47 protein-coding genes and 1 pseudogene (2 of these 48 only partly in view) are annotated in these 57,671 nt (G+C 61.9%); 16 read left to right on the top strand and 32 right to left on the bottom strand.

The window, feature by feature from the left end; all coding sequences use genetic code 11:
* Positions 1-70 carry the 5' end (the start) of a hypothetical protein gene (locus ACSSVG_RS22700; RefSeq protein WP_492416473.1) on the bottom strand. 296 nt of this gene lie to the left of the window's left edge, so the window shows 70 of its 366 coding nt (coding positions 1-70); its start codon is at positions 68-70; its stop codon lies beyond the left edge, outside the window.
* Between the two features lie 1,241 nt (positions 71-1,311).
* Here ACSSVG_RS22700 and ACSSVG_RS22695 point away from each other — a divergent pair.
* On the top strand, positions 1,312-2,835 hold the full coding sequence (locus ACSSVG_RS22695) for a PucR family transcriptional regulator (RefSeq protein WP_492416471.1): 1,524 nt from the start codon (positions 1,312-1,314) through the stop codon (positions 2,833-2,835).
* A 1-nt stretch (position 2,836) separates the two neighbouring features.
* On the opposite strand, the gene ACSSVG_RS22690 is transcribed toward ACSSVG_RS22695, so the two are convergent.
* From ACSSVG_RS22690 to ACSSVG_RS22675, 4 genes are read right to left on the bottom strand one after another with little or no spacing between them, the layout of a single operon-like run.
* Entirely contained in the window at positions 2,837-4,063 is a 1,227-nt protein-coding gene (locus ACSSVG_RS22690; RefSeq protein ID WP_492416469.1) for an NAD(P)/FAD-dependent oxidoreductase, read from the bottom strand.
* On the bottom strand, positions 4,060-5,283 hold the full coding sequence (locus ACSSVG_RS22685; RefSeq protein WP_492416467.1) for a cytochrome P450: 1,224 nt from the start codon (positions 5,281-5,283) through the stop codon (positions 4,060-4,062). Before ACSSVG_RS22685 ends, ACSSVG_RS22690 begins: the two co-directional genes overlap by 4 nt.
* Positions 5,280-6,686: a purine-cytosine permease family protein gene (locus tag ACSSVG_RS22680; protein WP_253468026.1), complete on the bottom strand. Its 1,407-nt coding sequence runs from the start codon at positions 6,684-6,686 to the stop codon at positions 5,280-5,282. The genes ACSSVG_RS22685 and ACSSVG_RS22680 overlap by 4 nt, the downstream gene beginning before the upstream one ends.
* A gap of 8 nt (positions 6,687-6,694) precedes the next feature.
* A complete protein-coding gene (locus ACSSVG_RS22675) occupies positions 6,695-6,916 on the bottom strand; it encodes a ferredoxin (RefSeq protein ID WP_231340689.1) in 222 nt (73 codons plus the stop codon).
* Between the two features lie 242 nt (positions 6,917-7,158).
* Here ACSSVG_RS22675 and ACSSVG_RS22670 point away from each other — a divergent pair, with 242 nt between their 5' ends.
* The 4 genes from ACSSVG_RS22670 (at position 7,159) to ACSSVG_RS22655 (ending at position 12,063) form a co-directional block, all read left to right on the top strand.
* Complete coding sequence (locus tag ACSSVG_RS22670; protein ID WP_231340688.1) at positions 7,159-8,595, top strand: cytosine permease; 1,437 nt, start codon at positions 7,159-7,161, stop codon at positions 8,593-8,595.
* 139 nt (positions 8,596-8,734) lie between these two features.
* A complete protein-coding gene (locus ACSSVG_RS22665; protein ID WP_492416464.1) occupies positions 8,735-9,433 on the top strand; it encodes an aspartate/glutamate racemase family protein in 699 nt (232 codons plus the stop codon).
* An 18-nt stretch (positions 9,434-9,451) separates the two neighbouring features.
* Positions 9,452-10,828, top strand: coding sequence for an allantoinase AllB (allB, locus tag ACSSVG_RS22660; protein ID WP_492416462.1), 1,377 nt, complete (start codon positions 9,452-9,454; stop codon positions 10,826-10,828).
* Positions 10,825-12,063, top strand: a complete 1,239-nt coding sequence (locus ACSSVG_RS22655) for a M20 family metallo-hydrolase (RefSeq protein ID WP_492416460.1) — start codon at positions 10,825-10,827, stop codon at positions 12,061-12,063. Before allB ends, ACSSVG_RS22655 begins: the two co-directional genes overlap by 4 nt.
* A gap of 202 nt (positions 12,064-12,265) precedes the next feature.
* Here ACSSVG_RS22655 and ACSSVG_RS22650 read toward each other — a convergent pair whose 3' ends face one another.
* Positions 12,266-13,432, bottom strand: a complete 1,167-nt coding sequence (locus ACSSVG_RS22650) for a mandelate racemase/muconate lactonizing enzyme family protein (RefSeq protein ID WP_492416458.1) — start codon at positions 13,430-13,432, stop codon at positions 12,266-12,268.
* Positions 13,429-14,415: a hydroxyacid dehydrogenase gene (locus ACSSVG_RS22645; RefSeq protein WP_253468037.1), complete on the bottom strand. Its 987-nt coding sequence runs from the start codon at positions 14,413-14,415 to the stop codon at positions 13,429-13,431. The genes ACSSVG_RS22650 and ACSSVG_RS22645 overlap by 4 nt, the downstream gene beginning before the upstream one ends.
* Before the next feature lie 113 nt (positions 14,416-14,528).
* Here ACSSVG_RS22645 and ACSSVG_RS22640 point away from each other — a divergent pair, with 113 nt between their 5' ends.
* Positions 14,529-15,482, top strand: coding sequence for a LysR family transcriptional regulator (locus tag ACSSVG_RS22640; protein WP_492416456.1), 954 nt, complete (start codon positions 14,529-14,531; stop codon positions 15,480-15,482).
* Positions 15,483-15,654: 172 nt separating this feature from the next.
* Here the strand turns inward: ACSSVG_RS22640 and ACSSVG_RS22635 are convergent, their stop codons facing one another.
* Together ACSSVG_RS22635 and ACSSVG_RS22630 are read right to left on the bottom strand one after the other, a co-directional pair.
* The gene (locus ACSSVG_RS22635) at positions 15,655-16,797 is read right to left on the bottom strand and encodes an alpha-D-ribose 1-methylphosphonate 5-triphosphate diphosphatase (RefSeq protein ID WP_492416454.1); all 1,143 of its coding nucleotides are present in this window, start codon (positions 16,795-16,797) and stop codon (positions 15,655-15,657) included.
* The gene (locus ACSSVG_RS22630) at positions 16,791-17,507 is read right to left on the bottom strand and encodes a GntR family transcriptional regulator (protein ID WP_492416452.1); all 717 of its coding nucleotides are present in this window, start codon (positions 17,505-17,507) and stop codon (positions 16,791-16,793) included. The genes ACSSVG_RS22635 and ACSSVG_RS22630 overlap by 7 nt, the downstream gene beginning before the upstream one ends.
* A 180-nt stretch (positions 17,508-17,687) precedes the next feature.
* Here ACSSVG_RS22630 and ACSSVG_RS22625 point away from each other — a divergent pair, with 180 nt between their 5' ends.
* From ACSSVG_RS22625 to ACSSVG_RS22600, 6 genes are read left to right on the top strand one after another with little or no spacing between them, the layout of a single operon-like run.
* Positions 17,688-18,359, top strand: coding sequence for a phosphonatase-like hydrolase (locus ACSSVG_RS22625; RefSeq protein WP_231340679.1), 672 nt, complete (start codon positions 17,688-17,690; stop codon positions 18,357-18,359).
* Positions 18,360-18,397: 38 nt separating this feature from the next.
* On the top strand, positions 18,398-19,354 hold the full coding sequence (locus tag ACSSVG_RS22620) for a phosphate/phosphite/phosphonate ABC transporter substrate-binding protein (protein WP_492416450.1): 957 nt from the start codon (positions 18,398-18,400) through the stop codon (positions 19,352-19,354).
* Between the two features lie 2 nt (positions 19,355-19,356).
* On the top strand, positions 19,357-20,172 hold the full coding sequence (gene phnC, locus ACSSVG_RS22615; protein ID WP_231340693.1) for a phosphonate ABC transporter ATP-binding protein: 816 nt from the start codon (positions 19,357-19,359) through the stop codon (positions 20,170-20,172).
* A complete protein-coding gene (gene phnE, locus ACSSVG_RS22610) occupies positions 20,169-21,842 on the top strand; it encodes a phosphonate ABC transporter, permease protein PhnE (protein ID WP_492416448.1) in 1,674 nt (557 codons plus the stop codon). Before phnC ends, phnE begins: the two co-directional genes overlap by 4 nt.
* A complete protein-coding gene (locus ACSSVG_RS22605) occupies positions 21,818-22,909 on the top strand; it encodes a zinc-binding dehydrogenase (protein ID WP_492416446.1) in 1,092 nt (363 codons plus the stop codon). Before phnE ends, ACSSVG_RS22605 begins: the two co-directional genes overlap by 25 nt.
* The gene (locus tag ACSSVG_RS22600) at positions 22,906-24,987 is read left to right on the top strand and encodes an alkaline phosphatase D family protein (RefSeq protein WP_492416445.1); all 2,082 of its coding nucleotides are present in this window, start codon (positions 22,906-22,908) and stop codon (positions 24,985-24,987) included. The genes ACSSVG_RS22605 and ACSSVG_RS22600 overlap by 4 nt, the downstream gene beginning before the upstream one ends.
* A 109-nt stretch (positions 24,988-25,096) precedes the next feature.
* Here ACSSVG_RS22600 and ACSSVG_RS22595 read toward each other — a convergent pair whose 3' ends face one another.
* The 5 genes from ACSSVG_RS22595 to ACSSVG_RS22575 form a co-directional block, all read right to left on the bottom strand.
* Positions 25,097-25,828 carry a maleate cis-trans isomerase family protein gene (locus ACSSVG_RS22595; RefSeq protein WP_492416444.1) on the bottom strand — a complete coding sequence of 244 codons (732 nt, stop codon included), beginning with the start codon at positions 25,826-25,828 and terminating at the stop codon, positions 25,097-25,099.
* A gap of 8 nt (positions 25,829-25,836) precedes the next feature.
* Complete coding sequence (locus tag ACSSVG_RS22590) at positions 25,837-27,276, bottom strand: amidohydrolase family protein (protein WP_492416443.1); 1,440 nt, start codon at positions 27,274-27,276, stop codon at positions 25,837-25,839.
* 27 nt (positions 27,277-27,303) lie between these two features.
* Positions 27,304-28,119: an aspartate/glutamate racemase family protein gene (locus ACSSVG_RS22585; protein WP_492416441.1), complete on the bottom strand. Its 816-nt coding sequence runs from the start codon at positions 28,117-28,119 to the stop codon at positions 27,304-27,306.
* Positions 28,116-28,799 (bottom strand): GntR family transcriptional regulator, encoded by a 684-nt coding sequence (locus ACSSVG_RS22580; protein ID WP_231340671.1) that lies wholly within the window; start codon positions 28,797-28,799, stop codon positions 28,116-28,118. Before ACSSVG_RS22580 ends, ACSSVG_RS22585 begins: the two co-directional genes overlap by 4 nt.
* Before the next feature lie 108 nt (positions 28,800-28,907).
* Positions 28,908-30,248 (bottom strand): MFS transporter, encoded by a 1,341-nt coding sequence (locus ACSSVG_RS22575; RefSeq protein WP_231340670.1) that lies wholly within the window; start codon positions 30,246-30,248, stop codon positions 28,908-28,910.
* A 380-nt stretch (positions 30,249-30,628) separates the two neighbouring features.
* Here ACSSVG_RS22575 and ACSSVG_RS22570 point away from each other — a divergent pair, with 380 nt between their 5' ends.
* Complete coding sequence (locus tag ACSSVG_RS22570) at positions 30,629-30,871, top strand: carboxymuconolactone decarboxylase family protein (protein WP_308102720.1); 243 nt, start codon at positions 30,629-30,631, stop codon at positions 30,869-30,871.
* A gap of 40 nt (positions 30,872-30,911) precedes the next feature.
* Here ACSSVG_RS22570 and ACSSVG_RS22565 read toward each other — a convergent pair whose 3' ends face one another.
* From ACSSVG_RS22565 to ACSSVG_RS22540, 6 genes are all read right to left on the bottom strand, one after another.
* Positions 30,912-31,679 (bottom strand): 4'-phosphopantetheinyl transferase family protein, encoded by a 768-nt coding sequence (locus tag ACSSVG_RS22565; protein WP_492416438.1) that lies wholly within the window; start codon positions 31,677-31,679, stop codon positions 30,912-30,914.
* The gene (locus ACSSVG_RS22560; protein WP_492416436.1) at positions 31,676-32,476 is read right to left on the bottom strand and encodes an ABC transporter permease; all 801 of its coding nucleotides are present in this window, start codon (positions 32,474-32,476) and stop codon (positions 31,676-31,678) included. The genes ACSSVG_RS22565 and ACSSVG_RS22560 overlap by 4 nt, the downstream gene beginning before the upstream one ends.
* Positions 32,473-33,447 carry an ATP-binding cassette domain-containing protein gene (locus ACSSVG_RS22555; protein WP_231340666.1) on the bottom strand — a complete coding sequence of 325 codons (975 nt, stop codon included), beginning with the start codon at positions 33,445-33,447 and terminating at the stop codon, positions 32,473-32,475. The genes ACSSVG_RS22560 and ACSSVG_RS22555 overlap by 4 nt, the downstream gene beginning before the upstream one ends.
* The gene (locus ACSSVG_RS22550; protein WP_231340665.1) at positions 33,444-33,656 is read right to left on the bottom strand and encodes an MbtH family protein; all 213 of its coding nucleotides are present in this window, start codon (positions 33,654-33,656) and stop codon (positions 33,444-33,446) included. The genes ACSSVG_RS22555 and ACSSVG_RS22550 overlap by 4 nt, the downstream gene beginning before the upstream one ends.
* A 62-nt stretch (positions 33,657-33,718) precedes the next feature.
* The gene (locus tag ACSSVG_RS22545; RefSeq protein WP_492416433.1) at positions 33,719-44,239 is read right to left on the bottom strand and encodes an amino acid adenylation domain-containing protein; all 10,521 of its coding nucleotides are present in this window, start codon (positions 44,237-44,239) and stop codon (positions 33,719-33,721) included.
* Positions 44,240-44,387: 148 nt separating this feature from the next.
* Entirely contained in the window at positions 44,388-44,678 is a 291-nt protein-coding gene (locus ACSSVG_RS22540) for a hypothetical protein (protein ID WP_231340663.1), read from the bottom strand.
* Between the two features lie 316 nt (positions 44,679-44,994).
* On the opposite strand from ACSSVG_RS22540, the pseudogene ACSSVG_RS22535 reads away from it, so the two are divergent.
* Positions 44,995-46,299, top strand: a pseudogene (locus ACSSVG_RS22535) (catalase); the annotation flags it as partial.
* 190 nt (positions 46,300-46,489) lie between these two features.
* Here ACSSVG_RS22535 and ACSSVG_RS22530 read toward each other — a convergent pair.
* From ACSSVG_RS22530 to ACSSVG_RS22475, 12 genes are all read right to left on the bottom strand, one after another.
* Positions 46,490-46,960 (bottom strand): GyrI-like domain-containing protein, encoded by a 471-nt coding sequence (locus tag ACSSVG_RS22530; RefSeq protein ID WP_231340662.1) that lies wholly within the window; start codon positions 46,958-46,960, stop codon positions 46,490-46,492.
* Positions 46,961-47,087: 127 nt separating this feature from the next.
* On the bottom strand, positions 47,088-47,429 hold the full coding sequence (locus tag ACSSVG_RS22525; RefSeq protein ID WP_231340661.1) for a DUF5655 domain-containing protein: 342 nt from the start codon (positions 47,427-47,429) through the stop codon (positions 47,088-47,090).
* Positions 47,426-48,592, bottom strand: coding sequence for an ABC transporter permease (locus tag ACSSVG_RS22520; protein WP_492416430.1), 1,167 nt, complete (start codon positions 48,590-48,592; stop codon positions 47,426-47,428). The genes ACSSVG_RS22525 and ACSSVG_RS22520 overlap by 4 nt, the downstream gene beginning before the upstream one ends.
* Complete coding sequence (locus ACSSVG_RS22515; RefSeq protein ID WP_492416428.1) at positions 48,589-49,701, bottom strand: ABC transporter permease; 1,113 nt, start codon at positions 49,699-49,701, stop codon at positions 48,589-48,591. The genes ACSSVG_RS22520 and ACSSVG_RS22515 overlap by 4 nt, the downstream gene beginning before the upstream one ends.
* 62 nt (positions 49,702-49,763) lie before the next feature.
* Complete coding sequence (locus ACSSVG_RS22510; protein WP_492416427.1) at positions 49,764-50,720, bottom strand: ABC transporter ATP-binding protein; 957 nt, start codon at positions 50,718-50,720, stop codon at positions 49,764-49,766.
* A gap of 24 nt (positions 50,721-50,744) precedes the next feature.
* On the bottom strand, positions 50,745-51,215 hold the full coding sequence (locus tag ACSSVG_RS22505) for a pyridoxamine 5'-phosphate oxidase family protein (protein ID WP_231340656.1): 471 nt from the start codon (positions 51,213-51,215) through the stop codon (positions 50,745-50,747).
* The gene (locus tag ACSSVG_RS22500) at positions 51,190-51,702 is read right to left on the bottom strand and encodes a hypothetical protein (RefSeq protein ID WP_231340655.1); all 513 of its coding nucleotides are present in this window, start codon (positions 51,700-51,702) and stop codon (positions 51,190-51,192) included. Before ACSSVG_RS22500 ends, ACSSVG_RS22505 begins: the two co-directional genes overlap by 26 nt.
* Positions 51,703-51,809: 107 nt before the next feature.
* Positions 51,810-53,255 (bottom strand): DUF4389 domain-containing protein, encoded by a 1,446-nt coding sequence (locus ACSSVG_RS22495; protein ID WP_492416424.1) that lies wholly within the window; start codon positions 53,253-53,255, stop codon positions 51,810-51,812.
* Between the two features lie 2 nt (positions 53,256-53,257).
* Positions 53,258-53,533, bottom strand: coding sequence for a hypothetical protein (locus ACSSVG_RS22490; protein ID WP_231340653.1), 276 nt, complete (start codon positions 53,531-53,533; stop codon positions 53,258-53,260).
* 1 nt (position 53,534) lies between these two features.
* Entirely contained in the window at positions 53,535-53,981 is a 447-nt protein-coding gene (locus ACSSVG_RS22485; protein WP_231340652.1) for a universal stress protein, read from the bottom strand.
* On the bottom strand, positions 53,981-54,448 hold the full coding sequence (locus ACSSVG_RS22480; RefSeq protein WP_231340651.1) for a flavodoxin family protein: 468 nt from the start codon (positions 54,446-54,448) through the stop codon (positions 53,981-53,983). Before ACSSVG_RS22480 ends, ACSSVG_RS22485 begins: the two co-directional genes overlap by 1 nt.
* Positions 54,445-54,774 (bottom strand): DUF3040 domain-containing protein, encoded by a 330-nt coding sequence (locus tag ACSSVG_RS22475; protein ID WP_231340650.1) that lies wholly within the window; start codon positions 54,772-54,774, stop codon positions 54,445-54,447. Before ACSSVG_RS22475 ends, ACSSVG_RS22480 begins: the two co-directional genes overlap by 4 nt.
* A 126-nt stretch (positions 54,775-54,900) precedes the next feature.
* Between ACSSVG_RS22475 and ppsA the strand changes: the two genes are divergently transcribed.
* Together ppsA and ACSSVG_RS22465 are read left to right on the top strand one after the other, a co-directional pair.
* Positions 54,901-57,312 (top strand): phosphoenolpyruvate synthase, encoded by a 2,412-nt coding sequence (gene ppsA, locus ACSSVG_RS22470; RefSeq protein WP_492416421.1) that lies wholly within the window; start codon positions 54,901-54,903, stop codon positions 57,310-57,312.
* Positions 57,313-57,316: 4 nt separating this feature from the next.
* On the top strand, positions 57,317-57,671 hold the beginning of the coding sequence (locus tag ACSSVG_RS22465) for an HAD-IA family hydrolase (RefSeq protein ID WP_492416419.1). 2,813 nt of this gene lie beyond the right edge of the window; the window shows 355 of its 3,168 coding nt (coding positions 1-355); it begins with the start codon at positions 57,317-57,319; its stop codon lies off the right edge, out of view.

The raw sequence follows: 57,671 nt of genomic DNA, 5'->3' as shown, positions 1-57,671 counted from the left end.
CAAAGAATCCACCAATGATGGCTATAGCGGTCAGAACCGACGCAAGACGACGCCTGAAAGTGCTTTTCATCCTAGATCCCCCTAACGATGGGTGTCCCGAGTGGACACATCAACCACCTTTGCAGAGCGAAATTGTGAGTCAAGTCAAGTCCTACAGTGCCGGAAAGTGTTCCCGGCGCCGTAAGGCTGTCATCGGCCAGAAGTTACCGGAATGCGTAAGAGGATCCACGACGGCCGGGAGCAACACAGCGCTTCCTCGATGTCACTGATGTCGACTCAGGATTCGGATTGAAAGGTGCTGACCGAAGGTGTTTTTTGGTTGTTCGACTTGGCAGTGGGAAGCGTCGGTTGGAGATCGATGCCTCATTCATTCAGTCAGTCAGGTGGCTCTACAAATGCATATAAGTGCCATCGAGCAGGACGTGTGTGCAGGCCGTGCGATTACACTGGCCTATTACGAGAGGGCCGGAAGCTTGGTCTTCCTTTTTTGTTGTTCAATCACGAAAAAGGTAGTGTGCACGATGTCCACACTTTCCAACTCGGACTCCCTCGTACAGTCGCCGGATTGGCCCGGATTCCGCATGTTTCCGGGAGTTCCCAGCGGTTGCAAGGCCTGGAATCCCGTTCGAGTCCCACCTCGGGCACGGCATACCCCCTCGTCAGAGGGGGTTTTTGCTTTAACGTGTGTACATTCTGGGTGGTCAGGTCCCTCTGACACTGGCCGCGGGGTGGGCCTGGCGCCGCGGGTCGCCTGTTTGGTTGTGGGGGGAGCGGGTTCAGGGTCCGGGCTGGTGGGCCCTCCGCTGGCTCTGATATGAGGGTACGAGGTCCTCTCTTGGTTCTTCAGGTAGGTCGTGGTTGTCCTACATCTCTGCATGGGTAGGGGGACTGCGCGCAACATGACCTTCGAGAACCTTCGTCAAAGTTCCTGGATTTGGCTCGTTGCTGGAGTTGTGAGCCTTGGCTGGGGAAGCCTTAGTGAGGGCAAAGGTCGGGTGCGAAATATACACACCTAAATCTGATTTGATCCAGTACATGCATCCTTCGGTCCATGCGTTCATTCAGCAATGAGTCTTGGGCGACGTGACGTCCAGGGCTCGCGGAAGCATCAACGTTGACTGCTCAATCTCCTCGGAAGTCCCGGAATGGGCGGGCCGTGGTAGTGAGAGCGGCGCCTTGGCGAGGCACGTCGTTGGCTAAGAGGAACGGGTCGGGCGCGCTAATGCTTACTGACGGTGCTGTGACGCATAAACAGCGCCGGCACTGTACAAGGATGGACGATTCTATACATCAGGGCGATATTCTGCTTTCATGCCCCTCACACTCAGTGCATTGACCGGTAACACGGACCTGCGGCTCCAAGTGAAACATTGGACTCGCGAAACTGATCCGATGGTCACGGGGGCGCATGTCTCTGAGCTGCTGCGTCCCAGCGAATGGCTGGCGGGCGGGGAGATTTTGATGACTATCGGGCTGCTGCTCCCCGTTACCGTCACGGCCGAGGATTGCCGTTCGTACGTTCGGGATGTCAAGGGTGGCGGTGCTGTCGCCCTCGCTCTTGGCCTGGGCAGCGATTTGCCTCACCAATCGGTACCAAGGACCCTTGCTGAAGCCGCAGCGGCGGAGGACCTGCCTCTTTTCGGTGTTCCCGAGGACGTGCCGTTCATTGCCATCACGAGCGCGGTCTATAAGGCACTCGTCGCGGACGAGCGCCAGTCCCTTGACCGCTTGGTTGACCTTCACAAGGCCCTGACTTTCAGTGCCGCTTCCGGCGGAGGACTTGAAGCGATTGTTGCGACCTGGACATCGGCTACCAACATAGGTGCCATTGTCACCGACCCGCTGGGCCTGCGGATCGTGACAAGCGACACCGTCGGTGCCCAGCCAACGGACGAGATGCTGCGCGACCTTGCCAATGTCTTGGCTCCCAAGGGGTTAAGGAGCGCGATGAAGACGACGATCGAGGACATCCCTCTTGAGATCCAGCCCTTGGGGACTACCCGGCTGCGCGGCTTCGTGGTCCTCGTCGGCAACGCGGGGTCACGAATGCCGGTGGCAATCACCGCACTCACCTCAATTCTTGCCCTTGAGTTTGAACGTCGATGGCTGTCCAGCGAGCCGGACCGACACCAACGTGCCCGGGCCTTTCAGAGAGTGCTGGTTGCCGAATCCGAAAGCGACGCGGAGGCCCTGCTTCGTGCCTCCGGACTAACCGGCGAGGAGTTCCGCTGCATCGCCGTCGACCCGGGGGCGGGTGCCGCGGCCGATTTGGTCGCCGATCTTTCCCTGACGATTCGCGGTGGCCTCATCCGCCACACCAACGGAGGCCCTGTGGAGGCCATCGTCATGGCCGACGCCGACATAGAACAGGACCTTCGTAGGTTCGCACCCAACTTAGCCGCCGGAATCGGAGCCCCAACAACGCCAGGCACACTTGCGGCATCCCAGGCACAGGCGGTGGCCGCACTGGTCACCAGCCGCAACCTCGGTCACCCGGTGACCTACCGGCGCGGCTTCACCCAGACCTGGCTCACCAACGCCACTGATTTGGAAATGGCGCAGACATTCAGCGACGCAGTCCTCGCCCCCCTCAGCAACGCCGATCCGAGTGGAGCGCTCCTGGCGACCGTCGAGGCCTGGCTGACCGCGAACTGTCAGATCGACCCCGCCGCAGATCGCCTTCACGTCCATCGGCACACCGTGCGCTCCCGGCTCCGGAAGATCGAACAACTCATTGGCCAGCCCTTGGACCAGCTGGATACCCGGGTGGAACTATGGCTTGCCCTGACAGCGAAGGGCCTGCACCGTCTTCCAACGGGCAGGCCCAACACCTGAGCTAAACCCTCGAGAGCACGGCCGGGTTTTGATCTACGCCCAGATCTTCCATGGCTACGCTCCAAGAGGACTGCTGCCGGATGTGCCGACGGGCAACCCCCATCTGTCGTCGCATGTTGATCCCGCAGGCAGCGGAGATCCGGTCCCCCGATCGTGCGAGCGCCAGGAATCCGCCGTCAGGGAGCTCATCGTGCACCACCATCATCTGGTCCCCGCTTGCCACGCCGACGAATTGTAGGCGTTTGCCGTACAGGTCGGACCAGTAGTACGGGACGGTGTCGAATGGCTCTTTCGCGTCGCTGACGGCGTTGTGTCCCGCATTAACACCTTGCTCGGAAGCGGCCGTCCAGTGTGGGCTTCTAAGCTGCTGGGCAAAGAGTTTGCTGGGCCAGGATGCGATGTCGCCTGCTGCGTAGACACAGGGCGCTGCCCGGAGGAATTCGTCGCACACCACGCCGAATCCATCGAGTTCGATACCTGATCCTGCCAGCCATTCTGTTGCTGGCTCGCCGCCAATTCCGTAGGCGACGACATCGGCGGGGACCATCGACCCGTCGGAGAGCAGGATGGAGGATTCGCTGACCTCGGCGATGCTGCATCCGAGCCTTACGTCTACGCCGTTCGAGCGGTGCAGTTGGACGAGGGCATCGGCCACCTGATCACCGAGTGCCCCGGAGAGTGGCTTCCTTACTGTGCTGATGAGCGTCACGCTTATGCCCCTGGAGCGTGTTGAGCTCGCCAGCTCCGAACCGATGAAACCTGCCCCGAGTATCGCCACGTGCCTGGCGCCGGAAGCGAGGCGTTCCCGAAGCCGCATCCCGTCCGTCACCGTGCGGATAGGGTAGAGATTCTGCTCCTCTCGATTGGTGCTGAAGGTGCGGGAGCGGTAGCCCGTGGCCAGGATGATCGAGGAGTAGTCCAGCCATGCCTGACCCACCCGGACGCGTTTGCCGGGAACATCCAGCTGCTCTGCAGCCTGCCCGAGACGCAGTTCGATGTTGAGTTCGTTTCTGAGCTCGGCGGGGTCGCGAAGGAGCACGTCGGGCGGTGCAGGTGCGGTGATGAAGTCCTTCGACAACGGAGGCCGGTCGTAGGGTGGGTGCTCCTCGTCCCCGATCATCACCAGCGCTCCGGTATAGCCGGCCCGCCTGGCGCCTTCCGCTGCCCGCAGGCCGGCAAGGCCGGCGCCGATGATGATGACGGGCGCGTCAGCGTTCTGTCTCATCATGCCGCCCGCATCTGCACCGTCATGGGGAACGCGGAGTACCCCCAGACGCCGATCCGATCACGTCGGACCACTTGTTCGGTGGCAACCTCAAACGAGTCCCAACGGCTTACCGCGTGCTTCAGGACGGTGATCAATTCCAGGCGGGCGAGATGCTGGCCGAGGCAAGCATGGATACCGCCCCCGAACGTGATGTGCGGATTGGGTGTCCGGTGGATGTCGAGAACGTCCGGGTCGCTAAACACTCGGGGGTCGCGGTTCGCGGCCAGGATGGCAAGTTGGATGGAGTCTCCGGGGCGGATGACGTGTTCTCCCAGAGATATGTCCTTGACAGCCACACGGCCTGTGAACGGAGACGGGGTGGCGAAGCGCAGGAACTCCTCGGCGGCTGCAGGGATCAGACTTGGATCGGCTTGGAGTTCCTTCCACACCTGTGGGAATTGCGTCATTGCCTCGAAGGCGGCCGGGATGATCGTGGTGGTTGTTTCGGTTCCCGCGGCGACGAGTTCGATGAGGCGGACGACGGCTTCCTGTTCGGACAGCAGCGTTCCTTCTTCCATGCCTTGGTACAAACGCTGCAGTACGGTCCCGGCGGGCGCGGTGGAAGCATGGTCCCGAAGCACTCCCTGCAAGTAGTCCTCGAGTGCAGTGGCTGCTTTATCGCTGGCCTCGAGGCTGGCACTGTCCAGGTGCGGTTCCAGTGACCGGGTGAGATCAACGGCCCAATGGTTGAGCTGGAGGGGATCTTCGGCGTCGAAGCCGATCAGCTTGGTGACCACCGCCAACGGTAGCGGCACCGAGATTGAGTCGAGGACGTCAAACCGGGTATCTTCCTCGATGCCCTCAAGCAGCGCGATGACAGTCTGCTCGACTGTCTCAGCGTAGTCCCGCTCTACGGACCGCCGTGTGAGCAGTGGTGCCGTGTGCCGGCGCAGCCGCGGGTGGTCGGGCAGATCCGTGGTGACCAGGGCATTTTCAATTCCGCGGGAGATGGCTGTGCCCTTACCAAATGGGCATTGCTCTGCGTAATCGTTGATTTTGAACAGGCTCGCCTGGGCGTCCTCGAGGTTGTTGAGCACCATAACGACGTCTGCGTGGCGGCTGACGACCCAGCTTCCGGCGCTGTCGGACCAGAACACGGGGTGCTCCTCGCGCATCTTGTTGAAGGCCGGTACAGGGTTCTGATAAAGAGTCGGGTCCGCGAAGTCAAGTGGTTCTTTCATTGTGGGGTCCTTTCGGTGAGTTTGTTGGAGGTGGCTCGTTCTTCCTGGCGGGACAACGCGACAAAGAGCACGGCGGCAACCGTCCCACCGAGAACGATGGACATGTCGATGCCGCCGAGCATTGCGGCTATGGGCCCCTGGTATGAAGCCCCATTCAGTGACAGCAGTGCCACCACTGAGCCGCCGAGCAGCGCGCAGATCCCGGAGAGACGGAATCCGCCTCGATGCCAGTACGGGCCTCCCTGGGAGGGGTTGGACAGGGCGACGCCGTCGTAGCGACCTTTGCGGCGAACGCTGTCGACGAGATAGATGGCTGTCAGGGGCATTGCCACTGAGCCCAAGCACGTCAGCCCTAGCTGGAGGATGTTCAGGAAGCTGTCCGCGAAGAAGAGCACGTAGACCGTGCCGATAGCCGCGGTTAGACCGAGCCCGGTCACTGCAACCACACGGGACACAGGCACCCCGGCGGCTTGGACAGCAAGGCTTCCTCCGTAGATGGTCATGACTGTGTTCATGATCGAACCAATGACGATGACCACGACGAGCACGGTGCCGAACCATTCTGGAACGAGGTTCATCAGTCCTGTGACGGGTTCGGACATGTCCGTGGCCGTGGCGGCAAGGACGCCTACCAGCTCCAGTCCGACGAGGGGGATCATGCCGCCGAGCCCGACGGCGAGAACGATGGGCTTGCGTCTGGTGGTGCTGGGGATGTGCCGGGCAAAGTCCGCTGCGCTGCCCCAGGACAGCGGCATCGCGATGCACAACGTCAGCGCGACGACGAAGCCTATGACAGGATTCTCCGTCGGGACCGGTTGGAAGGATGCCAGGTCCACTTTTTGGAAGACGAAGAATCCGAGCAGAACGAAAGCAGCAGCGATAACCACGGTGAGCACGCCGCTGGTCTTTACCATCATGTTGTAGCCGTACATTGCCAGTCCCGTGGATGCCAGCACGATGATTCCGCAGACGATAGCCGTCGTGGCGACGTCAGGTGCCATGCCAAGCCGCTCGGCAACGACCAAACCACCCTGCGTACCGATCACGAGATTGACGATGGTGACCAGGGTCGACAGAACGACTACCACGCCGGCCCCAAAGACCTTGTTTCCCCGCATGCCGAAAAGAGCACGCGTGATAATCGATGTTGGCACTCCGGATGCGGCGCCGATACTGGCGAACCAGCCCATGAGGAACATGAGGCTGTTGGCCACAAGAATGACCACCACGGCCTGCCACATGCTCAGGCCGAACACCATGATCGTCGCGCCTATGACAACGTACAGCTGGGTCACATTGGCTGAAAGGAACATGAAAAAGAGGTCACGCGGTCTTCCGGATCGTTGCTCATCGGGGATGAAGCTCGCGCCTTGGACTTCGATGGCAGCTGCGCTTTCCTTCATCTCGGGACCTACGCGTTCTCTGCGGAGGATGAGGGATCGGGTTCAGCGAGGGTGATTGCCTGTGTGGGGCACTGTGCGCAGGCGGCCTGCACTTCGGCGAGCGTTGCGCCGTGCACTTCGGCGATGAGGACGCGAGCAATTCCGTCGTCCTCGATGAGGAAGGCATCGGGGGCGAGCTCCTCGCAGACCCCGTGCCCTGTGCACTTGACCTGATCAACAAATACGCGCATTGGCTGTCCTTAGTTCATGGTGAAGATTGATCGACTGGTTGGGCAAGCCGTGCTGGCGCGCCAACTCATACCCGGAACACTATGGCCCCCGTCACACCCGCGTACATGTCCATGGCGTATAAGTTTCCGTAAAAAGTTGTATGTCATGTACATCGCGGTGAGGTCGGCGTGCGTGGTGAAGTTGCGGGACGCAGAGTAGCCCTCTGCCTCGTTCGTTCCTCTTCGTGCAAGGAGAAATGTCAATGACGACAACAGAAGACCAGCAGGGCCGCAGTCTCCTGAACGAATCCAACGCACCTACGCGTTACGCTCAACGTTCCGTGGGGCCGTTCTCCCTGGCTGCCATCTGGTTTGCCATGGCGATCCAAGTGGCCATATTCATTGCCGCGGGGCAACTGACGGCCAGTTTTCAGGTATGGCAGGTCATCGTGGCCATTGCCGCGGGTTGTACCATCGCCGTCGTCGTGGTGTTTTTCACTCAGAGTGCGGCCATTCGCTGGGGTATCAACTTCACTGTGGCGGCGCGGATGCCGTTTGGTATCCGGGGATCGTTGATCCCCATCGTTGTGAAGGCATTGCTCTCATTGTTTTGGTTCGGCTTTCAGACGTGGCTCGGAGCGCTGGCACTTGATGAAATCACCCGGATCCTCACAGGGTTCTCAAACCTGACCTTGTGGGTGCTAATCTTCGGCGCTGTGCAGGTGGTGACCACCTTCTACGGCATCAGCTTCATCCGGTGGATGAACATCTTTGCCGCACCGGTGTTGCTGGCCATGGGTGTGTTCATGGTCTACCTGATGCTTGATGGCGCCGGAGTGACGCTCCGGGAGGTCATGAACATGGGTGGTGAGACTCCGGGGTTGCCGTTCTCCACGGCGGTCATGATCTTCGTCGGGGGGTGGATTGCCGTGGTGGTGAGCATCCACGACATTGTGAAGGAATGTAAGGTCGCCCCGACTCAGTCCGGGGAAGGCCGGGCCAAGTCCGATGCCAAGTATGCGGCGGCCCAATGGTGGGGAATGGTGCCGGCGTCAGTCATTTTCGGATTTATCGGAGCCGCGTCGATGGTGTTGGTGGGGGAGTGGAACCCGGTGTTCGCCATCACCAAGGTCGTAGGCGAAGTCTCCGTTCCCATGGCCATTCTTTTCCAGGTATTCGTTCTGCTGGCAACCTGGTCCACCAACCCCGCCGCCAATCTCCTGTCTCCTGCTTACACGCTGTGCAGCACCTTCCCCCGCGCTTTCAGCTTCAAGACAGGCGTCATCGTCTCAGGCGCCGTCGGCTTGCTGATGATGCCATGGCAGTTCGCCGACACGCTTAATAGCTTCCTGAACATCCTGGCCAGTGCGCTGGGTCCACTCGCAGGCATCATGATCACCGACTACTTCCTGGTTCGCCGCGGCAGGGTCAGCCTTCAGGACCTGTATCGGACCAAGGGCATCTATACCTATTGGCACGGGTTCAACTGGGTTGCGCTCGCGGTCTACGTGGTTGCCTTGGCCCTGGCCTTCCTGACACCTGACCTCATGTTCATCACTGGCCTTGCTGCCGCAGTGGCTTTGCACTATCCCGCCATGAGGTGGGTGGCGAAGAGGTTCCCGTTGTTCTCCGAGGCGGAAAGCGCGAATGAAGACTACCTGCTGGAACAGGAGGACGGGGAACTTACCACTCACCAATGAAGCCAACAGATAACCAGATAAGCAGTATCTCTTCCCAGAAGGAGTGGAGCGTGTTTGACGTTTCAAAAAACTACCGGGGCGTGGCCCCTGGGCATGTCCCGATCATTCACCTGCAGGAGGGAACACCGTGAGGATCCTCGTGATCAATCCCAACAGTTCCAGCGCCCTTACTGAATCGGTTGCGGACGCAGCGCAACAAGTCGTAGCGCCCGGCACCATAATTTCTGCCATCAACCCGTCCAGAGGACCCGCCGTCATTGAGGGTAGCTATGACGAAGCACTGGCCACCTTCCACCTCGTCGAAGAGGTCGAGCGCGCTGAGCGGGAAAACCCGCCTGACGCCTACGTCATCGCATGTTTCGGGGATCCGGGACTTGACGCGGTCAAGGAGCTGACTGACAGGCCAGTGGTAGGGGTTGCCGAAGCTGCAATTCACATGTCTTCGTTCGTCGCGGCCACCTTCTCCATTGTCAGCATCCTTCCGCGGGTCAGGAAACATCTGCACGAACTGGTACGGCAAGCGGGGGCGACGAATCGCCTCGCCTCCATCAAGCTCCCAAACCTGGGGGTGATGGCTTTCCATGAGGACGAACACGCCGCACTGGAGACGCTCAAGCAAGCCGCCAAGGAGGCGGTCCAGGAGGACGGCGCCGAGTCGATAGTGCTCGGATGCGCCGGCATGGTGGGGTTCGCCCGTCAACTGAGCGTTGAGCTCGGCGTTCCTGTCATCGACCCCGTCGAGGCAGCTTGCCGCGTGGCCGAGAGTCTGGTCGCTCTGGGCCACCAGACCAGCAAAGCGAACTCGTATCAAAAACCGACAGAGAAGCAGTACCTCTAGCTAAAAGGAGTGGAATTAGTGTTTGACGTAATAGTTAAGAACTGCCGTCTGGTATCCAGTGACGGAATCACCAAAGCAAACATTCTGGTGAAAGACGGCAAAGTCGCCGCCATCAGCGCGGACACACGTGATGTCGAGGCCAGCCGAACCATTGACGCCGGCGGCAAGTTCGTGATGCCGGGCGTGGTCGATGAACACGTGCATATCATCGACATGGATCTCAAGAACCGGTACGGCCGCTTCGAACTCGATTCCGAGTCTGCGGCCGTGGGAGGCATCACCACCATCATTGAGATGCCGATCACCTTCCCACCCACCACCACTTTGGACGCCTTCCTCGAAAAGAAGAAGCAGGCGGGGCAGCGGTTGAAAGTTGACTTCGCGCTCTATGGAGGCGGAGTACCGGGAAACCTGCCCGAGATACGCAAAATGCACGACGCCGGCGCTGTGGGCTTCAAGTCAATGATGGCAGCCTCAGTGCCGGGCATGTTCGACGCCGTCAGCGACGGCGAACTGTTCGAAATCTTCCAGGAGATCGCAGCCTGTGGTTCAGTCATCGTGGTCCACGCCGAAAATGAAACGATCATTCAAGCGCTCCAGAAGCAGATCAAAGCCGCTGGCGGCAAGGACATGGCCGCCTACGAGGCATCCCAACCAGTCTTCCAGGAGAACGAGGCCATTCAGCGTGCGTTGCTACTGCAGAAAGAAGCCGGCTGTCGACTGATCGTGCTTCACGTGAGCAACCCTGACGGCGTCGAGCTGATACATCAGGCGCAATCCGAGGGCCAGGACGTCCACTGCGAGTCGGGTCCGCAGTATCTGAATATCACCACGGACGACGCCGAACGAATCGGACCGTATATGAAGGTCGCCCCGCCCGTCCGCTCAGCCGCGATGAACGTCAGATTATGGGAACAACTCGAGAACGGGCTCATCGACACCCTTGGATCTGACCACGGCGGACATCCTGTCGAGGACAAAGAACCCGGCTGGAAGGACGTGTGGAAAGCCGGCAACGGTGCGCTGGGCCTTGAGACATCCCTGCCTATGATGCTGACCAATGGAGTGAACAAGGGCAGGCTATCGTTGGAACGCCTCGTCGAGGTGATGTGCGAGAAACCTGCGAAGCTCTTTGGCATCTATCCGCAGAAGGGCACGCTACAGGTTGGTTCCGACGCCGATCTGCTGATCCTCGATCTGGACATTGACACCAAAGTGGATGCGTCGCAGTTCCGATCCCTGCATAAGTACAGCCCGTTCGACGGGATGCCCGTCACGGGTGCGCCGGTTCTGACGATGGTGCGCGGAACGGTGGTGGCAGAGAAAGGAGAAGTTCTGGTCGAGCAGGGATTCGGCCAGTTCGTCACCCGTCGCGACTACGAGGCGTCGAAGTGACCCTGCAGGAAGCGCAAGCGGAGCGCATTGAGAAAGAGATCCGGGAGCTCTCCCGGTTCTCGGCGGAAGGCCCCGGTGTTACCCGGCTGACCTACACTCCAGAGCACGCCGCCGCTCGGGAAACGCTCATTGCGGCTATGAAAGCCGCCGCCTTGAGCGTTCGTGAAGACGCTCTCGGCAACATCATCGGCCGACGTGAAGGCACTGATCCGGAGCTACCTGCGATCGCGGTCGGTTCGCACTTCGACTCGGTCCGAAACGGGGGGATGTTTGATGGCACCGCAGGCGTGGTGTGCGCTCTTGAGGCTGCCCGGGTGTTGCAAGAGAACGGTTACGTGAACCGGCATCCTCTCGAATTCATTGCCATCGTTGAGGAGGAAGGGGCCCGCTTCAGCAGTGGCATGTTGGGCGGCCGCGCCATTGCAGGGTTGGTCGCCGACAGGGAACTGGACTCTTTGGTTGATGAGGATGGAGTGTCCGTGAGGCAGGCGGCTACTGCCTTCGGCTTGAAGCCGGGCGAACTGCAGGCTGCAGCCCGCTCCGCGGCGGACATGCGTGCCTTTATCGAACTACACATTGAGCAAGGGCCGCTCCTTGAGCAGGAGCAAATAGAGATCGGCGTCGTAACCTCCATCGTTGGCGTTCGCGCATTGCGGGTTGCGGTCAAAGGCAGAAGCGACCACGCCGGCACAACCCCCATGCACCTGCGCCAGGATGCGCTGGTACCCGCCGCCCTTATGGTGCGGGAGGTCAACCGGTTCGTCAACGAGATCGCCGATGGCACAGTGGCTACCGTTGGCCACCTCACAGTGGCCCCCGGTGGAGGCAACCAGGTCCCGGGGGAGGTGGACTTCACACTGGACCTGCGTTCTCCGCATGAGGAGTCGCTCCGTGCGCTGATCGACCGTATCTCGGTCATGGTCGGCGAGGTCGCCTCCCAGTCCGGTGTGGCTGCCGATGTGGATGAATTTTTCAATCTCAGCCCGGTGCAGCTGGCTCCTACCCTGGTGGACGCCGTTCGCGAAGCGGCCTCGGCCCTGGAGTACACACACCGGGATATCAGCAGCGGGGCGGGGCACGACTCGATGTTCATCGCCCAGGTCACGGAGGTCGGAATGGTTTTCGTTCCAAGCCGTGCTGGCCGGAGCCATGTTCCCGAAGAATGGACCGATTTCGATGATCTTCGCAGAGGAACCGAGGTTGTCCTTCGGGTAATGAAGGCACTGGACCGGTAGGAGTGCGGTCACACACCGGCCGCTAGGAGTGAGGGGCTGCGCAAAGGATGTACTTACAGCCCTTCACTCCCACTGTGTCGAGTTATTCAGCGTTTGACGGGTACAGGGCGGTCGGATTTTGGTATTCCCTACCGGCCGCTGGGAAATCGGGCTTGGCGTCTCGCCCCTTTTCCCTTGTATGAATTGGTGGTGGGGATGGGGACTAGATGTGGGATTCGAACCGGATGCGTTCTTCATCGACGGTCACGCCCAAGCCAGGCGCATCCGGCACTGTGGCAATGGCATTGGTGATGGTGAGGCCTTCGACGTAGAGGTCATTGAGGAGTTCGGGGCCGTTGAGTTCTGCGGGGAGGGCCAGTTCCAGATTGCTGAAGAGATGAAGGGAAGCCGCGAACCCGATGCCGCAGTCGGTCAGTCCACTGGCCAGAATTTCCGTGCTGTTGGCGGTGGCGACGGCGGCCGTCTTCATGGCGTTACGGATTCCGCCGGACTTGCAGATCTTGATGACCACCATGTCGGCTGCACCGAGGGCAATAGTCCTGGCTAAGTCCTGCGAGGTAAAGCTGCCCTCGTCGATGGCCACGGGAATCCGGCTCGCGGCTTGGACTCGCTTCATGCCTGCCCAGTCGGTGCTGGGCACGGGCTGTTCCACGCAGAAGAGTCCCGGTACGTCGACAACTCTGTCCAGGAGCCGCATCATGGACGATGGGCTGTACGACTGGTTGGCATCAAGCCATAGTGGTTTGCCGCCGGCGACCTCAGACACAGCGTGAACCGCTTCGGTGTCTGCCCGGACGTCACCGGAAATCTTGACCTTGTAAGCGTGATACTCAGAAGATTCTTCGACTCGTGCAACCATGGCGGCGGGCGTGTCGACGCCGATGGCAGAACACAGTTCCAGCTCGCTGTTGACTTTGCCGCCAAGGAGCGCGTGAACGGGGAGTCCCGCTATTTGTCCTGCGGCGTCATGCATCGCTACATCCACTGCAGCGCGGGCAAAAGGGAATCCATTGGAGACCGAGGGGCTGAGAACCTTGTCGGCCCGGCGGTGGAAGAGTCCTACATCAAAGGGGGAGAGGTCCATGAGCAGAGGGCTGAGGTACTTTTCAATGACAAGTACGATGGTCTCCGGCGTCTCGTAGCTCCAGCTCGGCAGGGCTCTCTGTTCCCCCCAACCAACGTGTCCTGAGTCCGTTGTGAGCTTGACGAAGATGACATCGCCGCATTGGCCTGGGGCACCCACTGCACCGCTTCCGAGGACAAACGAATGTTTGAAGGGTACCTTGACCGCGAAGACCTCCAATGACGCGACGCGGGGCATCCGGTATTGGGTCCGCTCTTCCAGAGCGTCTGAGGGGTACAAGCTCATGCCGACCGGGAGAGCGCGTTGAGATCGACGCAGCTTTCGCCGCGTTGCCCGTATTCAAGCCAACTGACCACGTCCTGGATCACGAAGCCCACCAAGGCCTGGTGCCCCTCTACCGAGTCGCCGGCGATGTGAGGAGTCAGCAGCACGTTGGGTGAGGCTGTGTAGTTGGCTGACAATGCGGGAGGTGACTGCGGGTAGACGTCCAAGGCCGCAAAAACCCTGCCGTTGGAAAGCTCGGCCTCAAGTGCGTCGTAGTCCATCGTGGGACCGGTTGACGAATTGATCAGCAGTGCGCCGTCCGGCATGGACTTGATGTGCTCGCTGGTGATCATTCCTTCCGTGGCGGGAAGATTAGGAACGTGCAGGGAGACGATGGGCGCGCGGACAACTTCCTCGAGTTCGCCGCGGCGTACGCCCAGCTGGCGTGCCTTCGCGTCAGAAAGGTAGGGATCATAGACCACTACGTCACAATGAAAAGGCTTCAGAAGCGAGATGAAAGCCCGTGCCGTGGAGCTGGCGCCCACGATTCCTACGGTCTTGCCCGTCAGTTCCCGTCCGCGCACGTTCGCGGGTTTCCATTCGTCCGCCCGCATTGCCTGATCAAACGCCGGCAGCCTTCGGAGCATGGTCAAGGTTGCAGCGAGGCAGTACTCGCCAACCGATTCGGCGATTCGAACACCTGCGGAAAACACTGCGAGGTTCATGTCGAAAGTATCTGGATCAAGCACGTTCTTTACGGTGCCTGCTGCGTGGGCGATGATCTTCGGCGCGGCAGCGTCTGAGAGCATAGCCGCCGTCAGCTTGGGCGTTCCCCAGCTGGTAACCACAACATCGCTTCCCGGAAGCAAACGGGCCAGTTCGTCGGCGTCAAAGGTGTCCGATCCCCAGCGAACATCAAATCGTTCGTCCAGCCGGAGCCTGGTCGCGGCATCGCACACGTCCTCGGCTCGCTGCGGGTTCATGGCCATAACTAGAGTCGTCATCGGATCCTTCAAACTGTGTGATGTGGGCAACTTCTGAGCTGATGAATCCACGGTAAATCGAGGTCGTCATACGTGTCCAAGCGTTTTTATGCATCCGGTGATACGCTCAATGCATGAGCCCAACCCTGTCCCAACTCAAGGGATTCGTTGCCGTCGCGGAAGAGCTGCACTTTGGCAGAGCCGCAGAAAGACTCCACTTAACGCAACCAACGTTGACCCGAAACATTCAAAACCTGGAGCGGGCGGTGCATGCCAAGCTCCTGGAACGTGGAGGAAAGGAGATCTCCCTAACAGTCGCCGGGGCCTTGGTTCTGGCTGATGCACGAAGGATCATTTCCATTGCGGAGGCGCTTCCACAGCTTGCCCATAAAGCAGAAGCGGGCGAGGTCGGTACGCTGCGCCTCGCGTTCACTGCGATGGGCGCGTATGCAGTCCTTAATGAGTTTCTGACCTATGTCAACAATCTCTTCCCATCGGTGGACATCAACATCGTGGAGATGGTGAGCGAGGCCCAATTCGAAGCACTGGCAAACGGAGAACTGGACGTGGGCTTGGCGCGACCCGCGGTTCCTGAGATGTTCGGATCCAGGCACCTTCACTCCGAAGAAATGGTTGCGGCGCTGCCCGCCGGTCATGGGCTGGCCGATGCCCCCGGGCCGCTGACTCTCGAGGGCGCAATGGTTGGCGACTACATTGCCTACAGCAGCCTCGACCAGAAGTACTTCCACGATATGTGCGCCACTATGCTGAACCTGGATCGCTTCTTGACATCCCATAGTGTGTCCGAGATACCGGCCATGCTGGCATTGGTCCGCGCCGGTAGAGGGGTGGCCCTTGTTCCCAAGTCCGCGACGCTTTTGAGAGTGGACGGCGTCGTCTACCGGGAGCTGGACCCGGTGGAGTCCCGGCGGGTAAGTCTCAGCGTCTGCTGGAACCCGGACAACAGCAATCCGGCCTTGCGTGCCCTGCTCCCGCATCTGGACCGCATGCCAACCTACGGATCTCCCATAACGGACAGCGAATCGATTCAGGAGCTCGTATCAATGGGAGCTCCTGACACGCGTTAGGCAAGCCCGGCACCTGTGATGCCCTTTCCCGGAAGTTCGTCGGCGATAGACCGGTATCCGAATGCCAGGTCGTCGGCGTGGTCCTTCGTAACGTCACCCTTTGGTGCAATGCGTCAACACCGGACGCGGTCTTCACGAAGATGCGTTTACCAAGCTGCGACCGTTGGTTGCTTTATGCTGCCGTGAATGTCCGGGTGACGCGTGGGTACTCGGAGGAGTCTGAGCAGAGCAGGAGGTCTGCCCTGCGGCCTGGCGCCAGTTGTCCCCGATCGTGGAGGCCTGTTGCTGCGGCCGGCGCAGCGGTGATCATGCCGATGGCAGCAGGAAGCGTAGCGTGGCCCAGTCTGGCCAGTTCGAAGGCGGCCGGCAGCAGGCTCGACGGCAGGTAGTCGGAGGCCAGGATATGCAGGACGCCGTGCTGTGCCAACTCTGCGGCGGAAACATTTCCTGAGTGGGACCCGCCCAGCAGGATGTTGGGTGCCCCGGCTACGTTGGCGACGCCCCGTGCGGCCGCGTGCCTGGCTGCCTGGACTGTGGTGGGGAACTCTGCGATGGTGGCGTGCCGGGCGATGAGGTCATCGATTTCGTCAGGAGACGTAGGGTCGTGCCCCATGAGCTTGATGGACCCGTCCGCGGCCAGGCTGCTCAGCCACCCCAGGGTCTGCTCCCGGAGGGGGATCTGCTCATCCCTTTCGGCCACCAGCAGGTCAACGTGATGCTTGGCACTGGCCGGCGTCATCTGTTGGGCGTCCTGCAGCCACCGTTCCATGACGGAGCGGTCCTTGTACTGGCCTTGTCCTGGTGTGTGGTCCTCGTAGGACACCAGCGGGGTTCCGGGTTGCCCGGCGATCTGTTCGCGAAAGAGGTCAATGCCTCCGGGGCACCGAACGTCCAGCCGGTGCAGGACCCGATGGTCCATTCTTGGTTCGGGGTAGGCCTGTAAAGTGTCCTGTATTTCCGGTGCCTGCGGGGACTTGATGGGAATACCTACCGCTGACTTCAGCTGGAAAGACATGGCGTGGAAGGCGGTGGTGACCCCTGCCGCGAGCAGGTTGCTCTCGGCGGCGTGGAGGGCCAGCGGAACGGGAACGACGGCGCCGGGCCGGGGGCGGTACTCCCTCGCAAGGGCGTCGCTGTGGACGTCGACCAGGCCGGGCAGGCAGAGCTGTCCGCGTCCATCGACGTCGGCCCGTGTTCCGCTGCGGTGCGGGACGATGTCTTCGATGACGCCGCCGGATACGCTGACCAGCTGGTCCTCGAGGATGCCCTCGGGCGTGACGGCGCGGACATGTCCAAGGGTGTAGCTGTTCAGCATTGGCCCAGTTCCGTCACTACGTCGAAGACGTCGGGCCTGAGGTAGCTCTCCACATATTCCAGCCTTTTCCCCGACTCCGAGCAAGAGATCAGGCCGCGCAGCAGGATCTGCGGCGGCCTTCCCCTGAGCCCGAGGGTCTCGGAAATTTCGTTGGGCGGCGATGAGAGGCGGCTTTGGCTCCATTGGCGATGCGGGGAGTAGCCGTAGTGCCGGCGCAGGACGCCATCCAACGATCCATCGATGGTAAGGATGGCGGCCAGGCGGGGGACAGCGGCGGAAGGAAGTACTGAGATGGCCGTACTGACGGGCATGTCATCGATGTACCGAACCCGCTCCAAAACCGTGACTTTGGAACCTGCCTCCAGCTCCAGGATGTCCCGTTCCTCCGGGCTTGCCTGCCGTATCACCGGCTTGGAGTTGATGGTTCGGGGGTCCGCGCCGGCGGCACGGACCGTCTGCGTAAAGGACGGAGCCAGATCGCGGCTGATCCGGTACTCAAACCGCTGGGTACGGAACGTGCCGCTTCCCTTCACTTTGCGGATGAGCCAGCGTCGCTCCAGTTCGTCCAATGCGGCCCGGATCGTTTGCCTGTTGACCCCGAAGATGTTGCCAAGATCGTGCTCCGACGGCAGGGCGCGATTGACCGGAACATCGGAGAATTGCTCCATGATCTGTTCGGACAACTTTAGGTAGATGGGTTCGGACTGCATGAGGCAATCATAGCCTGCCCGAGTGCGTGCTTCGTTGAAAAATAAGGGATTAATGGCTGATGAACAATCGGAGAACGGTCCAGAATCTGTCTATACAGATTTATTTTTAAGGGCATGCTGGATGCAGCTGCACTGCGTATGACTAAACATCGCAGGACCAAACACTCAGGAGTACCACCAATGATCAAACTCGTGTGCCTCGATATGGCCGGAACAACAGTCCAGGACGGTGGCGTCGTCAAGGAATCATTCATTTCCGCCGTTACTGACATGGGCCTTGCATCAGGCTCGCCGGCAGCCCGCGATGCTGTGCAATATGCCTTGGACACCATGGGTCAGAGCAAGATCGATGTCTTCATGGAGATCTTTGGCGGCGACTCCGCAGCCGCCGGGAAAGCCAATGGCATGTTCGAGGCCGCCTATGAAAGGAACATCGCCTCGCTGGGAGTCAGCGCGATCTCCGGTGCAGCCCAAACCATCAGAAGCCTGAGGCAGGCCGGGGTAAAGGTCGTCCTGACCACAGGATTCTCGCCCGTTACCCGGGACCGCCTGATCACCTCCCTCGGGTGGGAAGGCTTGGTCGACGACGCACTTTCCCCCGCTGATGCGGGTCGTGGGCGCCCGGCACCGGACATGATCCTGACAGCGATGCTGCGGTTGGGGATCGACGACGTCCGCGAGATCGCCGTGGCAGGCGACACCACCAGCGACCTGCTGGCCGGAACGCGGTCCGGTGCATCGGTAGTGGCCGGCGTACTCACCGGTGCCCACACCAGGGAAGACCTCCAGACTGCGCCCCACACCCACATCCTCAATTCCGTCACAGAACTGCCCGGCGCCCTGCTTTCCTAGGCCGCGCCCCCTCACAAAGCTCCAGAACAGGATTCCCAATGAATTTCAAAGCCCTGTCCGCGTCAGTAGTTGGCTTGGCGAGCGTGGTGCTCCTCTCGGGATGCGCCTCAGCCAGTGAGCCCCAACAGTCAAGCGGGTTCCCTTCAGAGATCGTTATCGGTGCGATCCCGAATGAGAACTCCACGGACCTCACCGGTACCTACGAGCCCTTGATCAAGATGATCGAGGCCGAAACCGGCTCCAAGGTCAAGCTCCAGCAGGCCAGCGACTACGCGGGAATTGTTGAAGGAATGATCGCAGACCGGGTGGACATCGCCTTCCTCGGCCCGTTCTCCTATGTGATAGCCACAGCTAACAAGGCAGACATCCAGCCGCTTGGCGCCCTGACCAAAGCAAAGGACACCCCTGCCGGTTATTACTCCTTGGGCATCACCCAGGGCAGCAACGATGCAGTGACCAAGATCGAGGACTTCTCGGGCAAGGACACCTGCTTTGTTGACCCGGGTTCAACCTCCGGCTTCCTCTACCCATCAGCCGGACTGATCAGTTCGGGTGTCGCCTCCAGTGGCAAGGAAGCCGACATCAGCAAAGCGCTCAAACCGATCTACGCAGGCAGCCACGATGCCTCAGCTCTGTCCGTCAAGAGCGGGCAGTGCGAGGTGGGCTTTGCCATGCAGTCCATGGTGGAAGACACCCTTCCCGGCAAGGGGGAACTGAAGACCGGCGAGCTCAAATCAGTCTGGAAATCCGAGATGATTCCCGGCTCTGTCTTCGCGGTCCGCAACAAGCTCGGCGATGACGCTGTGGCCAGGCTGACGGCTCTCTTCACTGAGAAAGCCAACGCCGAATACTTCGAGTCCCAGGGATACTGCACAGGCAAGGAATGCCTGATGACCGGCGAACACGCCTGGGGTGTGGTGAAGGCCGGCGACGCCGACTACGACGGCATCCGCAACGTCTGCCTCACCACCAAATCTGAAAAGTGCGAGCCGTGACCATGACCCAGGCTGCAGCAACCGCGGGCTCGGACGCTCAACCCGAACCAGCCATCCGCGTCCGGAAACTCCGCAAGGACTTCGGACCAGTCACTGCACTTCAGGGAATCGACCTAGAGGTGGCCCCCGGCGAACTCACGGTCCTGCTGGGTCTATCCGGCTCAGGCAAATCGACCCTCCTTCGATGCCTGAATGGCCTGAATCCCATCACCGCCGGCGAGGCCACCGTCCTTGGACAGCCGGTCCATGGCATGACCAGCCGCGAGATGCGCAAGCTCCGCTCCAAAATCGGTTTTATCTTCCAGCACTTCAACCTGGTAGGCAGATTGACGTGCTTGGAGAACGTGCTGATCGGAGCGTCCGGACGGATACCGGGACCACGCTATGGAATCCTCAGCTATTCCCGCGCCCAGCGGCGTGAGGCGCTGACACATCTTTCGAGGGTGGGGCTGGGACAGCACGCGTTTCAGAGAGCCGACTCCCTGTCCGGCGGCCAGCAGCAGCGTGTGGCCATAGCACGGGCACTCATGCAAAAACCCGAACTGATCCTCGCCGATGAGCCGGTAGCATCGCTGGACCCCGAAAACGCTGCCAACGTGATGGATCTGCTGTTCCAGATCTGCCTTGAGAACAAGATCACCGTCCTCTGCACGCTGCATCAGGTGGACCTGGCAATGCACTGGGCCCACAGAATCGTGGGACTTCGGGACGGTGAAAAGGTCCTCGATTCGAACACCGCCGCCCTGTCCCGCGACGATGTCCTGAACGTATACCGGCAACTCCAGCCGGAGGCGGCCCCGGATGGAACCAGGGCATGAAGACCGCCTTGAAACCAGCCGTTGAACCAGAATGTTCGCGGGACAACCAGCAGGCAGCATTTACCAATGACGTACTCCGGCCACCGTTCAGCAGGGAAAAGTTTGTTCTCTGGATCGCGTTGGCGGCAATCGCCGGCCTGACAGTGCTCAGTGCACGTCAGATGGACTTCGACCTTGGCGCGCTCGGTGGCGGATTCGAGGACGTCGGCAACCTGCTGGAGCGCATGCTTCCTCCGGAGCTTGATGATCCCCCGCGTGTTGGGGAGCTTCTGGTGGAAACGCTGATGATGGCACTGCTGGGAACAGTCCTGGCAACGATCATTTCCATACCACTGGCCTTCCTGGCTGCCTCGAACACCACCCCGCATCCGGCAGTACACCATGCAGCGCGCATGATCATCACCATGTGCAGGGCGATCCCGGACCTCGTGTTCGCTGTGCTGTTTGTGCGGGCGTTGGGTATCGGTGTCCTGCCCGGCATCCTGGCACTCGGCCTGCACTCGGTGGGCATGATGGCCAAGCTCTTCGCAGATGCGATCGAGCAGATCGATGAAGGGCCCAGGGAAGCAGTACGGGCAACCGGCGCCGGACGGCTCACGGAGTTGGTCAGCGCAGTGCTGCCGCAAATCACGCCGGCGTGGATCGGCACCTTCATCTACCGGGTGGACATCAATCTCCGGACCTCCGTGGTCCTTGGCTTCGTGGGAGCAGGAGGCATCGGCTTCGCCCTGCAGGACGCCCTCCGCGGGCTGATGTACCAGAGCGCCATGGGTATCATCCTGGTTATTTTGCTCATCATCGCTGCCATGGAGTATCTTGCCGTCGCATTGCGCCGAACCCTTCTGGATGCAGCCGCCGATGGAGCGGCAGCGCCGGCCGTTCCCGGTCCCTCGGTTCGGCCACCTTGGACCAAGGGGCGCACGGTTCGCGGCTTGTGCGCAGCGGTGACAGTTGCCGCCGTCGTGGTTTCCGTCATCTATCTGGGCATCGACCCCTTGGCGCCCATCAAGCAGTTCACGGACCTTGTTTCAGTGTTTGGGCGGCTGATGCCGCCATCGGTGGATGGCCTACAGAATGCCTTGCTGAAAGCGGTGGGAGAGACCCTGGCCATCGGGCTCGTGGCGACAGTGGTCGGAGCCGCGGCGGCCATCCCCATGGGGATCCTGGCCGCCCGGAATGTCTCTCCATCCGTCCACACGTACCACTCAGCCAGAGCCATCATCCTGGTCGTTCGCGCCATCCCCGAGCTCATTCTGGCCGTGATTTTCGTAGCGGCCATCGGACTTGGACCCATGGCCGGCGCCATGGCACTGGGAGTAGGCACCATCGGATTCCTCGGCAAGCTCGTGGCCGATTCAGTGGAAGAAATCCCCGGCGGGCCGCTCGAGGCGGTCCGTGCTGCCGGAGGGGGGTGGTGGGACGTGCTGTTCGCGGCTGTGATCCCGCAGACACTGCCGCAACTCACAGGCCAATGGCTGTACATGCTGGACGTGAACATACGCACATCAACGGTCCTGGGAATCGTTGGCGCCGGCGGCATCGGCTTCCTCCTCATGGAATCCGTCCGCACACTCAACTTCGACGTCGCCGGCAGCATCATCCTGATCATTTTCTTCATCGTCTTCGCGATCGAAAGGCTCTCTGCATGGATACGCAGACTCTTCCGCTGACCGCATCCGCCCAGGTATGGACCGGTGGAAGCGACTTCCGCAACCTCAGCGTGGACCTGCCCGAACTGGCTCATGGCGAGGCGATGGCAACCATTGATCTCGCAACCATTTGCGGCTCGGACATCCACACGATTTCCGGACGACGTTCCGGACCCCACCCCGGCATTCTTGGGCACGAGGCCGTTGGCAGAATCACCAGCATTGGCCCCGGCGGGATACAGGACTTCAAGGGCAGGCAACTTCAGCCAGGCGACAGGGTGATCTGGAGCGTTACCGTCGCCTGCGGCCAATGCGCCAGATGCCGGGCAGGCGTCACGGCGAAATGCGTCGAGCTGCTCAAGACCGGCCATGAACCGCTCGACGGCGTTTGGGGTTTGTCAGGCGGCTACTCGTCCCACATCCATCTTCGCCGCGGCATCACCATGGTGTCGGTCCCGGAGACGGTGAGCGATGCGGCGGCCGCGCCCGTCGCGTGCGCCACCGCAACAGTGATGGCTGTGGTGGAAGCCGCCGGCATGCTTGCAGGCAAACGCGTCCTCGTCAGTGGTGCAGGAATGCTGGGAATCGTTGCCTGCGCTGTCGCCCAGCACCGGGGAGCATCAGCCGTGCATGTCCGGGACATCAATCCGGAACGGCTCGCGCTGGCCCAGGAGTTCGGAGCGACGGACGCAGCCGCACCCAACGCGGACCGCACGGGCCTTGCCGTGGACATCGCAATTGACGTGTCCGGCGCAGCCAAAGCCGTGGAGTCTGCCCTGGGAGCCTTGGACATCTCAGGTCGCTTGGTCTTGGCCGGCTCGGTCTCGCCGGGCCCGGCTGTGTCCTTCGACCCCGAAAAGATGGTCCGGTCCCTGCTGACCATTACCGGCGTCCACAACTACGAGCCCAGGCACCTTCAAGAAGCCATGGATTTCGTCAACGAAACCCGGGACACCTACCAGTGGGACGCGCTGGTGGAAGAACCCCGCGCCCTCGCAGAACTCCCGTTCGTCATGCAACCGCCCACCGGGCGATCACTCAGGAAATCGGTAACCCCCAACGTTGGAACAATAAGGAGAACATCATGACCACCCACAAATCAGTTGGACGACGCGGCTTCCTTGGGGGAGGACTCGCCTCAGCCGGGTTGACCATCGCCGCGACCGTGCCGGCGTCGATCCCGGCGCATGCCGCTGGTGGTGCGCCGATCCGCGCGGCAGTGCTGGAGTTCAACGATCCCTGGACCAAGGCAACCGGCCTGGGGGAGCTGCTGCGCCGGGCCGGGGCAACCGTGATCACCCTCGATCCCGGCCTGCCCGCCACATCGCAAGGCGTCGATCTCATTGCTTTCGGGACGTTCACCAACAACGCGCCCACCTATCTTGACTATGTGGCTGCGCAATCCTCGTCGCTGCGTGATTTTGCGGCAGCCGGCGGCGTGGTGCTGGACATGGCGCAGTCGGACCAGTATTCGCAGAAAGCGTCCTACCTGCCCGCACCGCTGAGCGCCACACGGGCCGACCCGGACCATGACGCCATCTACGCCATGGCGCCCGAACACCCTCTTGTCACGGCGCTGAGGACGGGCATCGACGGTCGGGTCTTGACTGACCGCGCTTCAGCGATCCGCGTCAGCTGGGAAACGTTGGTTGATTGGGAGTCCATGCGGGTGCTGCTCTCCTGCGCCCCCGGGGGCAACCCGAAGCCTCCCGCACTGCTGGAGGGCGCGCACGGAAAGGGCCGGTTCCTGGTGACCAGCCTGACCATCGACAAGTGCTTCAACGCTGCAGGTACAGCCATCCAGCCAGCCACCGCCGTGGGAGATAGTGAAGCGTTCTTTGCCGCGCTGACCAAATACGTCTCCTCCGTAAAGGCAGGGACCGCCCCGGCCGTGGTGCCGACGCCCAAGCCCAAGGAACCGGCCGCCGGACCCATGGTGGGCCACACTACGGATCGGACAACCCGGATCTGGCTTCGCCCCGGCCGGGACCACCACGCCATTCCCCGGTGGGAATGCACGGTCCGCAACCAAAAGGGCAAGGAAGAGCGGGTGCAGGCCACCCTCACCAGCGCGAACGATTACAGCCTGATCTTCGAAGTGGATAAGTTGCACCCCGGAACGCGGTACACGTTCACGATCGTTCCCGTCACCGGCGATCCGGAGTTCACCCCACTGATAGGTTCTTTCACCACTGCACCGTCGGACAACTCCAAGGCCAAGGTGGTCATGGGCGTCGGTTCCTGTGCCCCCTCCGGCTCGGACGCCGTCTGGGACCGCATCCTGGCTGAGGGGTGCGACAGCTTCGTTTTCATGGGAGACACCCCTTACATCGACTCCGTTGATTTGCAGTTCGCCCGCCAGCGCCACCGCGAGTTCCTTCAGGTTCCCGAGCTGGCACGGCTGGTCCGCTCCATTCCGACGTGGGGCACGTGGGACGATCACGACTTTGCGTTCAACGCCAGCCTGGGAGATGTGAAGGGCAAGGTCAACACCCGTACGGCATTCGTCGACTACCGTGCCAACGCCAGCTACGGTCATACAGCTGCCGGGGAACAGCAAACCCGGCGCGACGCCGGCGAAGGCGTCTACACGTCCTTCCGGCGCGGACCCGTGGAAGTGTTCCTCCTGGACCCCCGATGGTTCAGCCGGACCGAGGCAAGCTGGGCCGACGTCGGACAGCCAACATGCCTCGGCACGACGCAGTGGCAGTGGTTCCAGAAGGCCCTGCGTTCCAGTGACGCCACGTTCAAGCTGGTAGTCAGCGGAATGATCTGGGATGACAAGCAGAACGCGGAATCGGACGACTGGGGTACCTTCCCGCACGAACGCGAGGCGATGTTCGACTTCATCAAGGACGAAGAGATTCCCGGCGTCGTCCTTCTCAGCGGCGATATCCACGTATCCCGCGCCTTGAACTACGGTCCCCGCGTCGGATATGACCTCTGGCAATGGATCGTCAGCCCGCTGCACGACCGCACCATCGCGAGCCTCAACGTTCCACACCCTGCGCTGGTGCACAGCGCGGTTGAGCCGAACGTCTTTGCCCGGATCGAGGCTGACACCACTGTGAAGCCCGCAACCCTGAAAGCAACGTGGATCAACCGTGCCGGCGAGCGGATCTTCGAGGTCGCCACGACGTCCACGCAGCTCGGGCATCGCCACTAACCAGCTGTTATGGCTGACTCTGGCCGGCAACCACCGCAACAGGACACGACGTCGGCACCCACTGTGAGTGCCGACGTCGTGCCGACCTATGCAGGGCTGACCGGGCCCGCTAGGGACGGGCGAGCAATGTGCCCCACTTCGGGTCCAGCAGCGGGGCGCCGGCCAGTTTCAACGTGTGCCATAACGTGACCGCCACGGAATCGAGGACGGGTACTCCGGTGCGGTTTTCCACCTCCGCGGTGATGTTGGCGCCGTACAGGTTGGTGCACAGGAAGACCAACGCGTCCGGGTGTGAAGCAGCCAACTCCAGGGAGCCTGGCAGCATTTCTGTATCAGTCACGCGCGCGAAGGATTCGTTGTTGCTGAGGTCCAGGTGCCGGTGGCCGATGGTCTTGATTCCCTCTCGGGCGTAGGAGGAGATCACCGCTTCATTCACATCCACCGTGTAGGGCGTGAACAGGCCGATTCGTTCGGTCCTGAAGGTTTCAAACGCGTGAAGGTACGCGAGCGTGGAGGTGGTGGCAGGGATGCCGGTGGCCTCGGTGATTTCTCCGACCATCGCTTGATCGTGGGCAGCGCCAAGCCAGGATCCTGACGTGCCATTCCATGCGATGACATCCACGTCAGCGGTCGCCAATAGTTCGGCGGCGGCTCGCATGACGGAGGAGTCGAACTGCTTGTCCGAGGAATCGTCCAGGGCGATGCGCGTGACGGGGATGCGGGTCGAGTGAATGGTGACATCACGGCGGTCACCGAGAATTCTGTAGGTCTGCGGTTCAAGGCAAGTGTTGGAGGACGGCACGATCATGCCAATGCGGGTGGGGCGGCTGGTGGAAGGCACGGTGTCTCCTAGGCAGTCAACGATGCAGCGGACAGGGAAACGGGAACGGCAAGAGCGTCGCGGTGTGCCGTGAACCCGTTCCGGGCGACGAAACGGCCCACCGGGCCGGGATCGTGGAAACCGTCTTCGTCCAGGACCACGCGCCCGGCAGAAACCACGACGGCGGGCCAGCCGTTGAGCGTCTTCCCATCGAAAGGCGAGAAGTCGGTTCCTTGGTGCAGCGCACCGCCGTCGACCGTCTGTTGGGTGGCGGGATCGAAGATCACGAGGTCGGCGTCGAAGCCTTCCACAATGGCGCCTTTTTGAGGCACAGCGTTGATCCGGGCTGGCCCGGCGGAGAACACCTCGACGAAATCCTCAACGGAGCCACCGGATTCGGTGACCAGCGCCGTGAACGTTACTGGCATGCGCGTTTCAACCCCGGGGAGGCCGTGCGGCATGTAGCGGACGTCGTCGGTACGCTCGCGTTTCTGGGAGAGGTCGTAGCAGGAGTGATCCGAAGACACGGTATGGACGGACCCTGCTGCGAGGCGGTCCTTAAGGGCGGTAACGGTTTCGGCGCTGCGCATGGGCGGGCAGCAGGCATACCATTCGGGAAAGGCGGAGCCGTAGACGGTGTCATCCAGGGTCAGGTAGTGGGGGCACGTTTCGGAGTAGGCTTCCTGGCCACGCCCGCGGGCCTCGGTCACAAGATCCACGGCGCCGGGTGTCGACTGATGCACGAAGTACACAGGAGCGCCGGTGTATTCGGCCATGGCCAGGGTCTCCTTGACGGAGACTTCCTCAGCCAGCTGCGGACGGGTCCGGTGCAGGTGTTCGATGCCGATCCTGCCATCCGCGGCATGTTGTTCGGTGCAGTCGGAAATAATGGCGTCGTGCTCAGCGTGGATGTAGGTGAGCCCGTCAAGGCGCACCATTTCCCGCATGACTTTCAGGACGGTATCGCCGTCGGCCATAGTGGAGCCACGGTTGGTGGTGTACATCTTCACGGACCGTACCCCTTCGGCGGCGAGCTGTTCCAGCTGCCACGGCACGGTCTCGTCCCAGCTGACGACAGCGCCATGCAGGGCAACATCGCAGCGCGACTCTGCGGCGAGGCGTTTCTTATTCAGCACGGCATCCAGCGGTGTTTCCTGGGCGTCGCGGGGAATGCCGAAATCGATGATGGTGGTGGTTCCGCCCCAGAGAGCCGCCGTGGACGTGGTGCAGTAGTCATCAAGGGTACGGAAACGTCCTGTCACCTGGGCGACGTGGCAATGGCCGTCAATGCCGCCGGGAATCACCAACAGGCCATGGGCTTCGATGGTTCGGACAGCTGCCGGAACGGGTTCGGCAGCGTCGATGAGTTCGGTGATGATACCGCCGTCGACTACTACGTGGGCGGCTCGACGACCGAAGCTGTTGACTACAGTGCCGTGGGCGATGACGAGATCGGGAAGGTGGGACATCGGTGTCCTCCTGGTTCGTGGGTGGGTCTAAAGACTGGGGGACGGGGAATGGTGAGCCGACTGCGCGGTGGCCAAAGCGGCGTCGAGGCTTTCGGAGAGACCTGTGCGGCGCTTGACCGGCGGCGCGGCGAACGAGCCGCCGCGATGGGTGCCGGACTTCAAGGCGACCACTGCCTCGGTCATGCGGATTCCGGCTGAGATGCCATCCACCACGGGGACAGGGATCTGTCCCTCAAGCTCGCGGGCCAGGCCTGCGAGCGGCGCACCGGCCAGGATTACGACGTCGGCACCGTCCTCTTCGACGGCCTGAAGGCTGAGTTCCAGCAGGGTTTCCTTGAAGTCGGCCTGCACGGAGCCGATCGAGTTCAGGCTTTGGTTGATGGATCGGATGGAAGCGAGCCGCCCGCCGAAGCCGAATCGTTCCACGCAGTCCAGGTACCAGGCCTGGATGCGGTCCGAAATGGCGATGATCGAGAACCGGTGGCCCTGAAGGGCCGCCGCGCAGAGGGCAGCCTCGGTGATGCCGATGACGGGCACGTCCACCAGTTCCTTGAGCGCAGGCATGCCTGGATCGCCGAAAGCGGCCACGACCACGCCGTCCACGGCGGGACCGCTGCCCTCGCGGCCGCGGCCAGTGCCGGCGTCGTGCGCGTAGTCGGCGATCAGCTCGGCTACCGCGCCTGCGGCAATGAGTGCCTCGAATCGGGTCTCGATGTATTCGACGCCGTGTCCGGCGGTGCGCACGATGAGTTCCGTATCCGGTCCTGCCGATCGCAGGGCTTCGGCCTCGATCAGGGCGGTGACGTCGTCACTGATGTTGGGATTGATGACCAGGAGTTTCATGGTTTCTTCCGTTGCAGCTTGGGCTCGTTGACGCTGGAGTCCTGCGGGAATTGCTCGCGGTATTTGCCGATGTGCGACGCCGATTGGGCGGCGGCACGGTCCGGGTCGCCACTGGCGATGGCGGCGTAGAGGTCGCGGTGTTCCTGGATGAGTTCCGGGAGGTCGCTGACGTGGCGGAACAGCCAGTGCATGCGCCCCTGCAGGGGTTCCAGTGCGGAGCGGAGAAAGTCATTGTTGGCGATGTTGGTGATGGCATCGTGGAATTCGCTGTTGGCGCGGTGGGCTTCGAGGATGGAGCCTTTGGAGAGGCAGCGATCAGCCTCGTCCAACAGTCCGGCCAGATGCTTGAGGTTCTCGGGCGTTGCCCTTTTTGCTGCCAATCGGCAGGCGAGGACTTCCAAGGACTGGCGGACGTCAAAGAGGTCCTCCACGTCCTTGGGGCTTAGGCCACTGACTTCGGAGCCGCGGCCCGCGCGGTCCCTGATGAGGCCTTCCTGCCGCAGCATTCGCAAGGCTTCGCGGATGGGCAGGCGGGAGACGTTGAATTCGGCAGCGAGATCGCGTTCCACCAGCCGGGTGCCGGGCGCGTAGTGCCCCTCGAAAATCCTGGAACGGAGCGCGTCACGCACGGACTCCCGGAGGGGGCGGTCAGTGTTGTTCGTGTCTTCTGCTGTCAGCATGTGGAGCTCCATTTCGTGATGTGTGAGGCAGTGCGCCCGGCGACCCGGCGGGCGTCCGGCCATCCGGCGGTTCAGGACCGTCCGGCCGGCCGGCCCGGTCGATGCGAGTTAGACCGGAAGTCGCTTGTTGTAATCCAGGGCCAGGACTGAGATGCCCATGACGACCGCGGATCCAACAAAGTACAGCAGGGCCCAGGTGTAGGAGCCGGTGGCCCCGACAATCAGGCCTACCACAATCGGGGTGACGAATCCGGCAATGTTGCCGCTGAAGTTCATGGCACCACCCAGGACGCCGGCGTTGGTGCGCCCACCCAGGATGGACGGGATGGACCAGAAAAGGCCTACCCAGCGCAGGAAGAACAGGACTACCGAGAGAAGCACGACGGCGGTGATCGGGTCTGCGACTACGGTGACGCCTACGAGGCCGCCCACCACTACGACGCTGGAGATCCCCAGCAGGGTGCGCATGACGCGGTTTGCGGAGGCGCCGGAGGCGCGCCACTTATCGGCGATGATGCCGCCGAGTATTTCGCCGACGAAGCCCGCACCGAAGATGACGAATGTGGACCAGCCTATGGTCTTCAGGTCGAAGCCCTTGGCTTGGGCCAGGTAGAGCGGCCCCCAGGTCAGCAGGCCATAGAAGACGCCGTTGAAGCCGAGCCAGCCAAAGCACATGGCCCAGAAGGAACGGAACTTCAGGTAGGGGAGGAGTGCCCGCTTGCCTTGGGCGCCTTCCTTGGCGGCCTCGGCGTCGTCCTCGGCGTGTGAAGCTTCGATGTACGCGGCTTCTGCCTCGTTGACGCCCTTGTGCTGGCGGGGGTTGTCGCGGATGTACCACCAGACTGCCAGACCCATGAGGATGGTTGCGGCACCGGCGATGATGAAGGACATGCGCCAGCTGCCGGTGGAGGCAATCAGCCACGTGATGAGGATGCCTCCCAGGCCTGCGCCGAGGGGAGCTCCGGCGTCGAGGATGGTGGCTCCGCGGCCGCGTTCCTTCTTGTGCATCCAGATGGCGTTCAGTTTGCCACCGGCAGGCATGACGCCGGCTTCGGTGACGCCAATACCAAGTCGGGCGATGAACATGCTCACGAACCCTCCGGCGAAACCGGAGGCAGCAGTCGCCGCGCCCCAGCCGATGCAGGAGGCGGTGACCATCTTGCGGGGGCCGAACTTGTCGATCAGCCAGCCGACGGGGATTTGCATGAGGGCGTAGGTCCAGAAGAAGGCCGACAAGAGGAGCCCGACGAGCTCCGGTGGCAGGTTGAATTCCTTCTGGATGATGGGCAGGGCGACGGAAATGGAGCCGCGGTCGATGTAATTGACTGCGACGAGGACCAGAAGCAGGATGAAGAGTTTCCAGCGAACGTTCGTGCGGCGCTGCACGCCGTTCTCGCCAGGTGTTGGTTCGTTTTCCTGGACTTCCAGGTCGGTGTTTTGGAGAGACACAGCTTCTCCTTCAGTAGGAGTCGGCGGGATGGGATGTCTACGTGATGTCATTTTGGGGGGGGTGAGCCGGGCGGGATGCCGCCGCAGCTGGACCCGTCCGGCGGCAACTGGCGGTCCCAGCCTTTCGGTGGGGAGGGGCCGCAGCCGGTAGTGGAGTCCTTTGGGATCCCGTTTTGGGATCCCAAAATCAAAGATAGATGTGACCCGAAGCACTGTCAAGGGTTTTGGTATACAAGCCTTGGGGACCAATTGTGACCGAACAGGGTCCGCTATGCCTTATTCGGGTGGAGACTGGTGGGCACGGAACCAGGGACATGGTCTTGCGTGGAATTGGCGCCGTACCTGGTGCGGGAGCATGACGTACTACTCCGCTGGGGACGATGCCGAGCATGCCCTGGCCGCTTGGGTTTCGGCCTACCGCAAGCACGCCCAGTTCCCGAGACGATCAAGGAACTCGACCGACAAGTCCTGGGTGGAGCACCGTCGCCGCGCTAACGGCAACGGGGAAGGCCGATCAACGCACGTTCCACTTCGATTACGCACGTCAGAACGGCGTCACGGAGGAAGAACTGAAAGAAGCGATCCTCCACCTCTCCTTCTACACCGGATGGCCCACGGCATGAGCGCAATGGCCGTCGCCAAATAAGTGTTCACCGAGGAGAACTAGAGGTAATGCCTGGAGCGCCAGCCGTCCGGGCTTGCAGGAAGCACCTCAGCGGCATCCTGCTGTAGTGGCGGGCCGTAAGCCCTGGCCGCGACGGCAGCCAGGTGTCCGGAGCCTGCCGGGACGGGGTAAACGTCGAGTCCGTGCACCATCGGTTGATCCGGGCAATAGGCCCGAAGAAGACGCCCGGCCGGATCATTGCCTGAAATCAATGACACTGAGGCTGGCTGAACCATGAGCCCAATTCCTGCGGCTTTCAGCACAGCTTCTTTGGCAACCCATTGACGCATTCTTGACTGTACGTCGGCCTCGCCGATGAAAGCCGCCGCTGGGGGGTTAAGAACGTAGTCGTCAAAGCCGTCGAACAGCTCAGCCGGGACGCGTTCCACGTCGGCACCGACGCTGGCTGACTCCGGTCCCACTGCTGCCATCACCAGGCCGCGGCTCCGGGACAGGCTGAGTGACATTCCCGGCAGGACCGTCCGCCCATGCCCCGTGCTATCGCATCCCGGGCACTGACGCGTGATATCCAATGCCGGGGCAGCAAGAGGGTCCAGCCTCAACTGGTGCGCCGCAAGCAGGCGGAGCAGAACATGCGAGGCTGCATAGTCACGGCTGTCCGCCGTGGTGCGGAACCGTCGTCGTGTGAGCTTTTCTTCCGGAGACAGAAAACGGTCCAGGCCGCCGACGCCGGAACACGCCGCCTCGACGCCGACGGACGGCAGAATCAAGTAGCCGACGCCGGGCGGCAGGGCTTGGGCGCTCACAACTTACTGATGCGGCGGTACTTTGCGATCGCCAGTGGAGCGAACACGGCGATGATGGCAAGGCTGCACGCGACGGCGTACAACAGTGCGTTCTCGGCCGGCCATCCGCCGGGAGCAATGAAACCGGAAGGGGCGGCATTTCCGAAGAGCTCACGCACGGCTGTGGCCACAGACGTCACGGGATTCCACTCGGCGAGGGCCCTCAACGGACCTGGCAGGGACGCCGTCGAAACGAAAGCGCCGGACACGAAGGTGACGGGGAAAAGCCACACAAGACCAAGACTTTGGGCCACTTCGACGCTGCGCGCCGTGAGGGCTATCAGCGCTCCGATCCAAGACACTGCAAACGCGAACAGCAGCAGGACGCCCAAAGCCGCCAGTAATTCCACTGCCCCGGTATTCATCCGCCAGCCGACCGCGACCCCGCAGAGCAAAGTCACCGCGATGGAAACGATGCTCGTGTACAGGTCCGAGGTGGTGCGGCCCAAAATTACCGCCACTCGGGACATGGGGAGTGACCGAAAACGGTCAATCAGCCCCAGCTGAAGATCTTTCGCCAAATACACAGCGGTAAAAGATGCATTGAACGTCAAGGTCTGGGCCAGAATGCCGCCGATGAGGAAGCTGCGGTACTGGTCCCCGCCCAGGGAACCGCCGAAGACGAAACCCAGAAGCAGGACAAACATGACGGGCTGCACGATTCCTGTGACCAGCGCCCCAGGGGTTCGCAGAACGTTGAGCAGGTTGCGGTGGGCAATGACGGAACTGTCCCGGACAGCGGCAGTGATCACGCTCATGCGGGTACTCCTTCCTTGCTGGCGTCGTTGTCGGGCTGCTGGCTGCCACCGGTGAGCTGGAGGAAGACGTCGTCCAAGGTCGGACGACGCAAGGACGCTTCGGCAACGGCCAAGGAACGGGCATCCAGTTCGGCCAGGACTCTCACCAGTACCCCGTGGCCACCGGGCGCTGCTACAGAGACGCTCAGCGCGGCAGGATCCACCTCCGGCGCGGCGAGGCCACCGGTGGCCTCCGCCAATACCGCGGAGACCACTGGCAGGTCTGCCCCATCACGCACAGTGATGTCCACACGCTCGGAGCCGGCACGGTCTTTGAGCTGGGTGGCGGTGCCCTCGGCGATCACGCTGCCATGGTTGATGACGGCAATGTGGTCTGCCAGCCTGTCCGCCTCTTCCAGGTATTGGGTGGTCAGGAGCACAGTGGTGCCTTGGGACACCAGGCCGGCCACCACGTCCCACGTGTCCAACCGCCCCCGCGGGTCCAGGCCGGTGGTGGGTTCGTCCAGCACCACAACTTTAGGCCTGGCCACCACAGCACCGGCAAGGTCAAGGCGACGCCGCATGCCGCCTGAGAAAGCCCCTGCACGTTTGCCGGCCACGTCCGTGAGCCGGAAGTCGGCCAGCAATTCGTGGGCCCGGGCCGTAGCGTTCCGGCGGTTCATGCCGTAGAGGCGCCCCACCATATGGAGGTTCTCAAAGGCCGTGAGCTTCTCATCCACAGCGGCGTATTGTCCGGACAGTCCCAGGTTGCGTCGTACCTGTTCAGGCTCATGACGGACGGAATGTCCAGCAACCCAGGCATCTCCGGAATCCGGTGCCAGCAGGGTGGTGAGCACCTTGACTGTGGTGGTCTTGCCGGAGCCGTTGGGGCCCAACAGGCCCAGCACAGTCCCTTCGCCCGCGGTGAGCGTCAGGCCATCGAGGGCTCTGAAGGCGCCGTAGGACTTGCGCACATTGTCTAGGCGGATCACTGGCTGGCGGCAAGCTCGGCAACCTTGCGCGGAGCCATATCTGTCCACGTCCGCGACACATAATCCAAACAGGCTTCGCGGCTGTCCGGGCCGAACATGGCAACCCACCCCTTGGGAGTGGCCGCGAATGACGGCCACAGTGAGTGCTGCTGGTATTCGTTCACCAGGACGGAGAAGGTTGCTGAAGTGTCATCAAACGGGTTCGTCACGAGGATTCACCTTTCGGGTTGTTCCGGCGTTAACAGTGCCCCGGGTTCCGAGGCGTTGTAGGTCATTCGGACCCAAACCCAAGTTGGATTGCCAAAGCCGGCATGATGACGGGGAGAGCTGTATCACTTAGCATCCGTGAGTGCCTGTCCGGCACCTCGATGTCGGTGATGCGTCCGGAGACATAGGGTTCCCATGCCGAGGCCCCGGGGGTTCCGTCAGGAACGCCCACAGTTGCGCGGAAGAGCAACAGCTCGCCGTCGAATACCGCAGGCTTCTGTTCCCGGATCAGCCGTGCCAGCACCGGAAAGTTCTCCGCCATGGCTTCCACGGCATCCAGCGGAACGGTACCCAGTGGATTGTGGTTCCGGCGCAGGATCTCCTGGGCGCGGACTGCGTCAAGCCCCACCGTGTCGGCCTCGTCGAGTGCATAGCCCTGCGCCTCCAAATAAGCGGCCCATATCCCGGAGCCGTTTCCGACGTCGTCGTTGTTCTCCTCTGTTCCGGGGAACGCGTCGATGATGGCCAAGGATGCAACCTGTTCACCAAGTTCCTGGAGCCGCGTCGCCAACCGGTGGACCAAATAACCGCCGAAGGACCAACCCAGAAGATGATAGGGGCCGGAAGGCTGAATCGATCGGATCCGGGCGATGTAGGAATCCGCCAGTTCCGTGAGGCTTTCTGCACCGACACGATGAGTGGCGCCCGGTTCCATCCCTGGCATCTGAAGTCCGATCAGGGGCCGTTCGGGATCCAATGAACCGAGCATCGAGGCGTAGCCCCACGCTATCCCTGAGGCGGGGTGGACCGCGAACAGGGGAGCCTTGGTTCCGGTGGTGCGCAATGGCAGTACCTGCCGCAGACTCTCCGCCGTGGTGTCCTCCGCGCTGTGGGAAGCTTCCCGAAGGAGCCCTTCCACCGTTGGAGACCGGAAAAGCGACTGGACCTGCAGGGAGGTACCCAGCGCGGCATTGACCCTGGCTATCAAAGGTTGGGCCAGGAAAGAATGCCCACCCAACTCGAAGAAGGATTCGTCCACTCCCGCCCTGTCCAGCGACAATATGTCCGCAAAGATCGCAGCCACGGTCTCTTCACGCGGCGTCCGGGGGACTTTGCCGGAAATGCGGGGAGCGTGCGCCGCTTCCGGCAGGGCAGCAAAGTCCACCTTGCCGTGCGGCGTCAGCGGAATCCCGGCGACGGCCACCACAGCAGCGGGCACCATGTAGTCCGGCAACAAACCCCGCAGATGGGTGCGGACGCCTTCGGCGAACGCCGCCGCATCGTCAGGACTATCAACCAAGGCTTTGGCCACCGGAACCACCCATGCTGCCAGGCGCATAGTGTCGCCTGAAGGTACTGCCCTGACCACGGCATCCTTGACGCCGACAGCGGTGGCGGCCGCTTGTTCGATTTCACCGGGTTCCACGCGGAAGCCCCGGATCTTGACTTGCTGGTCGTTCCGTCCGGAGAAGACCATGTTCCCGTCGGCATGGCGCACTACGAGGTCGCCTGTGCGGTACATTCGCTCACCAGCGGAGCTGAAGGGATCCGCAACGAAGCGTTCGGCTGTCAGGCCCGGCTGGCCGCGGTAACCGTTGGCCAGTTGGCGACCTGCGATGTACAACTCTCCTGGCACTCCCGGAAGGGCTGGCCGCAAAAGCGTGTCGAGGACGTACAGCCTGGTCCCTGTGGTTGGTGCTCCCAGCACCGGGGCCGCGTGGTCCTGTACCCGCGCCGCCAGGGTATCCACCGCTGCCTCAGTGGGGCCGTAGAGGTTCCATGTGGTCACGTTTTCTTTGCCGGAGAGGGCGTCCCAGAGGGTGGCGTCGAAGGCTTCGCCTCCCAGGGCAAGGCTGAATCCGGATACCTCCGCCGTGCCGCCACCATCCAGCACACGGTTGAACGCTGGTTCCTTGAGTAACTGCCGGACATACCCGGGCGTTGTTTCCAGCACACTGATCCGGTGCTCTTCAAGGTAGCCGGCCAATGCTGCAGGATCACGCCGGATGGCATCGTCCACCATGTGGAGTCGATGACCGGAAACCATCCACAGGATGGGATCCCACGATGCGTCGAAGCCAACTCCGGTGGTGTGGGCGACCTTCTGCTGGACTCCCGTGACGCAGGGATCAAGCCCGGCAAATAGCGTCTCCCGATGGGATTCCAGGAGAGCTGCCAACGCTCCATGGCCCACTTCCACGCCCTTGGGCCTTCCTGTAGAGCCCGAGGTGAACATCACGTAGGCGAGGCCGCGGCCCGCGGGTTGACGGTTCAGGCGTTCCTGGACTGGGCCGCGATGCTCTCCACGGGGAGTGGATAAGAGTTCAGGCAGCATGATCAGCCGTGGAGCGGCAATTCCGGGGTTCTGCGCTGCCACCCTGGACAGCAATGCCGCTATGCGTCCGGCCACCGGCTGGGAGGTGACAACCACCGACGGTCTGGCGTCCTCCAGGATCGCAACCACCCTGTCGTCGGGGTACTCGGTATCAATCGGGTTGTAGACAGCGCCTGCGGCCATCACTCCCAACAGGCTCTGGATGGTTCCCGCGGACCGTGGCAGGAACACGGAGACAACATCGCCCTCGGCGAGCCCCTGCTGCTCCAGCCCGGTGGCCAGGGCCACCACTGAACCAGCCAGCTCGGCAAAGGTTTGCTCGCCGCGTTCGCTCACCAGCGCCATAGCATCCGGAACCTTCTTGACGGTAGCGGCGAAGGCGGCCAGGATGCCGTCGGCTGTGTCATGTTGAGGCCCGACGGCGGAACGCCGTCCCGCTGTGAGCGCCTCCAACGCGGTGGCCTCCTCAGGCTCAATCAACGCCAGCCTTGCTATGGGGGTATCCGGATCGGCTGTACTGCGCTCCACAAAACGCACCAAGGTGGTTATCAGGCGTTCAATGGTCTCATCCTGGAACATTGCTGAGTTGTACTCCAGCGTTGCCGAAAGGCCCGTGGTGCCGGGGCGGAAAGTGAAGGAGAGATCGAACTTGGCTTCCCCGGAGCCGTTGCCAGGCAGTGGCCGGACCACGGCGCCTGGGAGTTCCGGGATGGATGCGGGGGAGCTGTCCACAGTGAGCATGGTTTGGAACAACGGGTGCCGCCCCAATTCACGTTCCGGATTCAGCACTTCCACCAGGCGCTCGAAGGGGACATCGTCATGGTCGAAAGCGGCCAGGACGCTGGTCCTGGCACGGTCCACCATGGCCCGCAGGGAGGGATCTCCGGCAGCACTGATCCGCAGCGGCAGGGTGTTGACGAAGAAGCCCACCAACTCTTCCAGCGCCGGATCAGTCCTTCCGGCCGTTGGGGAACCGACAACCAGGTCATCGCCCGCACCTACGCGGTTCAGGAAGCCGGCCAGTACGCCGTGGAGCGTCATGAACAGGCTCGCGTTCGCCTGGGCCGCGACGGAGTTCAGGGCCTCAAGGGCCGAGGCGCTGAGCTGGAAGTTGTGGTGCCTGCCAGGCTGCCGGGCTTCCCGGGGACGGCGGTGATCGGCAGGGAGGCTGAGCTCCGCAGGTATTCCTGAGAGGGCCTCCCTCCAGTGATCAGTTTTCCGCGCTGACGCGCCGTCTTTGGCCAGTTCCTCCTGCTGCCAGGCACTGAAGTCGGCATATTGGACGGCCAGCGGTGCGCGGCTGCCCACTGTTCCCTTGAGTGCGGCCGCGTAGGCCTCCGACAGGTCACGGGCCAGTGGCGCAAGCGACGCACCGTCGCTTGCGATGTGATGCACCACCAACTGGAGTACCCAGCCCGGAGCATTGCCGTAGCGGCGGCACAGCAGCACGGCTCGCAGAGGAAGATCGAGGGTCACGTCGAAGCCACGGCCTTCCTCCTGGGCCAGTGTCCTGGCTTCTTCCTCCTTGGAATGCACCGGGATGACGCGCAGCAGGCCACGGGCTTCCTCTGCCGCGAGGATCTTCTGGTGCGGAGTGCCTGCTGTTGCCGGGTAGCTCGTCCTGAGGATTTCGTGCCGGGCTACCAAAGCGTCGATGGCAGCGGAAAGAGTGTTTTCATCCACCTCGCCTTCCAGCTCTGCGGCCAGGGAAATGTTGTAGTCCGCTGAGCCGGGATCCAGTTGGTTGAGGAACCACATGCGTTGCTGGGCGAATGAGAGACCAAGTTCCCCCCGGCAGGCCGTCCGGCGTGAAGCGACCCATTCCGAAAGGGTTCGCCCACGCTCCGGCGAGTCATCATCGTGAACTTCAGTGCCGCCGTCGTGCATGGAGGCGTTCGGCCGTTCGGACACGACCGCCGCCACCAGTGCACCCGGAGTGGGCTGGTCGAAGAGCGTTCGCAACGGAAGGGAGGCGCCGAACGCTTCCCGGATCCTGCCCATGATGGTGATCGCCAGGAGCGAATGGCCCCCCAGGAGAAAAAAGTCGTCGTCCATGGCCACGGAGTCCAGCCCAAGAACCTCAGCAAAGATTCCGGACATGACATGTTCCTCTGGTGTGGACGGTTCACGGCCGCTGCCGTTCCCGGAGGCTGCAGGGGCCGGGAGGGCAGTGCGGTCAAGCTTGCCATGGGAGGTCAAGGGCAGCGCCGGGATGGACATGAAGATGGCAGGCACCATGTAGTCGGGGAGCTTTTCTGCCGCATGCTCCCTCAAATCTGCACTGTCCACGTTGCCCACCACATACGCGATCATCCGCTGGGCCGGGTTGCCGTCGGGGACGACGGCAACCTGCTGCACTTGGGGGTGGCTGGACAGTGCCGACTCCACTTCCCCCAGCTCGATGCGGAACCCGCGGACCTTTACTTGGTCATCGCTTCGGGAAAGGAATTCAAGCACTCCGCTGGCATCCCGCCTCACGACGTCGCCGGTGCGGTACATGCGGGTTCCATCTGTTCCAAAGGGATTCGCCACGAAACGTGAGGCCGTCTCGGCAGCACGTTGGTCATAGCCTTGCGCCATGCCGGCGCCTGCCAGATACAGTTCTCCGGGGACGCCGGACGGAACTGGCTGCAGGTACGCATCAAGAACGAACGCCGAGATGTTTCCGGCGGGCCGGCCAATTACCGGTGCAGGGCCGGAAATTGCCGCCATGACCGAATCAACGGTGAACTCAGTGGGGCCGTAGAAGTTCAATGCCTGGACGGAAGGGTCCTTGGCCAGTCGTTCCCAGAGAGCGCCGGACACGGCCTCGCCGCCGAGGATGAGGATCAGCGGTTGATCGCGTTGGTGATCCAGCAGGCCATACTGCAGCAGCTGTGTGGCGTATGACGGCGTGGTTTCCAGGACGCTGATCCCATGGTTGAGGCAGTATCGAGTGAGACTTTCGGCGTCGTTGCGTTCCTCATCGGCCACCAGGTGCAGCTCAGCACCGGCAACCATCCAAAGCATCGGATCCCAGGCGGCATCAAAGCCCAGTCCGGCGATATGTGCAACGGAGACAGGCTCATTTCCGGCCACCTCGAAGCGAGGGCCGTAGAGCGTGCGGTGGTGGTGTGCGTACAGGTTGGCCAAGGCGGCATGCGTCACAGCCACCCCCTTCGGCCGTCCTGTTGAACCAGAGGTGTACAACACGTAGGCAAGGTCTTCGGCTTTCGGCATGCGATCCTCAGGGGCGGTACCCGCCACCCTTGCGCCGGTCGTCAGCAGGCCCGAAAGTGTAACGGCAACGGCAGGTCCGACGCCGCTGCGCGCGTCATCGTCAACGATCACCACCGCTGGGCTGCTGTCCTCCAGGATCATACGGATCCGTTCCTTGGGGTAGGAAAGATCGATGGGGACGTAGACCGCACCCGCAGCGAACACGGCAACGGCGGCGGCGGCGATGTCGGCTGATCGGCTGATGGCTACCGCCACGCGGTCGCCTGGACGTACGCCTTGGACGATGAGCCCCTTGGCCATGGTGTTTGCTCGTTCCTGAAGTTGGCCGAAGGTCCAGGAGGTCCCTCCAGCCACCACGGCCGTTTTTGACCGACGCAGGACGACTGTCTCCGCGAAAGACTCCAGGATGGTGGCCCACTGCCCGTCGTGATGGGTGGCGTCGCTGTGCGCCATGACAGCTGCGTGGTCGGCCGGGCTCTGTATCTGCAACCGGTCCAGGCTGACGTCGGAGTCCTTGGCGAACTGTCCGGCAACCAGCTCAAAACCGGCAACCAGCCGTTCCACTGTGCTGCGTTCGAAGAGCGCCGGGTTGTAGGCGAGGGATCCTGCGATGACGTCACCGTCCCGTTCGGCCAGGTCCAGGAGAAGGTCGAATTTCGCACCGCCCGGCTCCCTGCCCAAGTCCGCCGAGGCGTCCAAGCCCGTCATGGCCAGCACGGCGTCGGGGGTGTTTTGCAGAGTCAGCATCACTTGGAACAAGGGGTGGCGGTGGTGCGACCGCGTTGGATTGAGCGCTTCCACCACGCGTTCGAATGGGGCGTCCTGGTTGCCGTAGGCGTGCAGGTTGGTGTAGCGAACGCTCTCCACGAGCTCCGCGGCCGTAGGATTCCCTGACGTATTGGTCCGCAGCACCAAGGTGTTGACGAAGAAGCCCACCAAGTCATTCAGTTGGGTGTCTGTCCGCCCGGCAACCGGCGTGCCGAGCGGGATGTCCTCGCCCGCGCCAGACTTTGTCAGAAGAGCGGCCAGGGCGGCCTGCAGCACCATGAAGAGGCTGGCGTTGTGCGTCTTGGCCAGTGCTTTCAAGCCCGACGATGTGGCGGCATCCAGTTGCAAGGGAATCGACGACGTCGGGAAGTCACCTTCGCGGGTTCCGCGGGGGAAGTCGTAGGGCAGCTGAAGCTCCTCCGGGGATCCCTTGAGCTCTCGTGACCAGAATTCCAGCTGCCGCGAAATTGGGCTCGAAGGGTCGTCTTCGTGCCCCAGGGCTTCCCGTTGCCACAAGGTGTAGTCGGCGTACTGGACGGGCAGCCCAGTGGTGGGCGCCGTGGCTCCGTCCAAATGTTCGCTGTAGGCCTGGGAAAGGTCCCGGGCGAGGGGCGACAGCGACCAGCCGTCCGCAGCAACATGGTGCAGGGTAACCGCCAGGACGTGGTGGTCCGGTGCCCGTTGGAACAGGACTGCTCGAACAGGAAGTTCGGTGGTGATGTCGAAGCCACGCCGTGTTTCTGTCTGCAGTGCCCGGTCCAGGTTGTCCTCGTCGCACTGGACTGCCAGGAGTTTTAGCGGCGCTTCACCGGCAGGCAGGATGTCCTGGTGCGGTTCACCGTCGGACCAAGGAAAGATGGTGCGCAAAGTCTCATGCCGGGAGATAACGTCGGCAAGTGCCGCCTCCAAGGCATCCACGTCCAGGCGACCCTTGAGTGTGAGGACGATCGGGATGTTGTAGGCACCGGACTCGTGATCCAGGCGGTTAAGGAACCAAAGCCTGCGTTGCGCAAAGGACAGGGGGATCATCGCTGGCCGTTCCCTAACGGCCAGCTCGGGAGTGGACGAGCCGTCGCTTTCCAAGGCTGCAGCTAGTCCCTCTACTGTGGGCTGCTCGAAGATGGTACGCAGGGCCGGTGCGCTGCCCGTGGCATCCCGAAGGAAAGCAGCCAACCGCGTGGCCAGTAGTGAGTGGCCCCCAAGCTCGAAGAAGTCGTCCTCGAGTCCCACTGCTTCCAGGCCGAGGATCTCGCGGAAGGCTTCAGCTACCACAAGTTCTGCAGGCGTGCGCGGTTGGGTGGTGGGTGCTTCCTGTCCCGGGGTTGGCAAGGCCCGGGTGTCAAGCTTGCCATTGGCAGTTAACGGGATGGAATCCATGACGGTCACGGCTGCGGGCACCATGTAGTCGGGCAATGTCCTGCGTGCCGCCTTGCGGATGGCGGACGAGTCAAGGGGCTGCGTTGCCCCGCTCCCTTCGGTTTCCTGCCCTGGGTTGCCAGCAGTGACGTAGGCGAGGAGTTGGTCGTAGCCGGCCTTGTTCTTCGCCACGGTCACCGCGGCTTGGGCAACCCCTGGGATACCGCGCAGGACCTCTTCAATCTCGGCAAGTTCAATACGGAACCCACGGATCTTGACCTGCTGGTCCATGCGACCAAGGAACTGCAAGGTGCCATCGTCCAATCGACGCACCACATCGCCCGTGCGGTACATGCGCGAGCCGTCCCCAACGAAGGGATCAGCCACGAACTTCCCGGCACTCAGCCCAGGTTGGTCAAGGTAACCGCGGGCGAGGTTCGGCCCCGCAACATAGAGCTCTCCGATGGCATTGGAGGGCACCGGGTTGAGGCCCGAATCAAGGATGTAATGCCGGCTGTTGGCTACCGATCCTCCGAGGGTGACATCCGTGCCCGGTTCCATCACGGCAGTCAGCGAGTCCACGGTGGTTTCGGTAGGGCCGTAGAAGTTATAGGCCACAACGCCATCATGGGCCGCCAACTCCCGCCATGTGGCCGGGTCCACGGCTTCCCCTCCCAGCGCAACAACGGAGGGGTGGGCGTCCCGGTCGAAGAGCCCGCTCGCCAGCAGGGCCTTGGCAAAGGAGGGTGTTGTTTCGATCGAGTCGATTCCCTTGTTGGCCAGGAACAGGCTAAGGGCCTCGGGATCACGACGGGTCTGGTTGTCCACCATATGCAACTCATGCCCGGCCAGAAGCCACAGAATGGGATCCCAGGAAGCGTCAAAGGACAACCCCGCGGTGTGGGCCACGCGCAAGTAACGGCCGAGCCTTGCCGTGGCGGGGTCAAAAATCCTCTCCCGGTGGGAAGTGAACAGGTTCAGGAGCGCCAGATGCTCCACGCCAACGCCCTTTGGACGGCCTGTGGAACCTGACGTGAAGATCACGTAGGCAAGATCATGCTGGACGGCGATGGGTGCCAAGGGCGTCGAGTCGTGTCTGTCCAAGGACACAGCAGTCATCGCGGAATCCAAGACCGTCACGGGAATGCTGGTCAGCGGCTTTCCTTGGTCGGTGTCACCAGTCAAGGCCGTTTCTGTGACCAAAATGACGGGGGCCGCGTCCTCCAACATCCCCTCCACGCGGCCCGCCGGGTAGTCGGGGTCGAGCGGAACATAAGCGGCACCGGCCTTCAAGATGGCCAGGATGGCAACAGGAAGCAGAACGCTGCGATCCAGCCGGACGGCGACGGTTCTGCCCGGCCCTGCTCCGCGCTCGCGGAGGAACCGGGATAGCTGGTTGGAGCGCCGCTCCACCTCTGCAAATGTCAGGGAACCGTCAGACGCGACGACGGCGATCCGCTCGGGAGCAGCTGCGGCGACCGACTGGAACTCCTCAACAACCGTATGGCCCGGCAGGTCCACTGACTCGGCATCTCCCTCGGCGAGCAGCGACTGCTCTTCCGCCGTCGACGTGACTGTCAGTGCCGCCGTCGGACCGTTCGGGCTGGCCAGAAGCTCACCAAGCAGCCGCACAAACCGCATCAGGTGCTGGTCCAGGCCCGATTGGCTATAGAGCCCGGCATTCGCGGCGAACTGTACTGTCACACCACCCGAGGCTGCGTGGCCCAGCCCGTGGACGATGACGGATAGGTCATCGATGGGCCCAGTGGACAGGATGTGCATGGTGCCGGTTGCCTCGCCAAAGGCGATGTCATCAAGTACCGGAAGGATATTTACCGATGGTCCCAGGTAACTGCCCTGGCTGCTCATGGACTCGTATCGGGTGCGCTGATGGATCAGGGCGCCGCGCAGCTTTCCGCCCGTGGCGGCCACCATGTCCTCCACGGTGGTTCCCGGAGTGATGTCCAGCCGGATCGGGACGATATTGGACAGCATGGACGGCGTGGACTTGGCCAGCTTGCCTCGTCGCGCTGTCACGGGCAGCGCGAGGGATACATGCGGTTCGCCGGTCATCCGGTGCAGATACAGTGACATGGCCGTCAGAATCAACGCCGGCGCGCTGCCGGACGCTGCTTGGAGTGCGTCGACTGCGGACTGGGAGAGCGTCTGGGTGGAACGCAGCAGCGCGTCGGCCGTTCCCGAGGGGCGGCCGGCGAGTCCGGCGGGAGTCCGTTCGTCGTCGAGTTCGCGTCGCCAATAGGCGGCGTCGGCTGCTGCCCCTGCGGAGTCCTGGTATTCATGGTCCTCCGTAATGAGTTCATCAAGCGCGCCAAAATCGAGGATCAGGGCGTCGTCCATATCCTTGGCGGCGCTCAGTGCCTCATAGACTGCGGCGACACGGCGCAGTACCAGCACGGCGGAATATCCATCGAGGAGCAGGTGGTGGACGCGTTGGTAGAAGAAGTGTCTGGTTCCGGAGATCCTGATGATCTCGGTGTGAAGCAGCCTGCCGTCCTCCACTGTCCGTACTTGCGCCATGTCCGAGTCCATCAGCTCGCGTGCGGTTTGTTCGCGCGTCGTTTCGTTCCCGCAACCGCTCAGATCGGTGAATTGCACGGCGGCCTCGGCAGTTTCTGCGTACTGGAAGGGGCCGTCGTCGTCCTCGCCGAATGCCAGGTTCAAGGCGGGCGTTTCCGACACTGCCCGAGCCACCGCCTTCTCCAGACGGGGCACGTCCAACGGACCGTTGATTTCGATGAACTGCCCAATTTGATACATCGGGCTGCCGTTCGCCAAACGTTGCGCGTACCAGATTCCTCGCTGTGCAGCGGTTAAACCCATCCGGGCCGGTGCCTGGTGCTCCGGAATGCCGGGCTGGTCAGGGGAAGCGGGGATAGGGGAGTTCATAGTCCTTCTCTGCAGTGGGGAGGTGTGGGAAAGCAGCGGCAGTCCTGGGAATCAGGACTGCCGCGTCAAGGTTGCGAGGCCAACGTCTTGACGAAGTGGCGCTCGTGGGGTGGGAATCTCGTCTGGTGGGAAGAGGGAGTGGGTTCTGCTACTGGAACTGGCCGAGCTGGAGAGGGCCCAGCACATTGCCGTCAACAAGGGGCCCATTGATGAGCGGCCCGTTGATGAGCCCGCCGTTCAGAATTCCTTCGGTCAGGAAGCCGTTCAGGATGCCACCGTTGAGGAAGCCGGCGTCGGAGAGGGCTGTGGCACCGGTTTCCGGCGTTGGGATGGGGGTTGCTGTCGCTGCTTGTGCAGGGAGAGAAGCGAGGGCGAAGGCGGAGGCTGCAAGGACTGTTCCGACTGCGATGCGGGCGGTGTTCTTGGTGGGCTTGTTCACGGGGTCTTCTCCATTACGTAGCAAATGTTGTCCGCGCGTCACAGGGTGTCGCGCCATCAGTGATTCGGAGCTGCCACCGTCGTGGATGGGAATGGAGATTCTTCACTCTTCGGCAGGACGCGACGTCAGCATGGATGCCCAAGAGCTGCCGGGTCGCTCCGAGTTCTTACTCTGGCCGCGGATTGCAGAAACTGCGCTGTTCGGCCCCACTGATGTTTGCAAGGAGGAGCATCGGCCCCTAGGGTACTAAGGAGGCTTATCTTTTTTGGTGGAGTGCAGCAGTCGATGTGCCGATCAATAGCGAGGAGAACGCGCAGTGCCAGTTGAGGACATCAAGATTCCAGGGGCTCCATCGATTGAGCGACCAGCCGTTGAAGAACCCACAGTGGCCCGTGAGCCGTTGTCGCCGAAGCCTGATCAGCAGGGTCCCGAGGCCGTGTCAGCGACAGGGAGCCCCAGCGGCGCCCCCGAAAACTCACGTGCCCAGTCCGGCCAGTACCTGACAACGGCCCAGGGCCTGAGGCTGGGAGATACAGACCATTCCTTGAAAGCCGGACCACGGGGCCCGATTTTGCTCCAAGACTATCACTTGCGTGAGAAGATCACTCACTTTGATCACGAGAGAATTCCGGAGCGCGTGGTTCACGCCAGGGGAGCCGGGGCGCATGGAACGTTCCGCTCCTACGGCACGGCTTCGAAAATCACCAGGGCAGGGTTCCTTGCGCCGGATGTGGAAACCCCGGTGTTCGTGAGGTTTTCCACTGTCTTGGGATCCAGGGGGTCCGCTGATGCGGTCCGTGACACGCGTGGCTTTTCCACGAAGTTCTACACGGATGAGGGTACCTACGACCTGGTGGGGAATAACATTCCTGTCTTCTTCATTCAGGACGGCATCAAGTTCCCGGACCTCATCCACGCGGGGAAACCGCATCCTGACAGGGAAATCCCGCAGGCTCAGAGTGCGCACGACACGTTCTGGGATTTTGTTTCGTTGCATACCGAAGCGCAAGCCCACACGATGTGGAATATGTCGGACCGCGGAATTCCCCGTTCCTACCGGACCATGGAAGGGTTCGGCGTCCACACCTTCCGGTTGGTGGATGCTGCAGGTAAGACCACTCTGGTCAAATTCCACTGGAAGCCGAAGTTGGGTGTTCACTCATTGGTGTGGGAGGAGGCCCAGATTATTAACGGCATGGATCCCGATTTCCACCGTCGTGATCTGGCCGATGCGATCGAATCAGGTGCGTACCCGCAGTGGGAGCTTGGCATCCAGACGTTCCCGGACACTGAAGATCAAATGTTTGAAGGTATCGACCTTCTGGATCCCACCAAGTTCATCCCTGAGGAACTGGCTCCGGTTCAGCCGATCGGGCTGATGACGCTGAACGCCAACCCGACCAACTACTTTGCCGAGACCGAGCAGGTAGCCTTCCACCCGGGACACCTCGTCCCAGGCATCGATGTCACTAATGATCCGCTGCTCCAGGTCCGCCTGTTCTCATACCTGGACACGCAGATTTCACGGCTTGGAGGACCGAACTTCGCCCAAATTCCCATCAATCGTCCCCACGCACCGGTTAATGACATGCTGCGGGACGGGATGCACCAGACTGGGTTGAAATTTGTCCGCGGACAATGATGCACGCAGCCGGGAAAGCCGACTCCACCTTGACCACCAACTGCAGTTTTCCAAGGTCCTGGGAGCGTCCTCCATGAACGGTGGCTGCCCGGTGATTCACGTGGTGCCCCCGCCCGCCTTTTCGCAGGCTATTCGCTGGGATTCTCATGATCGGGAGTGTCCGGGCTGCTCAGATGACGGGCCAGACAACTCGCGTCTGCCACTTGGCAGGGTCCGGTTCCTTTTCGGGGTCACTCATATAGAACTCCCACATGGTGTCTGAGGGTGTTAAACCTTCCGCACTCATTCGCTCGAGGATGAGCGCGTACGTCTGCTCAAGGGTGTCGTAAGGTCCCTTATGCACAGCTTCGAGGGCGTCCGACTCCGGCAACATTCCGCTGATAACCTCTCCGGCAGCGGAGAAATTCGGTGTCACGGGGAAGCCGGCCTCTACGTCGACGGAGTCGGTTGGCATCCCGTGGTACATGGCGAACGGGGGTCCCGTGGGGCTGGCGTTCTGGGCTTGGACGGCCGCCATGGCAGCGCCAAATGCGCGGCCGAAGAATTCCGTCAATTTCGCCATGGGGACCCGCTCGCGGAGCACTGCAGTGGGTTGCTCGGAGGTTCGAATCAGGGCGGGTTGCTGGTCGAGGATGCTCATACTGCAAGACTTCCCCGATCGGGCTGCTGTTAGTAGGGCCGAACGACTCTAAAACCGGGACAAGCTGGCAGGCGCGACGCAAACGTTCGGTTCGTGGCAACTATGCCGTCTCAAAGGCCTCCTTGATTCACTTCGCAACCTCGGCGTCGACCAAGGCGGAGTTGTGGAGTTCCACGTGATGCATCCACACGGAAGGAGCAGGATGAGCTATTTCTTTGAACCTTGGGGAGTCGAGCTTATAGGGCAACGCCAACGACAACACGGCCGGTACCCCCGAATGGACGTACTTGTACGGTCGCCACAAGTACGCAAACCCACGATGCCGCCGTAGGGCGACCTGGCTCTTGGAGACGTGGACCTGAAAATCACCGAGTCCACCGGCGATGGCAAAGACGGCCTCACAGATCGCGAGACCTTGAGGGGATCCGTTGAAGAAGGCAACAGCATCCGTGGGCAGGACCGTGGTCATAGCGCCCTTCGGAGGCTGCGCCGAAGGAGCCACGCACCACAAAAAAGGAGAGCCGCGGCCATCCCTGCCAGAACGCCCAGGCCAGGCAGGATGTCGGAAAAGGAGGCGTCCCGCCGCTGGATGGCGGCCAGGGCGTCATATGCCCACCGGTGAGGGGTGAGCCACGATATTGACTGGAGTGGTTCGGCGAAGAACTCCGGTGGCACCATGCAGCCGCCCAGACCAGCCAGTACGAGACCTGCGCCTATGCCGATCCCTGTTGCGGCGCCGTCGTGATCCAAGAGCGAGCCGATAATCATGGCCGCTGCGGCCGCTACCGCACTGAAAGCCAGAAGTACCAGTGCGGTGAGCCAGAGGTTGCCCCAATCGACGCCGAAGAGCAGAGCCGTACCAACCAGGATGTATGCACCTTGAACCGAGGCGATCCCAAACCTTCCTGCTGCCTGGCCGATGATCGTCTGACCGCTGGTCACAGGTGCCGCCATGGTTCGCGGGATGACGCCGAACCGGCGGGCCTGGATCAGCGTGGCGGCACCGGTGAGGGAACTGAGGAAGATGAACAGCAGCAGTTGCTGTACCGCCCCAAGATCGAAGACTCCGAGTCCGCGGAACTCCTGGGAGGTGTTGTCGGTGTCCACAACGTCTACCCGGGGTGCCTGAACGGCTTCTTTCGCCTGGGCCAAGGCGGATGCCGCGGCCTCTGCCGGCAGGCCTGTCTGTTCCAAGGCGGCGCGCTGGCTGTGCCGCACGCTGATGGCCATCAGGGAGCCCTTGACCTCCTGCAATGCCGCTTGGGCCGAAGCCTGCGATGCCGTCAGAATTTCCAGATCCGCTACGCGTCCGTCATTGAACGCGGCTGCCGCTTCGGGGCTGATGATGACCCCGACGTCGGCCCTTCCGCGCCCCAGTTGTTCGCGCACCACTTGCGCAGTACCGGATTCCACCTGCATGCCGTCGGCTTCCAACTGTTCCGATATCGACGATTCCAGAACCGTGCCGGAACCACCGCCCAATGCAACCCGGGTTTCGCTGTTGCTGGAGCCGAACTGGGTGCCCAACAACAGAATCAACAGGAGCGGGAAGATGAAGACGAAGAAGATGTTGGATCGGTCCCGCAGGAAGCGCCGCACTTCCACGCCGGCGATGGCGAAGATCACTTTCACGTCTTGGCGCCCCGGTCCGGCAGGAAACGGGAGACGAGGACGCACACAACCGCGAATCCCCACATCGTCATCAACGGCACGGCGACTTCGGCGACGCCGCCGCCGCCGGCCGAGATTCCCAGGCCCCGGATGAACGCACCCACCGGGTTCAGATCCATCAGGACCGCCATGAAACCTGACGCTTGGATGGGAAAGAATGCACCTCCCGCTATACCCAACACCATGGCAACAATGGATTGCGCCACATTGGCTTGTTCGGCTGTCCGAACCACCTTAGCCACAATGAAGGTCAAGCTGGTGGCTGCGGCCGCTGCGGCGAGGACCAGCAAGACCACAACGGCGGGGGACCCGAAGTCAACGCCGAAAAGGAGCGTGCCGCTGGCAAGCAGCACGGCACTGGCGGCGACTCCCAGTGAAAAGCCAACAGCCGCTTTAGCGGCGACAATGGTCCATTGCGGCACAGCGGTGGACCTGATCCGGCCGAGGGTTCCTTGTTCCTTCTCCGCCAACAGTCCAAGGACACCGAACCCCACCGTGAACAAAAGAAACAACCCCGTTTGTCCGGCGACCAAACCGGCTCGAAGCGACAACTGCCCAGCTGGCGCGGTTCCTTCCGTGATATGGAGAATCGGTTCGCCGGCCACCGCGATCCGCCCAATGGCTGCCGCCGCATCAGGGGGGACTCCACCCAGTCTTGCGGCCGCCTCCGTAACTGACGCAGCGGTGAACTGGTCTACGATTCCGGTGACGATCGAGATCAGGACACTCGTCTCGAGGACGGACCCGCTGCCTTCGATAAGTTGGAGCGTGGACGGCTGCCCTGTAGCCAAGGCGGAACTGAAGTCGGCCGGGATAACGATTCCCAAGGCGGCACCGGTAGTGCGGGTTTCGGAGCTCACGGCATCCGCTGGCACCTCACGGACAGTGACCTTCATGGCCTCGACCGACCCAAGCGAGTCCAGCAGTGCAGCTCCGAGCGGGCCGGAGTCTTCGACGCTCACTACGACCGTGGCTGGTTGCAGGTCGACGCTGCCGGTACCCAGTCGGCCAAAAGCCAGGCTCAGCACGCCCATCAGTGCCAACGGGACGATGAGTGAGAAGATGAGCACCGATTTGTCCCTCAGCCGTTGACGAAAATCATTGCCGACCATGGTCCACAGCGCTCGCACGGTCAATCCCTGAGCGCTTTGCCGGTTAAATGCAGGAAGACCGATTCGAGATCCGGACGTGTCACGGATACCGATGCCAGCGTCATTCCTGATCGGGCGGCAGTGGTGACAATCCCTGCAAGCAGGGCGGCCCCGTCCGTGACGGTGAGGATCAACTCGGTTCCCCCTGAATCGGTGACGCGATGAACGCCGTCGAGTGACCCAAGTGCTTCAGCGGCTGCCGTGGTCCGACCCGTCCCCACAAGGCTGATCCGGTCCACTCCGCCGGTTAGCGTGATGAGCTCGTCCCTGGTTCCTTCGGCCTGGACCCGGCCCTGATCAAGAATGGCAATCCGATCACAGAGGCGCTCGGCCTCTTCCATGTAGTGGGTCGTGTAAAGGACAGCCGTACCCTCCGATGACAGGTTTCCCACCGCCTCAAGAATTGAGTTGCGGGACTGCGGGTCGACACCAACCGTCGGTTCGTCGAGGATCAGCAATCCGGGGCGGTGCAGCAGACCGATACCAATGTTCAAACGACGCTTCATTCCACCGGAGTACTTTTTGGTTTGCTCACCCGCACGTTCGGCCAGCCCGAGGAGATCCAGGACTGAGTCCACCCTGGAGGCCAGTTCTTTCCGCCCCAGTCCTTGGAGCCTGCCGAAGAAGTTCAGGTTTTCGCGGGCCGACAGATCCGGATAAATGGCGAGCTCTTGAGGCACCAGCCCCAGATGGCGCTTTGCCGCAGTTCCCGCAGGGTCCATCCGGGTGCCGGCCACGTCTACTGACCCGGAATCGGCGGGGATCAGGCCGGCGACCATGTTGATAATGGTGGTCTTTCCGGCACCGTTCGGGCCCAGGAGGCCGTAAGTCTCGCCGGGGCGGATGGCGAAGGAGACGTCGTCGACGGCGGTCAGGTCACCGAATCTCTTGACGAGCCGGTCTGCTGACAGGACTGTTCCGGTGCGAGGAGGTGCCACCTGATTCTTCAAGGGCGCACCGGACTATTCCAGGCCGGCCCGTGTTGCGTCGTTGAGTGGAGTCCGAAGCGACATCGGCGCTGAAAGGTCGAATCGTCTCCCGGTTACTGAATCCGGAACGATCCTGAAGAGGTGGTCCTGGGCCACTCCCTGCCACGGGAAGAGGGCACGCCTGATTTCGTCAAGACGGGGGCCCTCCGATCCTGCTTCTTCAACGCCGCCTTTCACCACAACGCTCCAGGCGATACCGAACTCGGCGCTCACGGAGTCCGCTTCGATTGCTACCACGGCGTCATCCTCCATGGCCCACTGTTTGGTTCCCGGCCCGGTCCTGAAAACCACAGTGTTGTTATCCACGGCGAAGTTCACGGGAAAGATATCAGGGTGGCCGTTGACGATCACAGAAAGTCGTCCAACGTTGGCCTCGCCGAGGAGCCTCCAGCAATCTTCCGTTTCAAGTACTTCTGCCTCAGGCACTATGTTTTTGTCGCTCATGCGGAGATCCTACGGCCGCTTTTCGGTCCCCAACAGGGCCCAAAGGCCCAGCCTGCAACCCAGTGTCTGTGGCCGGGTGTGGCGAGGCTACTCCAAGCAAAAGCAGGAGCAAACCTACTTCCGCCAAACCCGCTCCGAAGTAGGCCGCCTGCAGGGCGCTGAACGGGATCAGGGCCATTTGGACGAAGATCCACACGAGGATGGAATATCCCGCCGTGGCGGCCGCCATGGATGCCAATCCACGTCGACGGAAGAGCAGGACGAAGGCCACCGTGTGTGAGCCCCCGACGATGACGGCCAGCAGAAGCCCCGGGACCAGGTAGCTGCTGAAGGGTGACCCGTCCAGGTATTCGACCGGTAGCTGGATTTCCGGCGGCAAAACGCTCTTGTCCACTCCCGGCCACGATCCGATGGCCATGACCAAGCCGCCGGCAATCGATGTCAACGCGACCAATGCTTGCACGGTCAGAAGCATCCCTCGAGTCATGGTTCCTCCTAAATGATGGTGTGTCGAAAACGTTGTCCGCAGCTACCGCAACGGAAGCAACTACACCGACACGCCGACGTCGGGGGTTACTGCTGGCTCGTCGTCATTCACTGCAGGCCGGCCCTTCCGTCAGCGTTTGGGGGCTGCAGTTGCTCGGGATCGAAGGCACCCTGATCCAGACGGAACGGCGGATATTCGTCGCGCAGCAGGGCTCCGTAGATGAGCACGCGGTACACCCATCGGTTGATGCCCATGATGAAGGCGAACAGGGGTCGCGGGTAGCTGCCGGTAAACAACAGGATTACCAAAGCGATGAGGACCAGCAGACCCAGCAAGGACAGTCCGCCGCCGCGATCGTTGATCACGCCGGCGGGTCCGTCCTCGGTTCTCCAAGCCCACGTCGCCGTTCCTGTGAACGCCCCCACGATCAACAGGTGCGGTATGAGCAGCAACCAGGACTTTACAAGAACCAGGCCCCGGGAGAGGCGGGCCGGATAAACCACCTCCACGTTCGCCGGGTAGTCCGTCCGGGAGAGGCTGAACGGAGGATAGTGATCGGTCCCGCCTGCGGCGTAGGCATAGAAGGCCACGCGCCAGTTCCATCGGAGGACGCCGACATTGAAATGAAAGAGGGACAGCGGGTAGCGGCCAGTAATAAGGATGGCGAACCAAGCAATGATGCTGGTGACGGCGAACGCGAACCAGAGGAAAAACAGCACGAAGAAATGGGGGATGGCGAGGAACCATTTCACCAGCCACAGCCACGGCGACAATGCGGCGTCCAGCTGGCCGGTGAAATGAAGCGGAGAGTTAAGGGCGCTTACCGGTGCGGGTCCTCGCGCTGCCGGTGATGTCGAAGGGGGTTGCCCCGGTGATCCTCCGCCACGGCCCAGACCTACGGCGCCCAACACCAACAGCGGAACGCCGATAAGGATGGCCAGGATGCCGGCGAACAACAGGCCCATTGCGGCAGGCCTCATGAGGTCAGAACGGAAACCGGCCTGCAGATCTGCGGAGACGCCACCGCTGGCGTCAGCGTTCATCACCACCACAGTCCAATTACCGGGGGCGATGTTCCACGTGAGTTCCTGCTCGCCCGTTCCGGAGGCCGAGGCTGCCCAGAACTGTTGCGCACCGGGCGTTGCAGGGGTGGATGATCCTGGAATGTCCGTGTAAACGGGCCGGAAGGGTTGGAACTTCACTTCACGCAACTCAGTGTGGTGCACCCCTGCAAGGTATGCGTCCACCTCGTTCTGGGGTGCAATGCCAATGAAGACTTCACGCCCGGCTTCCGTCGCGGAGGCACGGAGCCTGAGGGTTCCGACGTCGAAGGGAAGCCTTTCGGGCGTGCCCTCGCCCACCGCATCGAGTTGGGGGGAGACCAATGCCCGGGACGAAACCGTGTACCGCTCTGTTGGGGAGGTGAAGAATGATCCGTCGTTTTGGGAAGAGGCAAGCCATGTCGCTACCGCACCTGCCGCGGCCAACGTGAAGCCGACCAAAGACAGAACAATGCCGACAATGAGGAGGACAACATGACCTGGTTTTTTCATGGTTAGCGTTCTTTCCGGTTGGAGATCAGCGAGGCAACGCCGAGGGCTGCGGCAGCGGCCCCGGCCGCAGCCGGGAACAAAGCCGAGAACAGCATGGTGTTGGACAGTGCCAGGACCCCGTAGATCAGGAGCAGGAACGTCGCACCCCTCGACTGCGCGGAAGATGCGGTCCCGAAGGGCAGTAGGGTCTTTGTTAGCCCTACCGCTTCGATCACGGCAGACGCGCCGACCGCCGGTCGCACTGGAGCTGCTGGTACGGACATCTGCCCAGTGGTCATCTCAATGACCCTTCTCCGGGGAGTGGACCACCAGGACGGGGCAGTGCGCGTGAGCAACGCAGCCCGAACTGACCGAACCGAGGAGAAGTCCACCAAAACCACCGTGACCGCGCCGGCCTACCACCAGAAGTGATGCATGTTTGCTGCCCTCAACAAGCCCTGCACGGGGAGACTGCTGAACAAGGCGGGAACTGACGTTCCTGGGCTTCTCAGTGCCGAAAGCCTCGACCAGTGCCTTATCGAGTCGTTCCTCGGCATCATGGGCGAAGCCATCTATGCCCATGGCCAGATATCCTTCGTATCCCAGCGGCATCTCCCAGCACCCCCACGCTTCAAGCGGTGCATTGAGGGCCAGCGCAATTCGTTGTCCCTGGCGTAGTGCTTCCACCGATGCGTCGGAGCCGTCGACGCCAACAATGATCTTGCTCGGGTCAAGCCAGCCTGCCATCACGCACTCCTCTGGATTCCATATGCTGTGGCAATGGACAAGAGTTCTTCACCCCACGCAGCTGCGCGGGACGTCTGTCCGTCAAGCAAGGGACCCTCAGTTCCCTTGACGTAGAAGGCCATTGGCTCGGCCACTATGCTGGCTCCGGCCTCTTTGAGGGTCTTTGTGATCTTCTTGGCGGCATCACCATGGATGAACAGCTTGACCCTCGTATCAAAGCCGGCAGCAACCACCCCGGAAAGCCCTCGGCTGCCAAGACGGGCCAGAGCCTCCATGGTTTTCTGTGTGGGGCGCCAACCGTTGATCGGGCTGCCGACCACCAACAGGTCACCTGCCGAGATGTCGTCGGATCGCACCTGACCGGCCGGCAGGACTTTCGCGTTCAGTGGGCTGAGGCCTGCGGCAATGGCCTCAGCGATCGACTTGGTGTTGCCAAAGCCGGAATCATAGACAACGAGTGCTTTCATGACTGTTCCTTGTTCTTCTCGTGGGCGTTTTCCCGGGTGCGCGGCCTCCACCGCATAGGGCGGTCACCCATGAAAAGGGTTGCCCAGTACGTCCCCCCACCCATCACGAGGAAACCCACCACACCGAGTGCCAAACTGCCTAGTGGGAAACTCACCAGCAGCAGTCCGAGCCCGCCGAGCGCAGCAAGGCAGCCTCGCTTTATGCCCTTCCAGCGGCGTCGATCGAGGTCTTCCAGGCTCATGAGTGCTGCCAGCCTGGGGTCCTCCTCCAGAAGACCCTGCGAAATGTTGTCCAGTTCGAGCCGTTCGAACTCCGAAAGTGCCATGGTGTGCCTCCTGCCTTCCCTCCCAGCATGTGTGGTGCGGCAATGCGGAAACAGGGCCGAAAGTCACACCAAGGTTCGGGACCAAAGACTCTGCCCGGGCTGGCCCGGGCCGCCCAGAATCAAGGCATGCAGCCAGCCATCGAAGAGTCATATGTCACATGGTTTGAGGACATCGGAATGGGGGATGTTCCCGAAGTGGGCGGTAAGAATGCGTCACTGGGTGAACTCACCACATCGTTGCGTTCAGCAGGGGTGAAGGTCCCCGACGGCTTCGCTACGACGTCCGGCGCGTACAGGAAGTTCTTGGCTGCCAACGGACTCGAATCGGTCATCAGTCATTCCATGAGTGAGCTTAGGTCAGGCAGGTTGTCTCTTCGCGAGACGGGGCATGCCATCCGCGACGCAATGTTGGCGGGCGAGTTTCCGTCCGGACTTATTGAGGGCATCAGGCATAACTATCGGCGCCTGGGCGAACGGGCCGGGCAGGAGCGATTGGCGGTAGCTGTCCGCAGCAGCGCAACGGCAGAGGACCTGCCGGATGCCAGTTTTGCCGGGCAACAGGAAACATTCCTGAATATCTCAGGTGAGAGCGCACTCCTGGATGCCTGCCGACGCTGTTTTGCCTCGCTTTTCACTGATCGCGCCATTAGCTACCGGGAGATCAAAGGGTTTGGGCACTTGGACGTGGCACTGTCCATAGGTGTCCAGCGCATGGTTAGATCCGACATCGGAGCGTCAGGGGTGATGTTCTCCATCGATACTGAGTCGGGCTTTCCACAGAGCGTCGTCATCAGCGCGGCATGGGGATTGGGCGAGACCGTTGTCCAGGGCACCATCAACCCGGACAAGTACCAAGTGTTCAAACCGCTACTTGATAACCCCGCTCTGGTGCCTGTGATCGAGAGATCCGTGGGATCCAAAGAGCGCAAGATGGTGTACCGCTTGGGAGGGACCGCCTCCACGGCGATGGTGGAAACCACCGACAAAGAACGACGTGCCACTGTTCTCCCGGACATCGACATCATCAAGCTCGCGCGGTGGGCCGTGTCCGTGGAAGACCACTACGGACGTCCCATGGACATGGAATGGGCCAAAGACGGCGTCACAGGCGAGCTGTTCATGGTCCAGGCGCGACCGGAAACAGTTCAGGCCCAAAAAAGCGGGACGCTCTTCCGCATGTATCACCTGGGACAGGATGGCCGTCTCCTTGCGTCCGGCGCAGCGGTCGGGAATTCCATAGCCGTAGGCCCCGTCTGCATCATCCGCGATGCCAAGGACATTGAGGCGTTTGTGGATGGGGCCATTTTGGTAACCCGGATGACGGACCCGGACTGGGTTCCCGTGATGAAGCGGGCAGCTGGGATCGTGACTGACCACGGGGGACCCACCAGTCACGCGGCGATTGTGAGCCGTGAGCTAGGCGTTCCCGCCGTGGTGGGTACTGGCGACGCAACTGACGCGCTGGCAGGTAGGGAAGTTGTCACGCTCTCGTGCGCCGAAGGAGAAGAGGGACACGTCTATGACGGGATGCTGGACTTCGAAGTAGAAGAGGTGGACACCGGGAGCCTTTCCGAAACGCGCACGGACATCATGGTCAACATCGCCAGCCCGGCCGCAGCTTTCACCTGGTGGCGTCTTCCTGCTGCAGGAGTCGGCCTGGCGAGGATGGAATTCATCATCAACAACTTGATCCGTGTTCATCCGATGGCCCTTATCCATCCCGAGTTGGTGATGGATGACGCCGAATCAGCTGTTATTGAACAACTGACCAGGGGCTACACCAGCCCCGAGGAGTATTTCGTCAGTGTCCTTGCCACAGGCATAGCCAAGATTGCTGCTCCTTTCCATCCGAAACCAGTGGTTGTCCGGCTCAGCGATTTCAAGAGCAACGAGTATGGACATCTCATCGGCGGCAGCTTCTTCGAACACCCTGAAGAAAACCCCATGCTGGGATTCCGGGGGGCTTCCCGCTACTACAACAAGCACTACCGTGAAGCTTTCGCGTTGGAATGCCTGGCCGTGAAACGCGCACGTGAAGTCATCGGCTTCTCAAACGTCATAGTCATGGTTCCCTTTTGCCGCACAGTGGATGAAGCGGACAAGGTGCTCAATGCGATGTCGGAGAACGGACTTGTGCGTGGAGAGCACGGGCTGCGCGTCTACATGATGTGTGAGATCCCTTCCAACGTGGTGCTGGCGGAACAATTCGCCCGCCGTTTTGATGGGTTCTCCATCGGTTCCAATGATTTGACCCAATTGGTGCTCGGCGTAGACCGTGATTCGGAACAATTGGCAGGGCTCTTCGATGAACGCGATGAAGCCGTGACCACCATGATCTCGGAGGTCATCGGGAAGGCGCATGCAGCAGGAATCCGGATAGGGATTTGTGGTCAAGGTCCAAACAACCATCCGGATTTTGCGGAGTTTCTTGTCCGTGAAGGCATTGACTCGATTTCACTGAACCCCGATACCTTCATCCGGACGGTCCCCTTGATAGCTGCTGCAGAAAAGCATCTCAAACGGCCGGACCCAGTGTAGAGCCATGAAGGGATCACCCACGGCGGCTGCGGCGAGACCCCCTTATGACGCGGTCATCTTCGATCTGGATGGCGTAGTCACCCGGACTGCCATGGTGCATCAGCTGGCTTGGCGCGACGCGTACGAGGCGATTATGGGCGATCCCAGGTTTCCGAAGGTCAAACCTGTGCAGCCGTTTACTTCAAACGACTATTTGTCCTTGGTGGACGGCAAGCCCCGCGAAGTCGGGCTCATGAACCTGCTGGCGTCCCGGGGCGTCGTCGTTGATCTCGGCGCACCAAGCGATGCAACCGGCGATTGGACCGCTTACGGGCTTGGGGCGCTGAAGAACAAGGCTTACCTCGCCCGTCTAAAGAAGG

This window comes from Paenarthrobacter sp. E2MeOHC11 (genome assembly GCF_058744955.1).
This window is presented reverse-complemented; position numbering and strand designations above follow the sequence as displayed.

What these genes read in the sequence shown, in the direction of transcription:
- ACSSVG_RS22695 (WP_492416471.1), top strand. Translation starts at nt 1,312, where the DNA reads ATGCCCCTCACACTCAGTGCATTGACCGGTAACACGGACCTGCGGCTC.
- ACSSVG_RS22690 (WP_492416469.1), bottom strand. Translation starts at nt 4,063, where the DNA reads ATGATGAGACAGAACGCTGACGCGCCCGTCATCATCATCGGCGCCGGC.
- ACSSVG_RS22685 (WP_492416467.1), bottom strand. Translation starts at nt 5,283, where the DNA reads ATGAAAGAACCACTTGACTTCGCGGACCCGACTCTTTATCAGAACCCT.
- ACSSVG_RS22680 (WP_253468026.1), bottom strand. Translation starts at nt 6,686, where the DNA reads ATGAAGGAAAGCGCAGCTGCCATCGAAGTCCAAGGCGCGAGCTTCATC.
- ACSSVG_RS22675 (WP_231340689.1), bottom strand. Translation starts at nt 6,916, where the DNA reads ATGCGCGTATTTGTTGATCAGGTCAAGTGCACAGGGCACGGGGTCTGC.
- ACSSVG_RS22670 (WP_231340688.1), top strand. Translation starts at nt 7,159, where the DNA reads ATGACGACAACAGAAGACCAGCAGGGCCGCAGTCTCCTGAACGAATCC.
- ACSSVG_RS22650 (WP_492416458.1), bottom strand. Translation starts at nt 13,432, where the DNA reads ATGAGCTTGTACCCCTCAGACGCTCTGGAAGAGCGGACCCAATACCGG.
- ACSSVG_RS22645 (WP_253468037.1), bottom strand. Translation starts at nt 14,415, where the DNA reads ATGACGACTCTAGTTATGGCCATGAACCCGCAGCGAGCCGAGGACGTG.
- ACSSVG_RS22640 (WP_492416456.1), top strand. Translation starts at nt 14,529, where the DNA reads ATGAGCCCAACCCTGTCCCAACTCAAGGGATTCGTTGCCGTCGCGGAA.
- ACSSVG_RS22635 (WP_492416454.1), bottom strand. Translation starts at nt 16,797, where the DNA reads ATGCTGAACAGCTACACCCTTGGACATGTCCGCGCCGTCACGCCCGAG.
- ACSSVG_RS22630 (WP_492416452.1), bottom strand. Translation starts at nt 17,507, where the DNA reads ATGCAGTCCGAACCCATCTACCTAAAGTTGTCCGAACAGATCATGGAG.
- ACSSVG_RS22625 (WP_231340679.1), top strand. Translation starts at nt 17,688, where the DNA reads ATGATCAAACTCGTGTGCCTCGATATGGCCGGAACAACAGTCCAGGAC.
- ACSSVG_RS22620 (WP_492416450.1), top strand. Translation starts at nt 18,398, where the DNA reads ATGAATTTCAAAGCCCTGTCCGCGTCAGTAGTTGGCTTGGCGAGCGTG.
- phnC (WP_231340693.1), top strand. Translation starts at nt 19,357, where the DNA reads ATGACCCAGGCTGCAGCAACCGCGGGCTCGGACGCTCAACCCGAACCA.
- phnE (WP_492416448.1), top strand. Translation starts at nt 20,169, where the DNA reads ATGAAGACCGCCTTGAAACCAGCCGTTGAACCAGAATGTTCGCGGGAC.
- ACSSVG_RS22605 (WP_492416446.1), top strand. Translation starts at nt 21,818, where the DNA reads ATGGATACGCAGACTCTTCCGCTGACCGCATCCGCCCAGGTATGGACC.
- ACSSVG_RS22600 (WP_492416445.1), top strand. Translation starts at nt 22,906, where the DNA reads ATGACCACCCACAAATCAGTTGGACGACGCGGCTTCCTTGGGGGAGGA.
- ACSSVG_RS22590 (WP_492416443.1), bottom strand. Translation starts at nt 27,276, where the DNA reads ATGTCCCACCTTCCCGATCTCGTCATCGCCCACGGCACTGTAGTCAAC.
- ACSSVG_RS22585 (WP_492416441.1), bottom strand. Translation starts at nt 28,119, where the DNA reads ATGAAACTCCTGGTCATCAATCCCAACATCAGTGACGACGTCACCGCC.
- ACSSVG_RS22580 (WP_231340671.1), bottom strand. Translation starts at nt 28,799, where the DNA reads ATGCTGACAGCAGAAGACACGAACAACACTGACCGCCCCCTCCGGGAG.
- ACSSVG_RS22570 (WP_308102720.1), top strand. Translation starts at nt 30,629, where the DNA reads ATGCCGAGCATGCCCTGGCCGCTTGGGTTTCGGCCTACCGCAAGCACG.
- ACSSVG_RS22560 (WP_492416436.1), bottom strand. Translation starts at nt 32,476, where the DNA reads ATGAGCGTGATCACTGCCGCTGTCCGGGACAGTTCCGTCATTGCCCAC.
- ACSSVG_RS22545 (WP_492416433.1), bottom strand. Translation starts at nt 44,239, where the DNA reads ATGAACTCCCCTATCCCCGCTTCCCCTGACCAGCCCGGCATTCCGGAG.
- ACSSVG_RS22530 (WP_231340662.1), bottom strand. Translation starts at nt 46,960, where the DNA reads ATGAGCATCCTCGACCAGCAACCCGCCCTGATTCGAACCTCCGAGCAA.
- ACSSVG_RS22525 (WP_231340661.1), bottom strand. Translation starts at nt 47,429, where the DNA reads ATGACCACGGTCCTGCCCACGGATGCTGTTGCCTTCTTCAACGGATCC.
- ACSSVG_RS22505 (WP_231340656.1), bottom strand. Translation starts at nt 51,215, where the DNA reads ATGAGCGACAAAAACATAGTGCCTGAGGCAGAAGTACTTGAAACGGAA.
- ACSSVG_RS22500 (WP_231340655.1), bottom strand. Translation starts at nt 51,702, where the DNA reads ATGACTCGAGGGATGCTTCTGACCGTGCAAGCATTGGTCGCGTTGACA.
- ACSSVG_RS22495 (WP_492416424.1), bottom strand. Translation starts at nt 53,255, where the DNA reads ATGAAAAAACCAGGTCATGTTGTCCTCCTCATTGTCGGCATTGTTCTG.
- ACSSVG_RS22490 (WP_231340653.1), bottom strand. Translation starts at nt 53,533, where the DNA reads ATGACCACTGGGCAGATGTCCGTACCAGCAGCTCCAGTGCGACCGGCG.
- ACSSVG_RS22485 (WP_231340652.1), bottom strand. Translation starts at nt 53,981, where the DNA reads ATGGCAGGCTGGCTTGACCCGAGCAAGATCATTGTTGGCGTCGACGGC.
- ACSSVG_RS22480 (WP_231340651.1), bottom strand. Translation starts at nt 54,448, where the DNA reads ATGAAAGCACTCGTTGTCTATGATTCCGGCTTTGGCAACACCAAGTCG.
- ACSSVG_RS22475 (WP_231340650.1), bottom strand. Translation starts at nt 54,774, where the DNA reads ATGGCACTTTCGGAGTTCGAACGGCTCGAACTGGACAACATTTCGCAG.
- ppsA (WP_492416421.1), top strand. Translation starts at nt 54,901, where the DNA reads ATGCAGCCAGCCATCGAAGAGTCATATGTCACATGGTTTGAGGACATC.